This is a genomic window from Halomicrobium sp. HArcht3-1 (genome assembly GCF_058933345.1).
This window is the reverse complement of record NZ_JBZYDM010000013.1, coordinates 1-51,223: the sequence shown is the minus strand read 5'-3', so window position 1 is coordinate 51,223 and position 51,223 is coordinate 1. Positions and strand designations below refer to the sequence as shown.

64 protein-coding genes, 5 tRNA genes and 1 pseudogene (1 of these 70 cut by a window edge) are annotated in these 51,223 nt (G+C 64.0%); 32 read left to right on the top strand and 38 right to left on the bottom strand.

All coding sequences use genetic code 11. The features are described 5' to 3' along the window. Window positions 1-490, bottom strand: partial view of a hypothetical protein gene (locus AC5FRW_RS17655; protein WP_493569776.1) — the 5' portion only. The gene continues 356 nt to the left of window position 1, outside the view; only the first 490 of its 846 coding nucleotides appear in the window; the start codon lies at window positions 488-490; the stop codon falls past the left edge of the window. Between the two features lie 432 nt (window positions 491-922). After that, window positions 923-2,644, bottom strand: a complete 1,722-nt coding sequence (locus AC5FRW_RS17650; protein WP_493569775.1) for a histidine kinase N-terminal 7TM domain-containing protein — start codon at window positions 2,642-2,644, stop codon at window positions 923-925. A 200-nt stretch (window positions 2,645-2,844) separates the two neighbouring features. Here AC5FRW_RS17650 and AC5FRW_RS17645 point away from each other — a divergent pair, with 200 nt between their 5' ends. The 3 genes from AC5FRW_RS17645 to AC5FRW_RS17635 all read left to right on the top strand — a co-directional run bounded on the left by AC5FRW_RS17645 (window position 2,845) and on the right by AC5FRW_RS17635 (window position 4,377). Beyond that, window positions 2,845-3,309 carry a deoxyuridine 5'-triphosphate nucleotidohydrolase gene (locus AC5FRW_RS17645; RefSeq protein WP_493569774.1) on the top strand — a complete coding sequence of 155 codons (465 nt, stop codon included), beginning with the start codon at window positions 2,845-2,847 and terminating at the stop codon, window positions 3,307-3,309. 271 nt (window positions 3,310-3,580) lie between these two features. After that, complete coding sequence (locus AC5FRW_RS17640; RefSeq protein ID WP_493569773.1) at window positions 3,581-3,847, top strand: HalOD1 output domain-containing protein; 267 nt, start codon at window positions 3,581-3,583, stop codon at window positions 3,845-3,847. A gap of 137 nt (window positions 3,848-3,984) precedes the next feature. Next, window positions 3,985-4,377: a methylglyoxal synthase gene (locus tag AC5FRW_RS17635; RefSeq protein ID WP_493569772.1), complete on the top strand. Its 393-nt coding sequence runs from the start codon at window positions 3,985-3,987 to the stop codon at window positions 4,375-4,377. On the opposite strand, the gene queC is transcribed toward AC5FRW_RS17635, so the two are convergent. The 4 genes from queC to AC5FRW_RS17615 all read right to left on the bottom strand — a co-directional run bounded on the left by queC (window position 4,374) and on the right by AC5FRW_RS17615 (window position 7,164). Continuing rightward, window positions 4,374-5,192 carry a 7-cyano-7-deazaguanine synthase QueC gene (queC, locus tag AC5FRW_RS17630; RefSeq protein WP_493569771.1) on the bottom strand — a complete coding sequence of 273 codons (819 nt, stop codon included), beginning with the start codon at window positions 5,190-5,192 and terminating at the stop codon, window positions 4,374-4,376. The genes AC5FRW_RS17635 and queC overlap by 4 nt on opposite strands. After that, window positions 5,185-5,817: a GTP cyclohydrolase I gene (gene folE / locus AC5FRW_RS17625; RefSeq protein WP_493569770.1), complete on the bottom strand. Its 633-nt coding sequence runs from the start codon at window positions 5,815-5,817 to the stop codon at window positions 5,185-5,187. The genes queC and folE overlap by 8 nt, the downstream gene beginning before the upstream one ends. 113 nt (window positions 5,818-5,930) lie before the next feature. After that, window positions 5,931-6,713, bottom strand: coding sequence for a 7-carboxy-7-deazaguanine synthase QueE (locus AC5FRW_RS17620; RefSeq protein WP_493569769.1), 783 nt, complete (start codon window positions 6,711-6,713; stop codon window positions 5,931-5,933). A 1-nt stretch (window position 6,714) separates the two neighbouring features. Beyond that, the gene (locus AC5FRW_RS17615; protein WP_493569768.1) at window positions 6,715-7,164 is read right to left on the bottom strand and encodes a 6-pyruvoyl trahydropterin synthase family protein; all 450 of its coding nucleotides are present in this window, start codon (window positions 7,162-7,164) and stop codon (window positions 6,715-6,717) included. A 78-nt stretch (window positions 7,165-7,242) separates the two neighbouring features. Here AC5FRW_RS17615 and AC5FRW_RS17610 point away from each other — a divergent pair, with 78 nt between their 5' ends. Then, on the top strand, window positions 7,243-7,929 hold the full coding sequence (locus AC5FRW_RS17610) for a hypothetical protein (RefSeq protein ID WP_493569767.1): 687 nt from the start codon (window positions 7,243-7,245) through the stop codon (window positions 7,927-7,929). Between the two features lie 4 nt (window positions 7,930-7,933). Here the strand turns inward: AC5FRW_RS17610 and AC5FRW_RS17605 are convergent, their stop codons facing one another. Then, on the bottom strand, window positions 7,934-8,506 hold the full coding sequence (locus tag AC5FRW_RS17605; protein ID WP_493569766.1) for a mechanosensitive ion channel family protein: 573 nt from the start codon (window positions 8,504-8,506) through the stop codon (window positions 7,934-7,936). 95 nt (window positions 8,507-8,601) lie between these two features. On the opposite strand from AC5FRW_RS17605, the gene AC5FRW_RS17600 reads away from it, so the two are divergent. Beyond that, window positions 8,602-9,114: a hypothetical protein gene (locus tag AC5FRW_RS17600; protein WP_493569765.1), complete on the top strand. Its 513-nt coding sequence runs from the start codon at window positions 8,602-8,604 to the stop codon at window positions 9,112-9,114. 114 nt (window positions 9,115-9,228) lie between these two features. Here the strand turns inward: AC5FRW_RS17600 and AC5FRW_RS17595 are convergent, their stop codons facing one another. The 5 genes from AC5FRW_RS17595 to AC5FRW_RS17575 form a co-directional block, all read right to left on the bottom strand. After that, entirely contained in the window at window positions 9,229-10,194 is a 966-nt protein-coding gene (locus AC5FRW_RS17595) for a hypothetical protein (RefSeq protein ID WP_493569764.1), read from the bottom strand. Between the two features lie 181 nt (window positions 10,195-10,375). Further along, window positions 10,376-10,801, bottom strand: coding sequence for a DoxX family protein (locus AC5FRW_RS17590; protein ID WP_493569798.1), 426 nt, complete (start codon window positions 10,799-10,801; stop codon window positions 10,376-10,378). Window positions 10,802-11,056: 255 nt separating this feature from the next. Further along, window positions 11,057-11,130 (bottom strand) — tRNA-Phe (locus AC5FRW_RS17585). A gap of 82 nt (window positions 11,131-11,212) precedes the next feature. After that, entirely contained in the window at window positions 11,213-11,707 is a 495-nt protein-coding gene (locus tag AC5FRW_RS17580) for a GNAT family N-acetyltransferase (RefSeq protein WP_493569763.1), read from the bottom strand. Between the two features lie 297 nt (window positions 11,708-12,004). Continuing rightward, window positions 12,005-12,364, bottom strand: a complete 360-nt coding sequence (locus AC5FRW_RS17575) for a hypothetical protein (protein WP_493569762.1) — start codon at window positions 12,362-12,364, stop codon at window positions 12,005-12,007. 92 nt (window positions 12,365-12,456) lie between these two features. Between AC5FRW_RS17575 and AC5FRW_RS17570 the strand changes: the two genes are divergently transcribed. From AC5FRW_RS17570 to AC5FRW_RS17555, 4 genes are all read left to right on the top strand, one after another. Next, entirely contained in the window at window positions 12,457-12,642 is a 186-nt protein-coding gene (locus AC5FRW_RS17570) for a hypothetical protein (RefSeq protein ID WP_493569761.1), read from the top strand. Further along, window positions 12,642-12,809, top strand: a complete 168-nt coding sequence (locus AC5FRW_RS17565; protein ID WP_493569760.1) for a hypothetical protein — start codon at window positions 12,642-12,644, stop codon at window positions 12,807-12,809. Before AC5FRW_RS17570 ends, AC5FRW_RS17565 begins: the two co-directional genes overlap by 1 nt. Window positions 12,810-12,902: 93 nt before the next feature. Continuing rightward, the gene (locus AC5FRW_RS17560) at window positions 12,903-13,277 is read left to right on the top strand and encodes a CBS domain-containing protein (protein ID WP_493569759.1); all 375 of its coding nucleotides are present in this window, start codon (window positions 12,903-12,905) and stop codon (window positions 13,275-13,277) included. A 110-nt stretch (window positions 13,278-13,387) separates the two neighbouring features. Then, window positions 13,388-13,669 (top strand): hypothetical protein, encoded by a 282-nt coding sequence (locus AC5FRW_RS17555; RefSeq protein WP_493569758.1) that lies wholly within the window; start codon window positions 13,388-13,390, stop codon window positions 13,667-13,669. A gap of 48 nt (window positions 13,670-13,717) precedes the next feature. Here AC5FRW_RS17555 and AC5FRW_RS17550 read toward each other — a convergent pair whose 3' ends face one another. From AC5FRW_RS17550 to AC5FRW_RS17540, 3 genes are all read right to left on the bottom strand, one after another. Beyond that, window positions 13,718-14,425, bottom strand: a complete 708-nt coding sequence (locus tag AC5FRW_RS17550) for a GIY-YIG domain-containing protein (RefSeq protein ID WP_493569757.1) — start codon at window positions 14,423-14,425, stop codon at window positions 13,718-13,720. A gap of 184 nt (window positions 14,426-14,609) precedes the next feature. Beyond that, a tRNA-Ile gene (locus AC5FRW_RS17545) sits at window positions 14,610-14,716 on the bottom strand. 408 nt (window positions 14,717-15,124) lie between these two features. Next, window positions 15,125-15,197 (bottom strand) — tRNA-Asn (locus AC5FRW_RS17540). Between the two features lie 93 nt (window positions 15,198-15,290). Between AC5FRW_RS17540 and cca the strand changes: the two genes are divergently transcribed. Next, entirely contained in the window at window positions 15,291-16,643 is a 1,353-nt protein-coding gene (cca, locus tag AC5FRW_RS17535; protein ID WP_493569756.1) for a CCA tRNA nucleotidyltransferase, read from the top strand. Here cca and AC5FRW_RS17530 read toward each other — a convergent pair. The 4 genes from AC5FRW_RS17530 to AC5FRW_RS17515 form a co-directional block, all read right to left on the bottom strand. Continuing rightward, entirely contained in the window at window positions 16,622-17,629 is a 1,008-nt protein-coding gene (locus tag AC5FRW_RS17530; protein ID WP_493569755.1) for a histone deacetylase family protein, read from the bottom strand. The genes cca and AC5FRW_RS17530 overlap by 22 nt on opposite strands. A 4-nt stretch (window positions 17,630-17,633) precedes the next feature. After that, entirely contained in the window at window positions 17,634-18,071 is a 438-nt protein-coding gene (locus AC5FRW_RS17525) for a histone (protein WP_493569754.1), read from the bottom strand. A 55-nt stretch (window positions 18,072-18,126) separates the two neighbouring features. After that, the gene (locus AC5FRW_RS17520; protein WP_493569753.1) at window positions 18,127-19,575 is read right to left on the bottom strand and encodes a single-stranded DNA binding protein; all 1,449 of its coding nucleotides are present in this window, start codon (window positions 19,573-19,575) and stop codon (window positions 18,127-18,129) included. 144 nt (window positions 19,576-19,719) lie between these two features. Next, window positions 19,720-20,226 (bottom strand): hypothetical protein, encoded by a 507-nt coding sequence (locus AC5FRW_RS17515; RefSeq protein ID WP_493569752.1) that lies wholly within the window; start codon window positions 20,224-20,226, stop codon window positions 19,720-19,722. A 157-nt stretch (window positions 20,227-20,383) separates the two neighbouring features. On the opposite strand from AC5FRW_RS17515, the gene AC5FRW_RS17510 reads away from it, so the two are divergent. Continuing rightward, window positions 20,384-20,456, top strand: a tRNA-Arg gene (locus tag AC5FRW_RS17510). Between the two features lie 154 nt (window positions 20,457-20,610). On the opposite strand, the gene AC5FRW_RS17505 is transcribed toward AC5FRW_RS17510, so the two are convergent. Then, entirely contained in the window at window positions 20,611-21,396 is a 786-nt protein-coding gene (locus tag AC5FRW_RS17505; protein WP_493569751.1) for a phytanoyl-CoA dioxygenase family protein, read from the bottom strand. A gap of 87 nt (window positions 21,397-21,483) precedes the next feature. Between AC5FRW_RS17505 and AC5FRW_RS17500 the strand changes: the two genes are divergently transcribed. Then, window positions 21,484-21,984: an Ig-like domain-containing protein gene (locus tag AC5FRW_RS17500; protein WP_493569750.1), complete on the top strand. Its 501-nt coding sequence runs from the start codon at window positions 21,484-21,486 to the stop codon at window positions 21,982-21,984. 41 nt (window positions 21,985-22,025) lie between these two features. After that, entirely contained in the window at window positions 22,026-22,640 is a 615-nt protein-coding gene (locus tag AC5FRW_RS17495; protein ID WP_493569749.1) for a DUF309 domain-containing protein, read from the top strand. On the opposite strand, the gene azf is transcribed toward AC5FRW_RS17495, so the two are convergent. Further along, window positions 22,637-23,410: an NAD-dependent glucose-6-phosphate dehydrogenase Azf gene (azf, locus tag AC5FRW_RS17490; RefSeq protein WP_493569748.1), complete on the bottom strand. Its 774-nt coding sequence runs from the start codon at window positions 23,408-23,410 to the stop codon at window positions 22,637-22,639. The two genes, AC5FRW_RS17495 and azf, sit on opposite strands and share 4 nt — an antisense overlap. 90 nt (window positions 23,411-23,500) lie before the next feature. Between azf and AC5FRW_RS17485 the strand changes: the two genes are divergently transcribed. Beyond that, window positions 23,501-23,854 (top strand): dihydroneopterin aldolase family protein, encoded by a 354-nt coding sequence (locus tag AC5FRW_RS17485; RefSeq protein WP_493569747.1) that lies wholly within the window; start codon window positions 23,501-23,503, stop codon window positions 23,852-23,854. On the opposite strand, the gene AC5FRW_RS17480 is transcribed toward AC5FRW_RS17485, so the two are convergent. After that, complete coding sequence (locus tag AC5FRW_RS17480) at window positions 23,812-24,045, bottom strand: hypothetical protein (protein WP_493569746.1); 234 nt, start codon at window positions 24,043-24,045, stop codon at window positions 23,812-23,814. The two genes, AC5FRW_RS17485 and AC5FRW_RS17480, sit on opposite strands and share 43 nt — an antisense overlap. A gap of 81 nt (window positions 24,046-24,126) precedes the next feature. On the opposite strand from AC5FRW_RS17480, the gene AC5FRW_RS17475 reads away from it, so the two are divergent. Together AC5FRW_RS17475 and AC5FRW_RS17470 are read left to right on the top strand one after the other, a co-directional pair. Next, a complete protein-coding gene (locus AC5FRW_RS17475; RefSeq protein ID WP_493569745.1) occupies window positions 24,127-25,158 on the top strand; it encodes a DUF7544 domain-containing protein in 1,032 nt (343 codons plus the stop codon). Between the two features lie 137 nt (window positions 25,159-25,295). Continuing rightward, on the top strand, window positions 25,296-25,751 hold the full coding sequence (locus tag AC5FRW_RS17470) for a DUF5790 family protein (RefSeq protein ID WP_493569744.1): 456 nt from the start codon (window positions 25,296-25,298) through the stop codon (window positions 25,749-25,751). On the opposite strand, the gene AC5FRW_RS17465 is transcribed toward AC5FRW_RS17470, so the two are convergent. Further along, complete coding sequence (locus AC5FRW_RS17465) at window positions 25,748-26,461, bottom strand: creatininase family protein (RefSeq protein WP_493569743.1); 714 nt, start codon at window positions 26,459-26,461, stop codon at window positions 25,748-25,750. The genes AC5FRW_RS17470 and AC5FRW_RS17465 overlap by 4 nt on opposite strands. Before the next feature lie 657 nt (window positions 26,462-27,118). Next, on the bottom strand, window positions 27,119-27,634 hold the full coding sequence (locus AC5FRW_RS17460; RefSeq protein WP_493569742.1) for a DUF6789 family protein: 516 nt from the start codon (window positions 27,632-27,634) through the stop codon (window positions 27,119-27,121). A 155-nt stretch (window positions 27,635-27,789) separates the two neighbouring features. Between AC5FRW_RS17460 and coxB the strand changes: the two genes are divergently transcribed. Genes coxB through AC5FRW_RS17445 form a run of 3 tightly spaced genes read left to right on the top strand, consistent with a single transcriptional unit; the run spans window position 27,790 to window position 31,447 of the window. Continuing rightward, window positions 27,790-28,554 (top strand): cytochrome c oxidase subunit II, encoded by a 765-nt coding sequence (gene coxB / locus AC5FRW_RS17455; protein ID WP_493569741.1) that lies wholly within the window; start codon window positions 27,790-27,792, stop codon window positions 28,552-28,554. Window position 28,555: 1 nt separating this feature from the next. Then, complete coding sequence (locus tag AC5FRW_RS17450; RefSeq protein ID WP_493569740.1) at window positions 28,556-31,165, top strand: cbb3-type cytochrome c oxidase subunit I; 2,610 nt, start codon at window positions 28,556-28,558, stop codon at window positions 31,163-31,165. Window positions 31,166-31,177: 12 nt separating this feature from the next. Further along, window positions 31,178-31,447, top strand: a complete 270-nt coding sequence (locus AC5FRW_RS17445) for a cytochrome C oxidase subunit IV family protein (protein ID WP_493569739.1) — start codon at window positions 31,178-31,180, stop codon at window positions 31,445-31,447. 204 nt (window positions 31,448-31,651) lie between these two features. On the opposite strand, the gene trpB is transcribed toward AC5FRW_RS17445, so the two are convergent. Continuing rightward, window positions 31,652-32,806: a tryptophan synthase subunit beta gene (gene trpB, locus AC5FRW_RS17440; protein WP_493569738.1), complete on the bottom strand. Its 1,155-nt coding sequence runs from the start codon at window positions 32,804-32,806 to the stop codon at window positions 31,652-31,654. A 75-nt stretch (window positions 32,807-32,881) separates the two neighbouring features. After that, window positions 32,882-33,421 (bottom strand): GNAT family N-acetyltransferase, encoded by a 540-nt coding sequence (locus AC5FRW_RS17435; RefSeq protein WP_493569737.1) that lies wholly within the window; start codon window positions 33,419-33,421, stop codon window positions 32,882-32,884. 118 nt (window positions 33,422-33,539) lie between these two features. Between AC5FRW_RS17435 and AC5FRW_RS17430 the strand changes: the two genes are divergently transcribed. Next, complete coding sequence (locus AC5FRW_RS17430; RefSeq protein WP_493569736.1) at window positions 33,540-34,559, top strand: NADP-dependent oxidoreductase; 1,020 nt, start codon at window positions 33,540-33,542, stop codon at window positions 34,557-34,559. A 90-nt stretch (window positions 34,560-34,649) separates the two neighbouring features. Continuing rightward, window positions 34,650-35,684, top strand: a complete 1,035-nt coding sequence (locus AC5FRW_RS17425; protein WP_493569735.1) for a Gfo/Idh/MocA family protein — start codon at window positions 34,650-34,652, stop codon at window positions 35,682-35,684. 8 nt (window positions 35,685-35,692) lie between these two features. On the opposite strand, the gene AC5FRW_RS17420 is transcribed toward AC5FRW_RS17425, so the two are convergent. Both AC5FRW_RS17420 and AC5FRW_RS17415 read right to left on the bottom strand, forming a co-directional pair. Continuing rightward, entirely contained in the window at window positions 35,693-36,037 is a 345-nt protein-coding gene (locus AC5FRW_RS17420) for a hypothetical protein (protein ID WP_493569734.1), read from the bottom strand. Then, complete coding sequence (locus AC5FRW_RS17415; protein ID WP_493569733.1) at window positions 36,034-36,900, bottom strand: CPBP family glutamic-type intramembrane protease; 867 nt, start codon at window positions 36,898-36,900, stop codon at window positions 36,034-36,036. Before AC5FRW_RS17415 ends, AC5FRW_RS17420 begins: the two co-directional genes overlap by 4 nt. A 105-nt stretch (window positions 36,901-37,005) precedes the next feature. Between AC5FRW_RS17415 and AC5FRW_RS17410 the strand changes: the two genes are divergently transcribed. Then, on the top strand, window positions 37,006-37,350 hold the full coding sequence (locus AC5FRW_RS17410; RefSeq protein WP_493569732.1) for a helix-turn-helix domain-containing protein: 345 nt from the start codon (window positions 37,006-37,008) through the stop codon (window positions 37,348-37,350). After that, window positions 37,351-37,647, top strand: a complete 297-nt coding sequence (locus AC5FRW_RS17405; RefSeq protein ID WP_493569731.1) for a DUF7521 family protein — start codon at window positions 37,351-37,353, stop codon at window positions 37,645-37,647. Window positions 37,648-37,650: 3 nt separating this feature from the next. Here the strand turns inward: AC5FRW_RS17405 and AC5FRW_RS17400 are convergent, their stop codons facing one another. The 3 genes from AC5FRW_RS17400 to AC5FRW_RS17390 form a co-directional block, all read right to left on the bottom strand. After that, window positions 37,651-38,865, bottom strand: a complete 1,215-nt coding sequence (locus AC5FRW_RS17400) for a Gfo/Idh/MocA family protein (protein ID WP_493569730.1) — start codon at window positions 38,863-38,865, stop codon at window positions 37,651-37,653. Window positions 38,866-38,940: 75 nt separating this feature from the next. Beyond that, the gene (locus AC5FRW_RS17395) at window positions 38,941-39,315 is read right to left on the bottom strand and encodes a truncated hemoglobin (protein ID WP_493569729.1); all 375 of its coding nucleotides are present in this window, start codon (window positions 39,313-39,315) and stop codon (window positions 38,941-38,943) included. Window positions 39,316-39,372: 57 nt separating this feature from the next. After that, the gene (locus AC5FRW_RS17390; RefSeq protein ID WP_493569728.1) at window positions 39,373-40,125 is read right to left on the bottom strand and encodes a DUF429 domain-containing protein; all 753 of its coding nucleotides are present in this window, start codon (window positions 40,123-40,125) and stop codon (window positions 39,373-39,375) included. Window positions 40,126-40,339: 214 nt separating this feature from the next. Here AC5FRW_RS17390 and AC5FRW_RS17385 point away from each other — a divergent pair, with 214 nt between their 5' ends. Both AC5FRW_RS17385 and AC5FRW_RS17380 read left to right on the top strand, forming a co-directional pair. Next, window positions 40,340-40,534, top strand: a complete 195-nt coding sequence (locus tag AC5FRW_RS17385; protein WP_018256778.1) for a cold-shock protein — start codon at window positions 40,340-40,342, stop codon at window positions 40,532-40,534. Window positions 40,535-40,717: 183 nt separating this feature from the next. Then, the gene (locus tag AC5FRW_RS17380; RefSeq protein ID WP_493569727.1) at window positions 40,718-41,404 is read left to right on the top strand and encodes a carbonic anhydrase; all 687 of its coding nucleotides are present in this window, start codon (window positions 40,718-40,720) and stop codon (window positions 41,402-41,404) included. Window positions 41,405-41,406: 2 nt separating this feature from the next. On the opposite strand, the gene AC5FRW_RS17375 is transcribed toward AC5FRW_RS17380, so the two are convergent. Both AC5FRW_RS17375 and AC5FRW_RS17370 read right to left on the bottom strand, forming a co-directional pair. Next, entirely contained in the window at window positions 41,407-41,589 is a 183-nt protein-coding gene (locus tag AC5FRW_RS17375) for a hypothetical protein (protein WP_493569726.1), read from the bottom strand. Window positions 41,590-41,668: 79 nt separating this feature from the next. Continuing rightward, entirely contained in the window at window positions 41,669-42,667 is a 999-nt protein-coding gene (locus tag AC5FRW_RS17370) for a glutathione S-transferase family protein (protein ID WP_493569725.1), read from the bottom strand. Window positions 42,668-42,797: 130 nt separating this feature from the next. On the opposite strand from AC5FRW_RS17370, the gene AC5FRW_RS17365 reads away from it, so the two are divergent. From AC5FRW_RS17365 to AC5FRW_RS17355, 3 genes are all read left to right on the top strand, one after another. Further along, the gene (locus tag AC5FRW_RS17365) at window positions 42,798-43,475 is read left to right on the top strand and encodes a hypothetical protein (protein WP_493569724.1); all 678 of its coding nucleotides are present in this window, start codon (window positions 42,798-42,800) and stop codon (window positions 43,473-43,475) included. Between the two features lie 24 nt (window positions 43,476-43,499). Then, on the top strand, window positions 43,500-43,757 hold the full coding sequence (locus AC5FRW_RS17360; RefSeq protein ID WP_493569723.1) for a hypothetical protein: 258 nt from the start codon (window positions 43,500-43,502) through the stop codon (window positions 43,755-43,757). Between the two features lie 119 nt (window positions 43,758-43,876). After that, complete coding sequence (locus AC5FRW_RS17355; RefSeq protein ID WP_493569722.1) at window positions 43,877-44,407, top strand: 50S ribosomal protein L16; 531 nt, start codon at window positions 43,877-43,879, stop codon at window positions 44,405-44,407. 83 nt (window positions 44,408-44,490) lie between these two features. Here the strand turns inward: AC5FRW_RS17355 and AC5FRW_RS17350 are convergent, their stop codons facing one another. Both AC5FRW_RS17350 and AC5FRW_RS17345 read right to left on the bottom strand, forming a co-directional pair. Next, on the bottom strand, window positions 44,491-45,021 hold the full coding sequence (locus tag AC5FRW_RS17350) for a hypothetical protein (protein WP_493569721.1): 531 nt from the start codon (window positions 45,019-45,021) through the stop codon (window positions 44,491-44,493). Window positions 45,022-45,203: 182 nt separating this feature from the next. Further along, the gene (locus AC5FRW_RS17345; protein ID WP_493569720.1) at window positions 45,204-46,214 is read right to left on the bottom strand and encodes a hypothetical protein; all 1,011 of its coding nucleotides are present in this window, start codon (window positions 46,212-46,214) and stop codon (window positions 45,204-45,206) included. A gap of 551 nt (window positions 46,215-46,765) precedes the next feature. Between AC5FRW_RS17345 and rpl10e the strand changes: the two are divergent. The 3 genes and pseudogenes from rpl10e to AC5FRW_RS17330 form a co-directional block, all read left to right on the top strand. Beyond that, window positions 46,766-46,954 (top strand): annotated as a pseudogene (gene rpl10e, locus AC5FRW_RS17340) (50S ribosomal protein L16); the annotation flags it as partial. Between the two features lie 187 nt (window positions 46,955-47,141). Then, window positions 47,142-47,654, top strand: coding sequence for a hypothetical protein (locus tag AC5FRW_RS17335; RefSeq protein WP_493569719.1), 513 nt, complete (start codon window positions 47,142-47,144; stop codon window positions 47,652-47,654). A gap of 18 nt (window positions 47,655-47,672) precedes the next feature. Continuing rightward, window positions 47,673-48,536, top strand: a complete 864-nt coding sequence (locus AC5FRW_RS17330) for an ATP-grasp domain-containing protein (protein ID WP_493569718.1) — start codon at window positions 47,673-47,675, stop codon at window positions 48,534-48,536. Window positions 48,537-48,566: 30 nt separating this feature from the next. Here the strand turns inward: AC5FRW_RS17330 and AC5FRW_RS17325 are convergent, their stop codons facing one another. Beyond that, window positions 48,567-48,962 carry an Hsp20/alpha crystallin family protein gene (locus AC5FRW_RS17325; protein WP_493569717.1) on the bottom strand — a complete coding sequence of 132 codons (396 nt, stop codon included), beginning with the start codon at window positions 48,960-48,962 and terminating at the stop codon, window positions 48,567-48,569. 228 nt (window positions 48,963-49,190) lie between these two features. Here AC5FRW_RS17325 and gap point away from each other — a divergent pair, with 228 nt between their 5' ends. After that, the gene (gene gap, locus AC5FRW_RS17320; protein ID WP_493569716.1) at window positions 49,191-50,198 is read left to right on the top strand and encodes a type I glyceraldehyde-3-phosphate dehydrogenase; all 1,008 of its coding nucleotides are present in this window, start codon (window positions 49,191-49,193) and stop codon (window positions 50,196-50,198) included. Window positions 50,199-50,470: 272 nt separating this feature from the next. Here gap and AC5FRW_RS17315 read toward each other — a convergent pair. Then, window positions 50,471-50,546: transfer RNA gene (locus AC5FRW_RS17315), tRNA-Cys, on the bottom strand. 47 nt (window positions 50,547-50,593) lie between these two features. After that, window positions 50,594-50,851 carry a DUF5789 family protein gene (locus AC5FRW_RS17310; protein WP_493569715.1) on the bottom strand — a complete coding sequence of 86 codons (258 nt, stop codon included), beginning with the start codon at window positions 50,849-50,851 and terminating at the stop codon, window positions 50,594-50,596. Window positions 50,852-51,223 lie beyond the last annotated feature (372 nt).

The following is a 51,223-nucleotide window of genomic DNA, read 5'->3' as shown; positions in this document are numbered from 1 at the left end:
CGGTGGTCCGTTCGAGCTGTGGGGCCGTCACGAGGCGCTCGATTCGCTGGGCCCAGAAGGTCGACGCTTCGGGGTGGATCGCAGCGAGTCGCTCGTGAATCCGGGGGAGCAGCAACTGGCTCGTCAGGATCGCCTCGTCGTCTCGGTCCGAAGCCACGTCGCCGTCGACGGCGTCGTCGAGGATATCGTAGTACTCCTGAGACAGGATAGAGAGGTCGAGCAGCGCGTCCAGTGTCGACTCGTCGGTTCCGAACTCCCGGTACACCTGCTCGGTTAGGAGCGCGCTGTCGGTTTTGGGCCTGCGCTGGCGCTTCGGAAAGAGGTCGTTCGGCGTGAACGCGCGGTCGTACACGAACTGCGCGGCCTCCGTCTCCTCGTACGTCGTCAGTATCGCTTCACAGCGCTCAAGCGCGCGTCTGCGCACGCGCTGACCAGCGGTCTCTAGGGCCTGCTCTTGCTCGGGGCTCAAATCGGACGGCCACCCGCGCATCGGGCCGAGGTACCGCCACCACAGGTATGAGTGTGTTGGTGCCAGCCGGGTCGTCGCTGTCGCTCCGGTCAGAGCCTTTCCCGTCTCACACAGGGTTCCGACGCCGCCAATTCGACAGTGAACGGGTCAGAAAAAGAATCGTTCGTGTCGATAGTTCGCTAGCCCGTGGGAGAGGTTCGCTGCCTAGCCCCACATGCCGAGGGACGCGACGAACTCGTCCTCGTCGTCCATGCGCCGTTCGAGGTCGTTGATGAATGCCGGTTCTGCCGCCTTGTGGTTGCGCATCTCTGACATACTACAGATGTCATCTTACGCTGCCACTATATATAATTTATTCAATTAACAATAGTGAATGGTTGCCGCGCCACAGTGATCCCGATGGAGGTCTCGTCGAGGAGACGCGACGTGGAATGGCTTTGCGCTGTGTGTGGGTCATTGCTGGTCGGCCTGTTGGGCTGTGTGAGGGTCGTCACCAGCTACGATTGGAACCGTCAACGTGACCACAGTGCCGTCGTCGATCCGAAAGGAAATGTCACCGTTCAGACGGTCGGCCCCCCACTTCGCGAGCCAGAGACCGATACCGCTACCGTGGTCGAGAGCCGTTTCCTCCGGCTGGTCGAGTACCGCGTACTCGTTCCGTGGGATGCCGGGACCGTCGTCGGCGATCCTGATCGAGAGCGTCTCCTCGTCGACCGTGGTCGAGAGACGGACCGCTGGCCCCGCGTCCGTCGCATCCTCTGTGTCGGATCTGCCGTGCTTGATCGCGTTCTCCAGCAGTGTCGACGTGACCAGTCCGAGCGTCGTCGTATCGACCGTGACAACAGCACCGTCCGGTACGTCGACCTCGACCGGCACCGCTTCCGTCTCGGACCGAACGTTCTCGACGAGACGTTCGAAGAACGCGTCCACGGGCACCGTCTCCATCGGAGGATCGGCCTCGCTGAAGTGGGTCTCGATCTGCTGGGCCTTTTGGGCCTGTGCGACGAGTTCGTCGGTTTTGCGCAGGATCTTGTCCGCGTGGTCTGCCATCTCCGGCGATCCCTCCTCGAAGATCGCCCTCGCAGACGCCTGCACGACAGTCATGTCGTTGCGAAGGTTGTGCCGTAACACTCTATTGAGTACCGAGAGTCGCTGTTTGCGGTCCCGCTGGGCGGTCACGTCACGAACCACGACTGCCCGCCCGATCACACGGTCCCGGACTCCTTCGACAGCCGATGTCGTCACCTCCAGGCTGTTCCCGCCACAGGCGATATTCACGGGCTGGGGCTGGTCCTCTACCCCCCGGAGCTCCGGGTGTACGTCGTCTACCGGCGCTCCGAGGACCGACCCGCGGTCACAATCGAACAGTCGACAGGCACCGTCGTTGATCGAGACGACTGTCCCGTCCGTCTTCAGCACGATGATACCTTCGCTGAGGCTCTGGACTGCGGCCGTCGTTCCGAGGTTGCGTGTCGCCGGTGTGAGATCGAGGATGCGATGTCGGAACAGTCCGTACCCGAAGGCAAGCGTGAACACCGACAAGCCGATCGGAAACGGCGGGAGCACCCGTTCGAGATCCGGGCCAAACGCGGTCAACAGCCCGCCGGCCATCGGCGCGACCGTCCCGATAAGTATCCAGACGACTTGCCCCGAGAACAGCGATCCCCCTCTGCGAAGCATTCCGAGGACGAGGGCGAGGCCGACAATAAACAGCGTATAGCTGTACAGCAACGCGAGGAAAGCGAGCGGCCCCGGGTCAGTGACGAACGCGACACGGCCCGCCTGTCTGCTGACCTCGAACGTCCAGTACAGATCGTTGTACTCCATCGCGACAAGCGACAGGGTCGATACGATCGGCACCGAGAACAACAGTAGCGTTCGCCTCCGCGTCAGGAGTTCACCGTAGCCGACATACGAGAGGATGAAACAGAACCAGACGACCGGGACCGTAATGTACAGCACCGTCCCGGCCCATTCGACGACGAACAACACGAGCCACGGACTCCCGACTAACTGGAGTGTATCCATGACGATGAGGAGTGCGCTGATCGCTGCTACGCCGGTGAACCAATCGGCACCTGGCTCAGAGCGGTATCTGAACGCCAGCACTGCGAGCCCCGCGGTCAGCGAAGCAGTAAACAACAGGAACCCAGCGACCGCGGACGTGTTCAACATAGCAGAACGGGTAGTGATTCGGACGCGGAAATAATAGGCTTGGGCACGGAATTCGAAATTTGATACTGCCGATCTGCCCCGCAACGTCGGACCTCTCGCCGGAGACCAAGGGATCACCCTGTCACGACGGCTGTCGCCGGACGGAGCGGGGCCACACGGAACTGAGAAGGCTCTTTATCATGCTCCCGAATCGATGTCATATGTACAAGAGCGGACGGTTCGTCGCCGAGGCCCTCGGTGATCTGCGAGCCGAGCAGGTCCAGCCAAACGGCGTCGATCTGACACTCGGATCGGTGTTCGAACAGGTCGAACCCGGTCGGATCGAGCGCGGTGACAAGACCGTCGGCGAGCGAACCGAACTGTCACCCGACAACGGCATCTATCGACTCGAACCGGGCGCATACATCGTCGAGTACGGCGAGCGCGTCGCCGTCCCGGAGGGCCACGTCGGATTCGTCTACCCGCGGTCCTCGTTGCTGCGCAACTCCTGTATGCTCGATACGGCCGTCTGGGACGCCGGCTACGAGGGCCGTGGCGAGGGGCTGCTGGAGGTCCACCACACGATCGAACTGGAGACCGGTGCCCGCATCGCACAGTTTGTCCTGACCGAGGCCGCCCACGAGGAGACGTACGAGGGCGACTATCAGTACGAGAACCTCGATTGAGCCTGCCTGTGCGAAAGAACTATGGTGTGCGTCCGAGTACCATACAGGTGCATCACTTCGGAGGTGATGCCAGGGCAGCATCCGTATACCGTACAGAGCGAGCGCGGACCGCTGCCAGGATTCGTCAGTCTGGTCACAGGGTCGTGACGCGCTGCCTGCGTCCGACCCACTTTCCGTTCGACAGGCCATCGGTAGTCCCGACGTGAACGGTTACTTCAGGATCTGAAACCGCCCGTAGCCGGTTATATACGACAGTGTTCAATGTGTACGTATGCATTCGGACGACGGGACAGTGTACATGATGCAGGGGGAAGAGGGGGACGAGTGGGTCAGTCCAGCACCGGCACGCGACGTGATCGTCGAGGCGCTGGTCGAAACCGGCGACGTGACGCAGTCTGCGATCGGTGAGCTGTCGAGCTACGTCGACCGCGGGGCGCTCAGAGCGGTCCTCGACGGCACCGAGCCGTCGGTGACTTTCACCGTCGAAGGCCACGACGTGACCGTCACCAGCGACGGCGACGTGCGCGTCGACGAGTGATACGGACGGTTGTAGCGATATACCCGTGAGCGTCTCCCCCATGGCGACGCTCACCGGGACGCAACGACAACCGTCCGTATGAGGGGCGCGCCAGAGCGACCAGACCACCTTTGTCCAAGCGGCGTGCATCGACAGGCATGACACGCGTCGCACTCATCGCACACGACGAGAAAAAGCCCGACATCATCGACCTCGCACAGACCTACGAGTCGCTCCTGCAACAGTTCGACATCGTCGGCACAGGAACGACCGGCAAGCGCATCATGGAGGAGACCACGCTGACGGTCGACCGCAAGGAGTCCGGGCCACTGGGCGGCGACACGCAGATCGGCACCGAGGCCGTCGAGGGTCGCCTCGACGGGATCGTCTTCCTGCGCGATCCGCTGACCGCCCAGCCCCACGAGCCGGACATCTCTGCGCTCCTGCGGATCTGTGACGTCCACGACGTGCCGCTGGCGACGACCCGGACCGGCGCCGAGTACCTGCTGAACGGACTGGCCGACGACATCGACTTCCCGGTATCGGATTAGTCGGTGTAGTCGGGCCGTTCGGCGTACTCGATGGGGTCGCGTTCGCCGAGATTCTGGAACGCTTGCAGGCGGAACGCACAGGCGTCACACGTCCCGCAGGCGGGCGGCGCGTCGCGGTAGCAACTCCACGTGTCCTCGTAGGGCACGCCGAGTTCCAGTCCGCGCTCGGCGATGTCGGTCTTTGCCCACTCGACGAATGGCGCGACCAGTTCGATCTCGGTGTCGGGTTTCGTTCCCACGTCGATCACCTGCTGGAAGGCGTCGAAGAAGGCGGGCCGACAGTCGGGGTAGCCCGAGAAGTCCTCGGAGTGGGCACCGATGAAGACGGCCCCGCAGTCGTTGGCTTCGGCGTAGGAGACGGCCATCGACAGGAGGTTGGCGTTCCTGAAGGGAACGTAGGAGGTCGGGACCTCGTCGCTGTCCAGATCGGCGTCGGCGACGGCCATCTCGTCGTCGGTCAGCGACGACGCGCCGATAGCAGCGAGGTGCTCGGTCTCGACGTGGAGGAAGTCCGCGGCATCGACGTGGTCGGCCAGTGCCTCGGCACACTCGAACTCGGTATCCTCGGTGGCCTGCCCGTAGCTCGTATGGAGGAGATACAGGTCGTCGTAGCCTCGTTCGATGGCTTCGTAGGCCGCGGTCGCGCTGTCCATCCCGCCCGAAACGAGTATCACGGCGCTGTCGTCGGCCGTGGGTGCGGCGTCAGTCGACGAGGGGTCGTCCGTCGTCTGTGGATCGTCGGTCGACGGGCCGCTGGCAGTCGATCGGTCGTCGCCACTGGGCGTGTCGCCGGTCGTGGATTGCTCCTCACTCATGGTTGGTGATCGCGTCGGTGAATCGGTCGCGTTCGGGGGCGGTGGGTGTCCCGACGACCGATCTGGTGGTGGTCGTGGTCGCGGTCTCGATACCGCGCATCGCCTCGCACATGTGGGTCGCCTCGATCTCGACCAGCACGGCCCCGGCGTCGAGTTCGGCGGCCAGTCCGTCGGCGATCTCCTGAGTCAGTTGCTCCTGCATCGAGGGCTGACGGGCGCGCCAGCGGACGTACCGCACGAGCTTCGAGAGACCGATCACGGTCTCGTCGGGCCGGTAGGCGACGTGTGCGGTCCCGTGGTAGGGGAGCAGATGATGCTCGCAGAGGCTGTAGACGGGGATACCGGTCTTGACGACCAGTCCCTCTTGGTCGCTCTCGAAGGTCCGCATCGTCGGCTTGTCCGTCTCGCGGTAGGCCTCGCTGAACGTCTCGAACACGTCGGGCACCCGGCGCTGCCAGGTGGCTTCCAGCCCGTCGGCTTCGGGATCCTCACCGATCGCTTCCAGCAGGAGGCGCGTCCCTTCCTGTGCTTTCTCCCAGTCGATACTGTCGTCGTGGCCCACCGGCGGCCCAGTCGTCGCGTCCGTGTCGCCCGCCGGCTCGCCGATCGTTGTTTCGTCGGTCATCGTCGGATCTGTCGTCGTGTCGTCATCGTGTCGTCGATCATCGTGTCGTCATCGTCGAATCTATCCTCTGGCAGGTCGTCATCCGGTCGATCATCGTCGAAGATGTCATGTGATCAGGTCCCCGGGGCGTCGTTCCACAGGTCGACGTGGAGCCGCGGCGTGTATCGATAGCCATACTCCATGGCGAGGTCGGCGACGACCTCGCGGGTCTCGTCCAGTTGCTCGCGGGTCTGTCCCTCTGGCATCAACAGCACGTCGGCGTCGTCGATCGTCGTCTCGGTCCGGTCGCGCAGGCGCTCGATCAGCTCCTCGACCTCTGGTAGATCGTCAGGACCTGTGACGACGAACTTCAGCTGACTCTGATACCGATCCACGAGCGTCGCCAGCGCCTCGTCGTCGAGGCGGCGCTCCTCGTGACGGTCGGCCCACTCGCCGTCGCCCTTCGGATCGCGTTCGGCGGTCGGCGTGCTGGAGGCCAGTTTGGGGCTGATACTCGCCAGATCGATCGGCGCGTCGACGGCGATGGTGCCGTTGGTCTCGACGGTGGTGTGGTAGCCCCGCTCGTCGAGTCGTTCGAGCAGCGCGACGCTTTCCTCGTGCATGAGTGGCTCGCCGCCGGTCAGCACGACGTGGTCGGCGTCGTAGCTCTCGATCTCGGCGACGATCTCGTCGACACCGAGCCACGCGTGACTCGGTTCCCACGACGTGTGGTAGGAGTCACAGAACCAGCAGCGAAGGTTACAGCCGCTCGTGCGGACGAACACCGACGAGACGCCAGCGAGTGTTCCCTCACCCTGCAGCGAGTAGAACAGCTCGTTGATCGGCAATGCGTCGGCGTCCGGGCGGTCGTCGGCACCCTCGATTGCCCCGGTACCCGGGTCGGCGTTGACCGGCATACTACGGCCCCGCGGCGAGTTCGCTCGTCTCGCGGACGGTCGCGTCCACGTCCGTGACGGTGTCTGGCAGCGATGCCAGCAGGCGCTGTTCCAGCAGGACGGCCATGACTTCCGCGGTCGGCGGGGCGTCGAGCACGACCAGCGCGTCGGCGTCCCCGCTCTCCTCGAACGCCTCGATCAGCGGGTCGCCGTCCTCGACGAGGAAGCGGTGGTCCCAGTCGTCGATAGCGGCGGTCACGTCGCCCTTGTCGACGACCCATCCCTCCTCGGTGAGATCGCCAGCGACCCGGACCGTGATCTCGTAGTTGTGGCCGTGTGGCCGGCTACACTTGCCCTCGTGGTGCATGATCCGGTGGCCGGCACTGATTCGGATCGGCCGATCGCCGCCGACGACGAGTTCGCGCTCGCCCGCGTCGGCGATCGGGTCCGACCGAGATATTCGCTCAACCATACCCAGAGATTATAGCACGAGTACTTAAGTCGACCGACCGGCGAAAGCGATAGGACAGTACAGTCCTCATTGACTGGTGTGACACGCGCTGCCGTCAGGGATGGGTTCGAACGGTACGTCAACGGACTCGCCAGTATCACCAGCGACGAGTTTCAGGTCTCGCGAGCGCTCGGGAGCGACGGCGGTCCCAGAGGCAAAGTGATCGACCGACTGCTCTCGAACAGCGATCTGGTCGACCGAAAGATCGTCCAGCCGGAACTGCGGGAGTACCGGGACGCGATCCTCCACCAGTTCGAGACCGTCCTCGACTACGCAGAGAGCGACGCCGGCTTCGATGCCTTCGCCGACGAGATCATCGCCCGAGACCTCTACTGGGACGCTGTGCGAGCGGATCTGGGCGCCGACCGGCGCGAACGACTCCGGGAGACGCTGCTGGCCCGCCAGCGCGCCATGGGCGACGCCATCGCCCCACTGGTGGCCGCCGACGCCGACTCGCTGTGGGCCGCCGCCGCGATGGCCTACGACTGGTCCGGCACGACCGACCTGATCGACGCTCACTTCACCTTTACCGACCCGCTACACGCACAGCCAGAGGCCTACGAACTGACGATCAGGATCGACCCGGGCGACCTGCTGGGTGGGCTGGCGCGGGCGCTGCCCTCGATCACCGTCGACTACACCGACGAGGCGATGCGTGCGATGACCCACGCCCAGGGGCGAGTCATCGACCGCGCGAAACAGGACGCCCGGCGACGCTTCGAGTGATCGATCAGTCGGTGCCACTCGACGGCACGTGATCGTGGCGCGTCCAGCGCTTCTCGACGTCCCGGTTCGCGACGACGACGAGATCCCCGTCGTCGGTCTCGATTCGGGTCTTCCGAAGGTCGATACGCACGAGCCGGCCGGTGACCGACGCTGTCTCGACGCGGTCGCCTGCCGAGAAGTCGTCGTCCTGCAGTAAGTAGACGCCGGCGACGGTGTCGGCGATCATCTCCTTGAGCGCGAAGGCGACACCCAGCCCGATGAACCCACTCGCCGTCCCCAGACTGGCCGCGATATCGCCCAGTCCGACGATCTTCAACACGCCGAGGATCGCCCCGAACCACAGGAAGACCCCGACGACGGTGACTACCAGATCGACGATCAACGCCTGTTCGTCGGTGTAGAGACGGTCGAACACGACCCGGACGACCGAGAGGACGAGTTTGATCGCGACGTACGCGAGAACGAGAAAGACGATCCCCGACAGCACGTTCGGGAGGGCCATCAGCATGCCGCCGACGAACTCGTCGAGTACCGCCGAGACGCTGGTCGGACTGGCCTGTGGCGTCGCTTGCAACATACCGTCGTGTTCATCGCCCGTTTCAAAGAAGTTCGGGGCACTACTGCTCCCGCATGGGCACCACGTTCTTGCGGATCGCTCTCTTTGAGAAGCCTATGCTCCGTCGTCTCCGCGAGAACGGTCCCGTCGCTCTCGTCCCACTGGCGTGGACGTTCGCGATCGCGGCCCACCTCGACGTGCTGGCTGTTCGAACCGTCCTGATCGCCCACATCGTGATGGACGTACTCTTGCTTGCCTTCGTGGCTCTCTCGTGGGCAGACATGCGCAGTGGCGTGTTGCGCGCGTGGAAACTCGTCATTCTCGCCGGCTTCGTGCTCACACTCGTCGGGACGGCGGGCCTGCTCCAGACCCCGCCCGCGACGGCGTTGCTGTGGCTCACGGTCGTCGGCTGGCTGCTCGTCCCCGCGGCCGGACTGGCCTACACCGGACAGCACGTCGAGCGCTCACCTCGCGTCTACACCATCGGTGGGGCGCTCAGCGTCCTCGGTGCGGGCGTCTACGCCGTGTCCCCGGCGCTCGCGGTCGGTGCGGCCGGACTCGTCGCCGGTCTCGCCATCGCCGGGATCGGCCAGACCGCCGGCATCGTCGTGGCCGTTCGGGACTACTGACGACGGCTACCCGAGCACGCTGACGGACATGCGAACCGAACAGGCGCACGATCACGCCACGATCACTTCGGAACCCAATCGATCCAGCGGACGGGTCCTCGTCGACGGTGGCAGTCACACTGCCACAGTGAGACGGTCGCCCAGCGAAGTGACGAGCCTGTCAGTGCCGGCAACCGCCACACAGGAGACGAAGGCAGTCGTCCCGAGTTTCCCGCCCGCCCCGACGAATGCCGGCGCGACGACGACGAAGACCAGCCCACACAGCGCGCCAGCGAGTGCCACCCCGAGCACGCCTCCGACTCGCTCGCGCGTCGACATCCCGACGAACGAGCCACAGAACGCGACGGTCGCGAGATCGGCGCCAACGGCCGGTGTGACGACCGGCAGTACCAGCCCCGCCGCGAGACCGACCAGCGCCGATCCGAGCACCGGACCGAGGGAGTCGCGACCACTCAACGCGGTCGTGACCACGGCAGCCCCGGCGGCCGTCGGCACCGTGAGCGCGACGCGATGCCACTGTCCCCCGGTAACTGCGACGTATTCGACACCCACGATAACACCAGTCGTGAGACAGCCGAACAACGCGAGCGTTCCGAGCTTGCCGCCGAACCCACCGAACGACTCCGTCGCCGCGACGAACGCCACACCGGCGACCGAGCCAGCCACGACCACGGGACCGACTGACGGGAACACTGCCGGCGAGACCATCCCAACGAACGAGCCACAGTATGCGCCAGCCGCCCTATCCGGCCATTCGAGACCGCCAGCGGCGCCGACCAGCGCCGATGCCAGGACTGGCCCCAGACCAGCGTGAACGCTCAGGACGTACGTGACGCCTGCCGCGACAACGACCGCGAGGGCGTCGACAACGTCGTCCCGCTCGATGGCTGTGGCATCGAGACGGTCAAGCGTCCCCGGACGTTCGATGGTCGCCGTCACGGCACTGACGAGGACCAGCCCCCCGCCAATTCCGGCGCTCGCCACGGAGACCCGACTCGGCGCAACGAGCGCGCTCCCCAACAAGAGCGTCGGCGTGACGAGCAACGCGACGTACCCGAAGACGCGAACGAACCGCAGCATGCACTCTTCTCACTGAATGGCACCTGAAAACGTTGTGACTCGCGATGGTCACCACACCGGGCGAGGACGCTGCACGACTCAGACGGATTATTGGGGCCATATTCCCGGTCGAGCACGCGACGGTGTGCAGTCGATCCGAGACGTTTCTACGAAAATTCGTCTCACCAGCCGGTGGCACCGATCACTCCGAACTCGACGACTCGCCCGTGTACCACCACGCCCACGCGACGAGGACCGCCTGCAGCGGCAATCGTGCCCACAGCGCCGCACTGCGTGGGTCCCGTAGCTGTGCAGGGAGTTCCGCCGGGTCGAAATCGTCACCCGTCGCCATGTAGACGTTCGCGGGAAACACCGCCACCAGCAGCGCGATCAGTCCCCACGCCGACGGCCGGCGCGTCCGTTCGAACACCACACCGACGCCCAGTGCGACCTCCGCGATCCCCGAAAGCGTGACGAGCGTTCGCGGTTGCGGGAACTGTGGCGGCACGATCCGTTCGTACGTCTCCGGAGCGACGAAGTGGAGAATGCCCGCGACGACGTACGACAGTCCCATCACGTACCGGAGCGGCCGCTTCGCGCTAGCAAATCGACTGGACTGCATTATGATACCGTTCGAGAGCGAGCGGGGAAAGAGTTGCTGTCCACCGTTGCCCTCTGGATTCGAACGGTTCGCGTCACTCCCGCTCGTGAACGATTTCACTGCTCACTTCGTTCGCAGGAAAATGCCGCCTCCCGGATGAACTACCGGGAGACGTTCCTCGCTTCGCTCGGCTGCGACTCCCGACGTTCAAATCCGTCCGTTGTCCCATTCTGCTGCGCACGGGCGACTCGCGACGCTCGTCGTCGTTGTGCGCAGCAGAAATGCCGCCTCCCGGATTTGAACCGGGGACAGCCCGATCTTCAGTCGAGTGCTCTCCCAGTCTGAGCTAAGGCGGCGCGCATTCGTGAGGTAGCCGAGGGTATCAAAAAGGATTTCGAAAGCAGGCGGCGGGGCAGAGAGAGTGACACACCGGACGTATCAGAGCGACCCGTCGTAGACGGCCTCCTCGGGGGTCGCGCCCGCGAGTTCGATCTGTTGGCGGTCGGTCTGCGTGAAGCCGTGGCGTTCGTAGAACGCTCTGGCGCGGTCGTTGTCGGCGAGGGCGCGGATGCGGAGGTGTTCGAATCCCTGATCGCGGAGGCGGTCGGCGACGGTCTCGAACAGGTGCGACCCGATTCCCTCACCCCAGTGGTCAGGGTGGACGTAGATCGCGTGGAGACCGGCACAGTCGGTGTCCTCGACCGGGCCGGCGAAAGCGTAGCCAACGGGAGTATCGTCGGTGGTGGCGACGAGGTAGACCGTGTCGGCGGCGGTAATGGCGTCACGGACGGCTTCGTCGGCGTACCACTCGTCGACCTGTTGGTCGACGGCGTCGGACCCGATGATCTCGTCGTACGCGGCGTGCCAGGTCGTTCGTGCGACGCGCTGGATCGCCTCTGTGTCGGCCTGGTGTGCGGGGCGGACGGTCACCATCGTGTCTGCCGACGACGGCCGGTCAGAAAGTAGTTCGGCCACCCATGAGAGAGTCTAGCAAACCGGGGCAGTACTGCGTATTCCAAGCGCCAGCGGAGCGGACGCGTCCCGTCACGGGGAGAGTCGCCGGGATCAGGGCAGGAAAAGGTCGGCAGTGTCGTACTCGGCACCGCAGTCGTCGCACTCGTAGTCTGTCCCGTTCGCCGTCGAAACGTGCCCGCCACAGTCGGGACACGTGGAGCCGTCGATCATCACCCGTGGTATCCCGTGGCACGATAAAGCTCTTTCGGCCATCGACTACGTGAGGACCGCGAGTGGGTTCTGTCCCAGCACGAGGACGGCAGCGAGCAGGACGAAGTAGGTCACGAGGCCCCAGCAAAGCACCGCGAGGACCGGCGGACCGACGGCGAGATACGTCAAGAGACCGAGCGTGAGGAGCGCCACCGTACTCGCAAACTGGACGGGCGGGCGCTCCCAGAGCCGTGCGACCGTGCCGGCACGGAGGAAGACGCCTTCGACGAGGAGCGCGCACGCGAAACCGATCAGCGCCGATGTCGGCCGTGCGAGCGTCCAGAGCACGCGCTCGGCCCGGAGGACACCGAGCAGGACAGCCAGCACGCAAAGCGCCAGCACCGCATCTCGACGGTAGGTGGGCATCGCGATCAGTGCTTCCGGAGAGGAGTGTGACCGCGAAACAAGTGTCGGTCCACCCCAAAGTATGTAGCCTTCGCACCGCCACGTCGGCCCGTATGGTACACTGCCCTGAATGCCAGACGACTCTCGCGAGCATCGACGACATCGAGTTTGCCGAAACCGATGCGGTGACTGGATTCATCCGAGCCTCCAAGCGGTTCTACACCGCCAACTGCGCCGCCTGTGGCGTGACCATCGGTAGCGGCGTCGCCGGTGCGAAGTCCAACGGGGGTGCGGCCTGATGGCCCACTGCCCCGAATGCAATGGGACACTCGACACGCCAGAGGACGTGGAGTTCGTCGACATGGACTCCGAGAACGGCTTTTTCACCGCCGCCAAACGGTTCTACCTCGTCGCCTGCGCCGACTGTGGTGTGGCGATCGGCAGCGGCGTCGCCGGCGCGATGTAGGCTGGGACCGACGCCATGCCCCGCGTGGCGGGCCACGCCAGAGCGGGGACGACCGGGGAAAGGACAATACCAGCCGGGACCGTTGGTCTCGTCATGACAGACACCGTCCTCGTCGAAGATGTCATGTCGACGCCGATCGAGACCATCGCAGCGGACGCGACCGTTCGCGCGGCCGCCGAGCAGATGCGAACACACGATATCAACGGCCTGTTCGTCCCCGGCGCACAGGCCGGAATCGTCACCACGACCGACGTCGTCGCCGTCGTGGCCGACGGTGCCGACCCCGAGGCGACGCTGGTCGGCGACGTGATGACCTCACCAGTCGAGCGTGTCAAGACCGACACGGAACTGGGCGAAGCGGCCGCGATGATGATCAACTTCGGGATCAAGCACCTGCCCGTGATGGACGACCACGGCGACTACGTCGGGATGGTCTCCTCGACCGACACCACGACCGAGTTCGCCTGATCTCCTCGCCGTGCCCCGGTGTTCGTCGACACGCCGCCCGCCGGGCGTGTGGGAACACCGGCGCTCCGCGAACCACAAGAGACACTACGCGGGCCGCCGCCACTCGCGCCATGGCACCGACCGTCTCCGCACTGCGGAACCAGATTCGCGTCGCCGTCGGCCGCTACGAGCGACAGGTCTCCTCGTCGTTCACCAAGGAAGCGCTGGCTGCGATCTGTGAACACGTCGACGCCGACATCGACACCGACCCCACCCCGTCGAAATCGGCGATGCGGGCCGCGATCCTCGATGCGATCGGTGAGACCGACGCCGCCGATCCAGCGGATCACGAGACTGCCTTCAGGAAAGCCCAACTGCAGGCGATCGCCGACGCGCTGGAAGCCCAGTCCTGAGCGCCGACGGCGTCACCGTCCGTTCGTGCCCACGTCTCCCGAGACCGGTCACAACGGAGCCGTCTCCGCGATGTAGTCGTCGACCACGTCGAGGAAGTCGGGATCGTACGTTTCGTCGACGTGGTCGATGTTCCAGAGACCAGACCGACGGATCGCCGGCACCGGCGAGTGCGTCCCCAGCCAGTCGCCTGATCGCATGTCGCGTGGCTCAGTGCGGTAGTTGCTCACGAGTGCGAGTGCGTTGCGCTCGATGAACGCGCGATCACTCGTCGGACCGGGTTCGTCGTCGACCGCGAGCCAGAGAAAGGGGAGAGAGCCGACGTACTCGGTAACACGCCGTTCGAGACCCGTCTCCTTGAGCCGTATCTCGCGTTCGGCGCTACTGCCCGTCCCCCACTCGGGATAGACTCCGTTGAGACCATCGCGCTCACAGATCGCCTCACCCACCCGCTTTCGAAAGACCGATCCGCGATGATTACCCCCACCAGCGAACGTTCCACTGTTGATGCCCCGATGTGCGCGGAGTCGATCCCACAGCGAGGTCCCACTGCCTGTTGACACGGCGTGAGTCCCGATCCGCGTCAGACGGGGCTGTCCGTCGTCACGCGACTCAGTGGGCGAGAAAAAGAAGTACACCCCGCGCTCGGGCCAGTCCATGTAGCCCGTACAGTCGTCGAGGTACCGCATCCCACCGGCGGCCTGCTCCAGATCCGAAAGGAGATCGTAGAACCGATCGAGATCGATGACGCGACTCATTGCGCCGTCGTTCGATAGCGTCGTTGAAAGGAACTGTGGTGACGGCCGCTGTCCCGTCGACGAAGGGTCACGGTCTGCTGAATTGGCCCTGACGGATTCGAACCGACTGCAGACTGACTGCGTTCGTCTGCTGGGGTTCGAATTCGCGTGTGCCATCTGCTGCTCACTGTCGTTCGCAGCAAAATGGGCCCTGACGGATTCGAACCATCGACCACTCGGTGACCCCTTCCACCTCGCGGACGAGCGTGGAAATATGAGCCGAGCGCTCTCACCAGACTGAGCTAAGGGCCCTCGTTGTCGGGTTCCCGACCGGTCGACAAAATTCTACCGTCTTCGAGGGGCTGGCGGTCATCGGTGCGAGGGCAGTTCTCGCATTCGTCGGCGACGGCGTTCGAGGTTATCGCCTCTCATGGGTCGTCGCCGACAGAAGGACGCCATCGAGAGACAACGTCTCTCGGGCCGTGAATTTCGGGAAAATGTACGCCACGATCAGGAATCGGCGATTCCTGATTGGCCCGAAAATCGCCGGGCGATTTTCGGACACCGCCAGGGCTCGAACGAGCCAAGACGTTCCGGGCGTGTGACCTCACTCCGTTCGGTCGTTCCGGGCTGCGACTCGTCGGCACGATCCCTGGTGAAGGCCGCACACTCGGCGCGCGGATGGCCCGCTTCGCTCACCATGTTGCGCGCCGAGAGAAGCGCCACCGCCAGGGCTCGAACCTGGGACAACCACGTTAACAGCGTGGTGCTCTACCAACTGAGCTACGGCGGCTCGCATCCCACAGTAGCCCGAGTTATTGTATAGGACTTTCGCTTTCCGTCTGCCATCGACACGCTTTCACGCACGCCTCGCAAAGCCCGCGCCATGAGCGACGAGGTCGACGCCGTCATCGAGCGGGTCCGCAAGCGGGTGACGCCCGACGCCGAGGAGCGCGCGGAGTTACAGGCAGTCGCAGCGCGGCTTCGAGAGCGGGCCGAGGCGGCCATCGCCGACCTGCCAGTCGAAGCCCGGGTCGTGCAGGTCGGGTCGACAGCCCGCGGGACGTGGACCGCCGGCGACCGAGACGTGGACCTGTTCGTCTGTTTTCCGGCCGATCTGGACCGGGAGCGACTGGAGGAGTACGGTCTCGACGTGGGCCACGCCGTCCTGCCATCGGGCCACGAGGAGTACGCAGAACACCCCTACGTGAAGGGGACGGTCGAGGGCTACGACGTGGATCTGGTGCCCTGTTACGACGTGGCCGACGCGACTGCGATCCAGTCGGCTGTCGACCGCACGCCCTTCCACACGCGGTATCTCGACGAGCACCTCGACGACGACCTCGCGGGGGACGTGCGCGTCTGCAAGCAGTTCATGAAAGGCGTCGGCGTCTACGGTAGCGACCTCAAAACCCGAGGTTTCTCGGGGTATCTGACCGAGCTACTGGTGCTGGAACACGGCGGCTTTCGTCCACTGGTCGAGGTCGCGGCCGACTGGTCGCCGCCGGTCCGCTTCGATCCCGAGACCCACGGGACCGCGGCGTTCGACGATCCGCTCGTGATGATCGACCCGACCGACCCCGAGCGCAACGTCGCCGCGGTGCTGTCGGCCCGACAGCTCGCGACGTTCCAGCACTACGCTCGGGACCTCCTCACGGACCCCCGAGCGTCGCTGTTCGAACCCGACGAGCCAGCGCCGATCGACGCAGCGACCGTCCGCGAGCGCGTCGCCGGTCGCGGGACGACGCCGGTCGCGGTCGTCTTCGACGCACCCGAACTCGTCGACGATCAGCTCTGGCCCCAGCTGGCCCGGTCGCTGTCGGGCCTGACCGACGCCCTCGATCGGCACGGATTCGACGTGCTCCGGTCCGAAGCGTTCGCCGACGAGCAGGCGGTGCTCTTTGCCGAGCTCGAAGTCGCCCAACGGCCGGCGGTCGAGCGCCACGAGGGACCACCGGTTCACGTGCGTGCTCACGCCGAGGGGTTCTGCGAGAAGTACGCCGACAGCGACGCGACCGGTCCCTACATCGACGGCGACCGCTACGTCGTCGAGCGCGAGCGCGAGTTCACGACGGCGACGTCCTTGCTCGACAGCGACGCCGTCTTCGACGTGGCGCTGGGGACCCACGTCGAGTCGGCACTCGAAGAGGGCTACGAGGTGCTGGTCGGTGAGCAAGTCGGGACACTCGCCGAGGAGTTCGGCGTCGAACTGGCCCGTTACTTCGAGCCAAAGCCCTGATCGACGAGTCGATCGAGCACGTCGCGGGCGTCGTCGTCGACCTCGCCGTCGGGCTGTGAGGGCTGGTAGCCGTCGAACACCTCGTGGACGGTGGTGAGGCTATCGGTCAGCGTATCGAGGTTGTAGCCACCTTCGAGGACGAACCCGAGCCCGGCGTCACAGGTCGCGGCCACGTCGCGCATCCGCTGGGTGAGCAGGCCATAGCCCTCCGAGGAGACTCGCATCCGCGAGATCGGATCGTGGCGGTGGGCGTCGAAGCCGGCGCTGACCAGCACCAGATCCGGGTCGAAGTCCTCGATGGCCGGCCCGATCAGTTCGTCGACGGCCGCCAGATAGTCGACCGTGTCGGCACCCGGCGAGAAGGGGACGTTCAGGGTCGTCATCGCGCCGTCGCCCTCGCCGGTCTCCCCGATTTCGCCGGTGCCGGGGTACAGCCCCTCTTCGTGGATCGAGGCGTAGAAGATGTCGCCCCGGTCGTAGCAGATGTCCTGCGTGCCGTTGCCGTGGTGGACGTCCCAGTCGAAGATGGCGACGCCGTCGGCTCCGTCGTTCAGCGCCGACTGAGCGGCGACGACGGCGTTGTCGATGAAGCAAAATCCCATCGCGTCGTCCTCGACGGCGTGGTGGCCCGGCGGTCGCCCGAGGGCAAAGGGCGTCTCGCGGCCGTCGGCACCGGCGAGCGCCTGCTGGGCGGCCCACTCGGCGAGTCCGGCACTGGCGAGGGCGGCCGACCACGTCGCCTCGACGGCGACGGTGTCGGCGTCCCAGTTGCCTCCGCCGTCCTTGCAAAACTGCTTGATCTCGTCGACGTAGTCGTCGTCGTGGACCTCGCGGACGAGTGTCTCGTCGACGTCACCGGCGGCGACGTACTCGACGCCGTGGTACTCCGCGAGGCCGCGCCGGATCGCCCGGAGTCGGTCGGGACTCTCGGGGTGGCGCGGACCCGTATCGTGGTCGAGACAGACCTCGCGGTAGCCGAAGTTCATTCAGTTAGTAGTATTGTTCGAGTTCGAAGTACGTCTCGATGTCGTCTGCCTTGATCGTCCGCCTGTCGGCGTGGTGTGCCAGTTCGGCGGCGGCAGCGGCCACGTCGTCGGCGTAGGCTTCGAGGATGTCCGCGAGCGCGACACGGGCGTCCATCGCGACCCGGTAGTTGCCGTCGATGTCGAGTCGTGCGATCCGGTCGACCGGCGCGACCGGGAGTTCGAGCGCGTCCTTGTCACGGACGTCGTCGATCTCGAAGTCGTCGGGCATCAGCGTCTTGCGCCCGTCGGCGGTCGCCTCGTCGGCAGCAGCGACCGCCAGTTCGGCTCCGTACTCCTGGATTCGGCGGGCCAGTTCCTCCGCAGCCTCGGCGCTCACCCGCAATCCACCCGCGTTCCGTCGAATCACGGTGTCGACGGGCGCAAACGGTAACTCGACGCTCATACACAAGAGCGGGGCTGTCGCGGTCTTAAGGGTTTCCGTAACGTCGCTCGTCGCGTCAGAACACGTCGGCTGCGTCGAGACGGTCGTCGCGCAGCGTGCCACGGGCGGTGACTTCCTGCCCGAGCTGGACGCGTTCGGTCGTCTCGACGCTCATCGTCTCCTCGCCGTTGTCCAGCACGACCGGGTCGCCGGTCTGGACGACCGTGCCGGTGAACTCGACGGTTTCGCCCTCGTCGGCACCGTCGTCGGACTCGTCGGTCGTCCCGGTATCGACGCTGCCGTCGGCGAAGTCGTCCAGTCCCGCCGAGGCGCTGCCTCCGTCAGCGCTCGCGTCCTGTCCGGCGCCGTCCTGCTGGCCACCCGCACCACCGGCGGCGCTGGCGGCCCCGTCGAGGACGACGACGGTCGACTGCCAGCCCGCGGAGGCCTCCTTGTCGTCCTGCCAGCCGTCGTCGATCTCGACGTCGGCCGCCAGCACTTCGTCGCCCGGAGCGATCTCCTTGTCGGCCTTGTCGCCCCACAGCGCCACGCGGATGTCACCGCTGCCGTCCTGCAGACGGATGTTTCGGACTTGTCCCTCGCTGCCGTCGTCCCGGTCGAAGGTGCGCTTGGGATCGGCCGAGCGGACGACGCCCGCGATGTCGGCCGTGTCGCCGATCTCGACGTTGTCGATGGCCTGTGACTGTGGCTCGAAGGCGACCTCCTCGTCGATCTCGTCGACGGCCCCGTGGTCGCCGACGTGGAGTTCGAGATTGCCTTCGCGCTCGCGGACGTAGCCGTCGACGATCTCGACGGCCGTCCCGGGGTCGATCTCATCGGCTCGGTCGGCCCGGTCGTCCCACAGCGTCACACGCACGCGACCGGTCTCGTCGCCGATGGTCAGGTTCGCGACGCGGCCCTCGCTACCGTCGTCCCGGTCGAAGGTGCGGATCGAGTCGGTGTCGAGGACGACCCCGCGCACGTCCACGTCGGACTGGCCCATCGTCAGCGCGTCGATCGACGACCCCCCGCCGGGTTCGATGTCGATGGTCGCGTCCGGGTCCGGTTCTGCCTTGTTGACCGACACTTCCAGCCCGTTGTAACCGTCCTTGGGGCGACCGGCGACGCGTAACACGTCCCCAACATCGAGCGAGCCTTCGTCGATCGACGCGGCTTCCTGATCCCAGAACGCCAGTCTGACACTGCCGGTCTCGTCGGCCGCCTCGACGTTGATCACTCGACCTTCGTCCGGTTCGTCTTCGCCGTCGCCCTCCCGTTCGAACGTCCGCAGGTCGCCGATCGCCATCACCTTCGCGAGGAACTTCACCTCGTCCATCCCCGGCTCGATGTCCGCGACCGCGTTGACCTCGTTCTCGTTGAGTTCGTGGGCGAGCAACATCGCGGCGGTCTCCTCGTCCGCGAGCCCGCCCATCTGCTCGACCTTCTCTTCGACGGCCTCACGGAACTCCTCCTCGGATACCTCGTCCGTGTCGAGGTCCGCGTAGATGTCTGCTATCGCACCCATTATTGTACAAATCCCAAGGTTGGCCCGCGCTTAAGCGTTGTCGTTGCGTGAACGGCCCGCTCACGTCTGGCGGTTTGCTCCCCCGTCGTCGAGACCATGGCGGGCCTGTGTCGCCACCCCTGATAAGTTCGGGGCCGCTCGCCCTCACTCGCGCTCGCCCGTCGTGACTGTCACAGCGCCGTCGTCGGTCTCGTGAACGACCGTCACCGTCCCCGGCAATCCGTCCGCGAACGTCGCCGTCGCGCGGTACTCGATCTCGGCGATGCACTGGGCGACCGGCCCGTCGCTCTGATCCTCGGTAGCGACCGTCACCGAGAGCGTGTCCGCCCCGGCGTCGTAGTCCGCCGTGATCGTCGGCCCGTGTCCCGGGTCCGGTGCCCAGATCGTCCCCTCGACGACGACACGCCGGTCGTCGAACGTGACCGTCGCCGTGTTGGTCTGCTGGCCGCAGTCGTTGCTCTGCCGTTCGATCGTCGTGTCGGTGAGTGTCGGTTTCATGGGTGTCTCGGTGGTTGTCGCCCTTGGTGTGGCAGTTTCGGTCGCTTCGTCGGCCGTTGTCTCGTCGGTCGCTTCGTCGGGAGCGTCGGAGACACACCCGGCGAATCCCACACCGAGTGCCCCGGCCGCCGTGAGGACCGTCCGTCGTCGCATATTCGACACAACAAAGGGATGAAACTAATAGTCATGTGGTCACTCGGACGACGTTTTGGCCGAGCGAGTCACGTACGATCCTCGCGCAGTGGTACTGGCTGGCAGTGCCCGGCAGAACCGTAACCCCTTTACAACGCTCCCCCTTCCATCAAGATGAGTCCGGGTAGGGTAGTGGACTATCCTCTTGGCTTGCGGAGCCAGGGACCAGCGTTCAAATCGCTGTCCGGACGTTTTCCTTTCACTAAACGGCGAGCGGTTGCGCTCGACTGACCGAACGATAGTAGCCATTGAAAATCACTGCACACCCGATCACAAGAGGGCAGTGCGATCGGTGTGTGAATCGTTTCAATTGTTACTATAGAGGGGTCGTCGGTCACAGACTCACTACACACAGCCGGGGAACTCCTCGCCCCGGATGTGGATCGAGTCGACCCAGTCGGGCCGCTCCGCGTCGGATTTCGTGAAGCGTGACCGGGCGTCCATGTAGGACATGATGAGCGCGCGCCGCCACGTCTCGGTGGTGTTGGGAGCAGTAAAGTGTGGGACGAGACAGTGGGTAAAGAGGGCGTCGCCGGCATCCATCGGCACCGGAACGGCATCGTCCTTCGAGAAGTCACGCTCGGCGATGACGATGTCCGTGTCGTACTCGACGGCTTCGTGGCCCAACAGTCCGTCTTTGTGTGCGCCGGGGACGACGTTCATACAGCCGTTCTCGGGCGTGGCCTCGTCCAGCGCGATCCACACCGTGACGTGGTCCATCGGCTGGATCGGATAGTAGGCGGCGTCCTGGTGGAACCCCTTCTCGCTGCCGACTTCCGGGGGCTTGAACATCGCCGCGCTGCGCAGGAGCTTGAGGTTCGGTCCCAGCAGTTCCGCCGCCACATCGGAGATCCGGTCGTGTTCGGCGACCGACCGAAACACATCGTCGGTCTGGACCATCCCCAACCCTTCGAACTTCCGGACGGCGTCGCCCTCCTCGTCGACTTCGATCTCGCCGCGCTCGACGGCCGGTTCGAGCTGTGACTGGAAGCGCGCCGGCTCGCGGTCGCCGTGGGTGTACTCCCGAAGACGAGTCGTCACGCGGTCGACCATCTCGTCGGAGAGGGCGTCCTCGACGACGACGTAGCCGTCTCGCTGGTACTGTTCGAACTGCGCGTCGCTGAGTGGCATGGAAGCGATTGGGTGGTACCACCAACTAATCCTTGCGGTCCAAACCGCTCGCAGAAAGCACTTATCAGGCCCGCCGGACCGTCCGGTGTGAACAGACGCGCCCTCCTCCGAGCAGTCGGTCTCGCCGGAATTTCGCTGTCCGGCTGTGTCGCGCCGTCAGACCCCGGATCCGACGCATCGTCGACGAACGCCCCAGAGAGTGGGTCGCCATCGAGCGATACGGATCGACAGTCGTCGACCGAGACAGCCACTCAAACGCCGACGGCGGTCACACCAGCGCCGGACGATCCCATTGCAATCCGACTCGACAACGCCGGCCCGGCAATGACGGTCACAGTCACCGTCACGGACGGCGAGGCGACGCTCCTTGACGAGACTGTCGAACTGGCCGAAGACGAGAGCCGCGAACTCGACACTGGGATCGACACGACTGGCGAGTATAGCCTGTCGATCGACGTACAGAACGGGCCGGAGTACACGTACTCGTGGCACGTCGAACCCTACGACGTACAGATGGGGTCGAACGCCATTGCCCGACTCGGGAGGTCGGACCTCCCTGAGGATGCCGTCATCGTCGTCGAGGAGTGACGGTCCACGCGGCTTTTCACTGCGCCGGTCGAACGTGGCGTATGCGCGACCACCTCCGGGCCGGGATCGCGATCTACAACGAAGGGCGCTTCCACGCGGCCCACGACGCCTGGGAGGACCACTGGCTCGATCTGGCACAGGGGACCGACGACGAGCGCCTGCTCCACGGACTGATCCAGTTGACCGCCGTCGTGTATCACGCCCACGACGAGAACTGGACGGGCGCAGCGGGACTGGCCGAGAGCGCCCGGGACTACCTCGCAGGCCTGCCCTCGCCGTACCGAGGCGTCGACCTCGATCCCCTGCGGCCGTTCCTCGAACGGATGGCAGACGATCCCGAGGGCTTCGAACCGAGCGACGCACCCGAACTGGCTCACGAAGGGGTCGTCCTCTCCTACGAGGAACTAGGCGCCGACGCGACCGCGGTCGCGGCACGCGTCCTCGCCGACGAAGACGGCTACGACGTGGCCGCGGTCGAGCAGGCCAGTGAGTGGGCCCACGAAGAGATCGACGCCGGCGAGAGCGGTGCGTTCACGGGACTGGTCTTCTCGTTTGTCCGCGAACCCGACCACCGACCGATCATCGCTCAGCGACTCGTCGAGCACGTACAGCGCCGGGAGAATCGAGCAGCGGATGTCGACGGCCTGTTCGACTAGGACGGATCGGTCTCGACGACTCGTTCTTCGCCGTCGAAGTGTGCGGAGTTGTCCCGTGGCTCGTAGCCAAGCACCTCTTTTGCCCGCTCCAAGGAGTAGTACTTGCGGTCGTTGTCGGAGATTCCGTAGACGATCTCGAAGTCGTAGTCGGCTTTCAGTGCCCGCTCGTGGATGTGGGCACAGTCTCGATAGGAGAGCCACATCGCCTGCCCGCGCTCGTAGTCGATCGGCGGGTGGCCCTTGGTGAGGTTGCCGATGCGGATGTTACACACGTCGATGCCGTACTCGTCGTGGTAGTAACGGCCGATGATCTCGCCGGTGGCTTTCGAGACGCCGTAGAGATTGCCCGGACGAGGGAACTCGGTGCCGTCGAGACGGAAGTCGTCGTGGGTGCGATAGAGGTCGGGCTTGCGCTCGTCCTCGTAGGCACCGACGGCGTGGTTCGAGGAGGCGTAGACGAACTTCGTGACGCCTTCCTCGATCGCTGCTTCGTACATCTTCTGGGTGCCGTCGATGTTGTTCGAGAGGACGGACTTCCAGGGGGCGTCCGGTCGCGGGTCGCCCGCCAGATGGATGACCGATCCGACGCCCTCGATCGCCGCCTGCACGTCCTCGTCGTTTGCCACGTCGCCGACGACGTACTCGTGGTCGGGTTCCTCGACCGGCGGACTGTGGAACATGAGCTTCCACTCGTAGCTGTCCCCGAGCCCACCCAGGATCGCCTCCCCGACAGCGCCGCCAGCACCCGTGAGTAGAACAGGCTCGTCCATTCAGGTAGAGACAGCGGGGGCACGGATACGTAGCTTGCGGTTTCGGCCACCTCTCGACAGCCTTTCGTCACGTCGGGCCGACGGGCGGGTATGGACCCGACAGACTCCGAAGTCGCCTGTTTCGAGGCGGGCATCAAGTTCGGCTCGCTGTACCACCAGTTCGCCGGCACGCCGATCAGCCCCGACAGTGCCGACTCGCTGGCGGCGGCGATGGCCGAAGCCATCGAGAACCAGCCCTACTGCGAGGCGGTGACTGTCGACATCCGCGAGGACCTGCTGCGCGAGACACTTGCCGAACAATCGGCCGATTACACGGAGTTCACCGGCGAGTTCGCCGAGATCGAGATGACCATCGACTACGAGGGCGTCGTCGTCGAGACCAGTATGCAGATGGAAGGGGATTACCCGATGATGGCAGTGGACGACGTGGACGCGTCGACATAGCCGCCGACCGTCGACACCGTGGACGCGTCGACATAGCCGCCGACCGTCGACACCGTGGACGCGTCGACATAGCCGCCGACCGTCGACACCGTGGACGCGTCGGCATAGCCGCCGACCGTCGACACCGTGGACGCGTCGGCATAGCCGCCGACCGTCGACACCGTGGACAGCCCGGCGTCGCTGCCAGCCATTTGTGGGGCCGACACTCCCATGTGATGTGTTACGATGGAGCAAGCGGTAATTTTAGTGCCCAGGTGGGTGTACACCCGACCATGGCATACGCCGCCCTGGACGCCATCGACGACGCGATCGACGCAACGAAGGCGTTCCTCCTCCCATTCGAGTTCCGCAAGTGGCTCCGACTCGCAGTGATTATGATCTTCGTCGCCGGCGGTGGTGGCGGCGCGGCGAACTGGGGATCGAACATACCGCAGTTCGCCGACGGCGGGACCAGTGGCCCACCGACGGCCGATCCCGGGATGGCACTGCCCGACGCCGCAGTCGGTGGGCTCGTCATCGCACTCATCGCGCTGTTCGTCTTGATCGTCCTCGCGTTGATCGTTATCTCGCCGATCATGGAGTTCGTCTTCGTCACGTCGCTGTTCGAGCGCGAGGTCCACATCCGCCAGTACTTCTCCCAGAACGTCGGTAACGGCCTGCGCCTGCTTGGCTTCCAGCTCGCCATCGGTCTCGTCGGATTGCTCCTGATCGGCATCCCCTTTGCCTTGCTCCTGTTGGGCGTGATCGGCGGTTCCGAGACTGCGGCCGTCGCCGGCATCTTCTTGCTGTTGATACCAGCGTTCTTCCTCTATGCGCTCGTCACGGGGCTGGTCGTCGGCCTGACGAAGGTGTTCGTCGTCCCGGTGATGCTCGCGGAAGACCGCGGCCTGCTCTCTGCGTGGGGTCGTGTCTGGTCGGCGATGACCGACGACATCGCTGAGTTCCTCGTCTACATCGTTATCAGCGTGGTTCTCGGCATCGGCATCGGCATCGTCGCTGCCTTCGCGACGGTGTTCGTGCTGCTCGTCCTCGGGATTCCGTTCGGTCTCGTCGGCTTCGCCATCGTCTCCGTCGGTGGGACCAGTGCCGCGTCACTCGCCGTCCTCGCGGTGCTCGGCGTCATCGCGTTCGTCCTGTTCCTGCTTGGCTCCGGGTTCGTGCAGGCCCCGCTACAGTCGTTCCTGCGGTACTACGCCCTGCTCGTGCTGGGCGACATCGCCCCCGATCTCGACCCGATTCCCGACATTCGCGCCGAGATTCGCGGCGAGGAGTACGGCGACACTGCGACTGACGCCTGGGAGTGAGATCACGGCGACGATCTGTCGCTGGGGACGAGTAACCCACTCCTTTCGGTTTCCGAGACAGCGACCCCCTCGTGTCGTGCGGTTACACTTTCACTTTCAGGCGGGCTTTTAACCCACCACCGCTCGAAGACGAGTGTATGAGCCAATCGACGCTCGACGACGACGAACTGTTCGGTGAGGCAGCATCCGAGATGCGCGAGGACGTTGAAGCCTCCCTCGACGAGGCCCGCAGCGTCTTGCCGGCGGCCGACGACATCTGGGACGTAGAGGCGGACAACACGCTCGGCGTGCTCAACGCACTCAAGGGCGCACTCGACGTTGACGACGCCGAGGAACACCTGCGCGACGCAAAGAAGTGGTACACGATGGGCGAGCGCGCCGACGCCTTCGAGGACGCCGACGACCTCGCCGAGGCCATCGAAGACCTCGAAGCCCTGATCGAAGACGTCGAGGATGCTCGCGAGCAGGTGAGCGACCTCACCAGTACGATCCCACAGCTTCGAGGAACGCTCGAAGAGTTCGCCGAGTCGGCCGACGAGGGTGACGACGCCGACGCTGAGGCCGACGCCGACGCGGAAGAAGCAGAGGCCTAGCGCTCGCGCTCACTGACGGTATCGAGCAGGTCCGCCAGCACGTCGCTCGCCGCGTCGAGCAGTCGCTGTCCGCGGTCCGCGCTCGCCTCGCGCGGGTCGCCGACGACGCCGTTCTCACTGAACTCGGCCGTGTCGAAGGCCAGATTGACGCCGTGTTCGAACTCTCCCCAGCCATCCGCAGCCCCCGCAGTGGCCTCGTCCAGCCGACTCTCGTCGACCAGCGCCCGGTTCGTGTGCAGGAGGAGACTCGTCTCGACGGGACCGCCGTGGCCCATGTCCGGCGCGTCGACGGCGTCGAACCACGTGACCGGGACGGTGTAGGCAGTCCCATCACGAGTGATCCGGCCACAGACTTCGCGGAGCGCATCGACGTTGCCACCGTGACCGTTGACCACGAGCACCCGATCCCAGCCGTGGCTGGCGAGACTCTCGATTGTCTCGCGGACGTAGTCGCGGAAGGTGTCCTCGCTGACCCACAGCGTCCCCGCGAAGTGACGGTGTTCCTCGGCGACGCCGACCGGGATCGCGGGCGCGACGACGACCTCACCGTCGTAGGCCTCCGCGCCCGCGGCAGCGACGGCTTCGGCCGTCAACACGTCCGTCCCCAACGGCGCGTGTGGCCCGTGCTGTTCGGTGCTCCCGACCGGGAGCAGTGCGAGGTCGGTGTCGATGTCCGCGGCATCGGTCGACGTGACGTCCGAGAGGTGCATACCCGTCGTATCGACACCGGATCGTACAAGCCTAACCATCTTTTTCCGCGTCGGGTTCGGGTCGCGCCTTCGGCGCGCTCGAACCATCTGCTCACGGGCGCTGTGCGCACGTTCGCACGGTATGCGGGACCTCCGGTCCCGCACTACTCGCGCAAAAACATGGTCTCACTGAGCGAAGCGAAGTGAGGCTCGTCAGAGCTTGCTCTGACGGTGGTGAAAAAGGCTCTCCCTCGCTGCGCTCGGTCGCGCGAATACTCATCTTTCGGTGGTCAGTACAGCCGCACGACTGACCAAACTGGGGGTGGCGCGCGCTGTCGCGTCCTTGTGACGCGACGGAACTGTGCGAGGGATGAGCGACTGGAAGGAGCGAATCGGTTGGGGAGGTGTGTGGCTACGGTGCTGTCCTGCTGTGTTGTTGCCTGGCGGAATGAACGGGCGAGGCGCGTCTGGGCGGTTCTGTGCGGGCACTATTCGAGCGCAGCGAGAATATCCCGCACAGAACCGCCCAGCGGGCCGAGGGCGTTCAGTTGTTGGTCACTCTTGCACTCTCTGTCACAGCTGCATTCCAACCCAGAATAGATCGAACCACCCGATCATCTAGCAGCCCCAGAGAACAAGGGTTGCACCGACCGAAACGTCAGTCGCCGCCGCTCGCCCCTACACGATCGAGTCCGGCCGAGTCTGGAAGTACTCGAAGACCAGTCCAAGCCCGACGCCGTAGGCGACGTGGGCCAACAGCGTCAGGATGGCGTAGCCGGCCAGTGCCAACCCCGACTGGCCGGTGTAAAATCCCAGCACGAACCCGGTCCAGATGGCGAAGCCGAAGAAGGCCCCGCTGATGGGGTCGCGCTGGCCGGGGAGGTACTCCTTGAGAGAGGCGTACAGCAGCGGCCACGGGAACATCCCGCCGCCGAGGAAGATCAGATAGCCGACGAGGATCGGCGGCACGACCTGTTCGAGACCGACGAGTTCTGTCAGCAGCGCGAACGCCTCACGCTCGAAGACGCCGAGGCTCTCGGCGATCAGGAGGACGACGGTCATCAACGCAGTGCCGACCAGTCCGCCTGCAGCACCGACGACGCCGTCACCGATGATCCCGGCCAGACTGTCGAACTGCTCGTTTTCGTTGAGGTCGTCGACCGGGTCGTCGACGCCGTCTGAGGTATCGACCATGCCGTGGTATAGCATGTCAAGGGATAAAAAGATTCCCGCACGTGTTCGGCCCAGTCCACGAGCAGCGGAGTCCAACCGCAGGGATTCTGTCGACGGTATGACCACAATAGCTAAGGTCTATTGCTATCAATCATGAGGAAATGGCGATCCATGGTATGCTTATGCACACCGTGCTTCGACAGTTCCCGCTCGCCCACGCTGGCGGCGTGCGGACGCCGGCAGCGGTGTTCGAAGAGATTTTCCGGGTGTTTCTCGGACTCGGGACGCTGGTCGGCATCGTCGTCGTCGCCTATACGCTGTACAACGCGTACGCGTACCGCGAGCGCGGCGAGGAGACCAAAGCCGACGGGGATCGGCCACAGATGGGCGAACTCCCCACCGGCGGCGGTGGCGGTCGAAAACTGTTCCTCTCCTTTGGCATCAGTGCGGTGATCGTCCTCTCGCTGATCGTCTGGACCTACAGCACGCTGCTGTACATCGATACCGGCCCGGACAACGAGGTCGTCCGGGAGAACGCCATCGAAGTCGACGTCGAGGGGTTCCAGTTCGGCTGGTCGTTTACCTATCCGAACGGCCAGACCAACTCGACGACGCTGCGCGTGCCGAAAAACGAGATGATCGTGTTGAACGTCACCTCACGGGACGTGTTCCACAACTTCGGGTCGCCGGAACTGCGGTTCAAGACCGACGCGATCCCGGGTCAGGAGACCCGAACGTGGTTCGTCGGCCGGCAGGTCGGCAGTTACGAGGCCAACTGCTACGAACTGTGTGGTTCCGGTCACTCCTACATGAACGCGACCATCGAAGTCGTGCCCAGAGACGACTTTTACGACTGGTACAACGGCACCGAGTCGACGAACGGGGGCGCACGGATCGAAGCGCCCAGCAACGACGCCGTGACCGCGACGGGAGGTGCCTGAGATGAGCGATCTCCCACCCAAATCGTCGATCAAGCGGTGGTTCCTCACGACGAACCACAAGGACATCGGCATCCTCTATCTGATCACGGCGCTCTTCTTCCTCGTCTTCGGAGGGCTGCTGGCGATGCTCTTCCGGGTGGAACTGTTGAGTCCAGCCGCGGACTTCCTCGGCGAGAACGGCTACAATCAGGCCGTCTCGACGCACGGCCTGTTGATGGTGTTCTGGTTCATCTCACCGTTTGCCTTTGGCTTTGCCAACTACCTCGTCCCGCTCCAGATCGGGGCCGACGATCTGGCCTTCCCACGCTTGAACGCGCTGTCGTACTGGCTCTACCTGTTCTCGGGCCTGCTCTTTGGCATCTCGTTCTTCCAGGGGACCACCTTCGCGGGCGGGTGGACGATGTACGCGCCCCTGAACACGCCGGCGTACATGCCCGGCGAGGCACTCGGTGCGACCTCGGTCGTGCTGGCGCTGATCATGTTCGTGGCCGCGGTGACGCTTGGCTCGGTCAATTTTCTGACGACGATGTACCGGATGCGCGCGGAAGGCCTGCGAATGCGGGACCTGCCGATCTTCTCGATCTCGATCAATCTCACCGTCTGGATGATGCTGTTTGCCTTCGCCGCCCTGCTTGCGGCGCTGATGATCCTGGCGGCCGATCACATCGTCGGGACGAACTACTTCGCCTACCAGATCGACGGCTCGACGTTCGCCACCGACGCCAACAACGAGGGGTCGTCGATGCTGTGGGCACACCTGTTCTGGTTCTTCGGTCACCCGGAGGTGTACATCGTCTTCTTCCCTGCCCTCGGTGTGATGGGCGAGTGTTTCCAGACCTTTACCGGCCGTCGGCTGGTCGGGCGCAAATGGTTCATCCTCGCGATGGTGCTCGTCGCACTCCAGAGTTTCATCGTCTGGATGCACCACATGTTCCTCACGGGGATCAATCTCAACATCAAGACCATCTTCATGGCGACGACCATCGGCATCTCCCTGCCCTTCGACCTGATGGTGTTCTCGCTGATCTACACCATGATCAAGGGCCGAGTCAGATTCACGACGCCGTTCCTCTTCTCGCTGGGTGCCCTGCTCCTCTTTATCCTCGGGGGCATCACCGGCGTCTTCCTCGGCGCCGTGGTGCTGGACTACCAGTTCCGGGGCACCTACTGGGTCGTCGCGCACTTCCACTACGTGATGGTCGCGGGCGCGACCGCCCTCTTCGGCGGGCTGTACTACTGGTACCCGAAGATCACGGGGAAGATGTACGACGAGTTCCTCGGGAAAGTCCACTTCGCCATCTACTTCATCGGGTTCAATCTCCTCTATTTCCCGATGTTCATCGCGTGGGAGACGCCCCGGCGGGTGTTCAATTACCCCGTCGAACTGACCGTCTGGCACAACCTCTCGACGGTCGGCGCGTTCGTGCTCGGGGCCTCGTTCCTCATCATGTTCTACAACATGTTCACGAGCTACTTCCACGGCGAGGAGGCCGGTGACCGCCCGTGGGAGTACGCCACCTCCGCCGAGTGGGCAGTGTCCTCCCCGCCACCGCTGGAGAACTTCGACGGCGTCCCCAGTTACGCCAGCGGACGGTTGGAGTTCTTAGACGACGAGGAGATCGCACGCCGTCAGTCGGGCAACGACAGGACCGCTACGGGCGGGGCCACTGCCACCGACGGCGGCACCGGCGGTGCTGCCACGGATGGGGGCACTGCTGAGACTCGCTCGGCCGACGCCGGCACGGCCGGCGGGACCGGCCTCGCGACCGCCGAGACCGCCCTCGCTGCCGAGACCGGAACCGCCGAGCCGACAGGCCACGACGGCCACGCCAGCCACGCGAGTTTCTGGCCGTTCCTGATCAGTCTGGGCGGGTTCGTCCTGTTCCTCGGTCTCTCGGGCGTGCGGACGGGAGCGATGGTCTACGAATCACTCGCACTCGTCGGGGGTATCGTCACCCTCGGATCGCTCGTCGGGATGGCACAGGAGCCGTTCTACGCCCCCGAACCGGCCATCGCCGAGCGCTGGCCCTACGGCGGCGTCGAGAAGATGAAACTCGGCATGTGGACGTTCCTCGCCAGCGACATCGTCCTCTTTGGTGCCTTTATCGGCTCGTACGCCTTCATCCGGTTTTCTTACGGCTGGGAGGCCTGGCACGAACTGATCCCCGCGGCCCACGTCACCTTCCCCGGTCTGGTGAACACCTACCTCCTGCTTGCCTCCTCCTTCGCCGTCGTGCTGGCGATGGTCGCCGCCGAGCGGGAGTCGAAGTGGGGCGTGCTCGCCTCGCTCGGTGCGACGTTCGCGCTGGGCATCGGCTTCCTCGTCAACAAGGGCATCGAGTGGCTGCATCTGTTCAATCTGCACGGCTCGGCGGCGTTCCCCGAGGGCTGGGGGATCACGACGAACCTCGCGTCGTCGACGTTCTACCTGACGACCGGCCTGCACGCCGCCCACGTCATCATCGGGCTGGTGATCGTCGCCTACATGGTCGTCAGGACCTGGGGCGGCGCGTACATGGGCAACGAGAAGCCCATCGAGTACTTCGGGCTGTACTGGCACCTCGTCGACATCGTCTGGCTGTTCCTGTTCCCCCTGTTCTACATCCTCTGAGGTGAGCCAATCATGTCACACACCAAACTGTACACGGTCGTCTTCGGCGTGCTGTTCGTGTTCGCAACGGTGCAGGCCCTCGTCGAGACCGTCGGCCTGCTCGACAGTAACTACTGGCTGGCCTTCGGGATCATCATGGTCCTGTCGGTGATCAAGGCCCTGCTGGTGGCGGGCTACTACCAGCATTTGCGCTGGGAACCCCGCGCCGTGTCGTATCTCGCCGGTGGCGGCCTGCTCGTCGCGCTGGCACTGACCGCGGCAGCGGCCTATTCGATCGTCTGATCGACGCCGGTCACGGTGACGGCGTATCGAGGCCGTCCTGCTGTGCTCGCTCGCCGTACGCGTACAGCAAGAGCCAGGCGAGCAGTGCGAGTGTCAGCCAGAGGAGGAGGCCAAACAGGAGCATGACCGCCGCGACGGTCTCCAGCGACGTTGTTAGGCACCGACAAACGGCCGCTCGACCGAGAAAGCGTGAAACGCGGTCGGCTAGAACAGCTCGAACAACTCGGCGGCCTGTTCCATGTCCTTGTCACCGCGGCCCGAGAGGTTGACGAGGATGGTGTCGTGGTCGCCTTCCTCGGCCAGTTGCTTCGCGAGTGCGACCCCGTGGCTCGTCTCCAGTGCCGGAATGATCCCCTCTGCTTCGGCGAGGTCGCGGAAGGCAGCGAGGGCCTCGTCGTCGGTGATCCCGCGGTACTCGGCACGGCCGACCTCGCGGAACATCGCGTGTTCCGGGCCGACACCGGGGTAGTCGAGTCCCGCCGAGACGGAGTGTACCTCCACGTCCTCGTGGATGACGCGAGTCTTCATGCCGTGGATGACCCCCTCACTACCATCGGCGAGTGGCGCGGCGTGGCGCGTCGAGTCAGCCCCTTCACCGCCGCCCTCGCCGCCGTAGAACGCCACGTCGTCGTCACGGAACGCGTGGAACAGTCCCATCGCGTTCGACCCGCCGCCGACGCAGGCCACAGCCGCGTCGGGCAACTCACCGGTGCGCTCCTGAAACTGTTCGCGGGCCTCCTCACCGGTGACGCTCTGGAAGTCCCGGACCATCCGCGGGAACGGGTCGGGACCGACGACGCTGCCCACGAGGTAGTGGGTGTCGTCGACGTTGTGCGCGAAGTCTTCGAGGGCGGCGTCGACGGCGTCGGCCAGTCCCTCGTTGCCCCGCGTGACCTCGTTGACCTCCGCGCCCATCAGGCGCATCCGAAACACGTTCATCCGCTGGCGATTCGCGTCCTTCCGGCCCATGTAGATTTCCGTGTCGATGTCGAGCAGCGCGCCGGCCATCGCCGTCGCCGTACCGTGCTGGCCTGCCCCAGTCTCGGCGATCAGGCGGTCTTTCCCGGCCTGTTTCGCCATCAGGGCCTGCCCGAGCGTGTTGTTGATCTTGTGGGCACCGCCGTGCAGCAGGTCCTCGCGCTTGAGATAGATCTCCGCACCCCAGCGCTCGCTGAGGGTCTCGGCGTGAAAGAGCGGCGTCGGTCGACCGGCGAAGTCCTCCAGTAGATTCCGCAGTTCCGTCTGGAACTCGTCGGTGTCCTTGATCTCGTCGTAGGCTGTCGCGAGCTGTTCGAGCGGTTCTACCAGTGGATCGGGGACGTGTCGTCCACCGAATCCTTCGAATTCGCCGTCGGACATACGACGCTACTCGTCCACGAATGGTTATAAAGCTTCTATAACGATCGACGATCGTAGTGCGGTGGGCTGGCGGGATCACAGCCGCTTTTCGAAGTGGAGCAGTTCGTACTCGCCCATCGTCGACCGGTCGACTTCCTCGTAGCCCGCCGCCGGGTAGAACCGCGCTGCGGCCTGCTGACGCCGGGCCGTCGTCGCCAGCAACAGGTCGTAGCCCAGTTCGACGGCCCGCCGTTCGAGTGCTGCGAGCAGTTCCCGTCCGTAGCCACGCCCCTGTGCCGGCGGTGCGACGCGCATCCGGTGGAGTTCGGCCGCACCGGCGACCGTCCGCTCGTCGGCGTGGCCCGCCTCGGACGGGAGCAGGCCGCCCATCGTGACGAGTCGCCCGTCGAACGTCCGGGGCCAGTCGTGGTCGTCGTCGATATCGAGACCGTCCGCGACGCCGACGAGGAAGGACCCGTCGTCGTCGAGGTAGCGTGCCTCGATCTGGCGGAGGTCGTCGGTGCCCGGAACGTCGTCGGGATCGGTGCCCGCCGCGCCCATTGCCCACTCGTGGAGCGTCCAGACGGCCGTCTCGTCGCGGGGGTCGTACTGCCTGAGTCGAACGTCACCGTGCATCTCGTTGGTCGACCGTTGTCCTCCAGCGCTTTCAGCCTTCGCTCGCCCGGACAACAACAGCCACAAACAGCACCGCCGTGTGCGAAGCCACTTCCTACGCCCCGGCCAACGGAGAGTGATGACAGAGACCAACCGCGTGTTCCTGCTGGCGGAGCGACCCGAGGGCCGTCCCGACGAGGACACCTTCGAACTGGCCGAGCGCGACGTGCCGGAGCCGGGACCGGGCGAGGCGCTCGTCAAGACGCTGTATCTCTCGGTCGACCCCTACATGCGCGGGCGGATGGCCGCCGGTGACTCCTACGCCGAGGCGTGGGGCGTCGGCGAACCGCTCAAGGCCGGCGTCGTCGGCGAGGTCGTCGAGAGCAACGGCGCGGGCTTCGAACCGGGCGACGTAGTCACGGGACGCCTGCAGTGGGCCGACTACGCGACCGCACCGGGCACCGAACTCCACCCCGTCGACCCCGACCTGGCACCGATCTCGACGGCGCTCGGCGTGCTGGGGATGCCCGGGCGCACCGCCTACTTCGGGACGAAAGAGGTCGCACAGCCGACCGCGGTCGACACGTTCGTCGTCAGTGGCGCGGCCGGTGCGGTCGGCTCCGTGGCCGGCCAGATCGCAGGACTGCAGGGCGCTCGCGTCGTCGGCTTCGCCGGCTCCGACGAGAAAGTCGCCTTCCTCGAAGACGAACTGGGCTTCGACGTCGGGATCAACTACAAGACGACCGACGACTACCGGACGGCACTGGCCGAGGCCGCACCCGACGGCGTCGACGCCTACTTCGACAACGTCGGCGGGCCGATCACCGACGCCGTCTTCTCGCAGTTGAACGTCGACGCTCAGGTCGCCGTCTGCGGCCAGATCTCGCAGTACAACGCGACCGAGCGCCCGATGGGACCCCGAAAGCTCGGCAAGCTAATCGAGACGCGCGCGACCATCGAAGGGTTCCTCGTCGGCGACTTCCAGCCCCGCTTCGAGACGGCGACACGACAGCTCGGGGAGTGGGTCGCCTCGGGAGCGATCCAGTACCGCGAGACCGTCACCGAGGGACTGGAGAACGCACCCGACGCGTTCCTCGGCCTGTTCGACGGCGACAACATCGGGAAACAGCTCGTCCACGTCGCCGAGCGCTCGGACTGATACTGCCGGCAGTATGAACGCTCGCGGACCGCCTGGTGGCTCGACGACAGCCCACACAACCCTTTTCGAGCGCCGGTGAGACGAACAGGTATGTCCTACCGTGTCGTCGGCGCGAACTTCGACCAGATGCACCAGAACACGAACCTCCAGTGGTTCCACGACCACCCCGAAATGACGGTCGTCGCAGTGTGTGACGAGGAGCCAGCCACGTCGACGGGATCGATGGAGACCGCGCTCTCGGACCTCGACCTCGACGAGGGGGACACCTACGACGATCTGGACGCCTGCCTCACCGAGACCGATCCCGACATCGTGATGGGATGTCCCAGAAATTCCGAGCACGCGGCCTTCGTCGAGCGCGTCGCCGAGTACGACGTCCACCTCGCCATCGAGAAACCGATGGCTGCGACACTCGCCGACGCCGACCGGATGCTCGCGGCGACGGCCGACAGCGACCGGCTGTTCGTCGTCAACTGGCCGGTCATGTGGGACCCCGTCAAACACACCCTCAAGCGCCTCGTCGCCGAGGGGACCATCGGTGACGTGATCGAGGTCCAGTACTACGGGGGCAACGCCGGCGCGCCGCCCGAGGGCAGTTGGTTCTACGACGACGCGGCCGGTGGCGGATCGATGCTCGATTATCTGGGCTACGGAGCGACGTTCTCGACGTGGTTCCGCGACGGCGACCTCCCCGAGTCGGTCACCGCCGAGCGCTACGTCCCGGACGACATGGACGTGGACGCACAGAGTTCGACGATCTGTCGCTACGACGACGGTCTCTCGACGCTACAGACGACGTGGCGGATGCTCACAAATCCGTGGGAGACCCAGCCCCAGAACGCGAAGGGCTACGAAATCGTGGGCACCGAGGGCGCGATCAGCACGCGCGACCCACGGGCCGAGATTCGCGTGACGACGGCCGACCAGCCCGAGGGGTACGCCGTCGAACCGGACGACCTGCCCGAGCGATTCGAGAACCTCGCTACCTACGTCGCCGACCTGCTGGAGACGGGCGCGGAACCCGAGGGACCGGCCGACCCGGCCTTCTGTCGCGAGGCCCACCGGATCATCGAGACCGCACGTCGGAGTGCCGACGCGGGCGAACGGCTCGATCTGGTGGAGTGACGGCGGCGTTACTGAAGGTTCACCGTCAACAGCCACGCCTGCCCGAAGGCGAGCGAGCCAAGCACGAGGTGGACGAGCGTCTCGTAGTACCGCGGACGGATGGCACTCTCCACATCGAGTAGGAGGCGGACGGATCGCAGGCAGAGGTAGGCCGTGACCGACAGCGCGGGGAACACCGTCAGGCCGAGCAGCCGCGGTCCGCGGGTGACCGAAACCTCGCCGGCGACGTCGAGATGCCAGCCGACGATCATCGTCTCCGGGAGCGACGGAGCCAGCAGGAGTCCCGACGCGACTGTCGCGAGGACCAGTGCGAGCGACGTGAGTTCGGGAACGACGCGGCCCGAAGCAGTCATGGCCCACTGGCGACCGCCGGATCAGCGTCGGTGGTGTCTCGACTCGACAGTCCTGTTCGGGGCTGCGTGTAGACCTGACAGGGGGCCAGCGAGGCACGACCGTACCGCCAGACGAGACCGAGAGCCAGTGTCGAAACGACGGCTGCGAGCAGGACAGCAAAAGAGACCGGCAGCGCCGACTTTCCGCCGACGAGTGCGGGCGCGACGTTGACACTCGCGTTGTACAAGCCGTGGGCGAGGACCATCGCCGGAACACAGCCGCGGGAAGTATTGTACAGCCACGTCAACACGACCGAGAAAGCGACGACACCGACTGCGTAGGGAAACGGCGAGAGCTGGTAGACGCCAAAGACGAACATCGGCATGTGCCACAGCGCCCAAGCGACCCCGACGACGATGCTCGCAGTCAGGGCGTCGTAGCGGGCCTGCAGCCGCGGCAGTGCGAACCCGCGCCAGCCAAACTCCTCTTGTCCGCCACCCAGCAGCGTCGTGAAGACGATGTTGATAGCGAACACGGCGACGACGGGACCGATCGCAGCGGCGATCCCACCGGCAAGCCAGACGGCGGCGACAGTGAGTACGACGCCGATCCCGAGCGGCACAGCCCCGGCGCGGAGGTACGCTCGCGGCGAGCGCCGCCAGTCGAGGATCGAGCGGAGCCACACGCGAACGGAGTTTCCTTGGAGGGAGGTGACAGCGACGCCAGCGGCCAGCGGGCCGAACGCACCGGGGACGACGACGAGTCGGCCGAACGTCGCTTGGAGTGTCTCGAGAGCGGGTATCCACAGCCCCCAGGAGAACGCAAAGCTGAGGGCGAAAAACGATGCGACCGGGTGTCGATCGACGATCGGTGTGTCTGACATCCGTGCGTCACAGTCGGTCTGCCGGGTGCATATGAACGCGACCAGTACTTCACGCGCTGAAGCACCGAAGCGGTTTTTACAGTCACCTCGTGCGTACAGACTACTGTGAGCGAGGACCCCGATATCGAGACTGTCGCGGGGCTACTCGAAGACGAGACAGCACGACGGATCCTCACGCAGACCAGCCAGGAACCCATGTCAGCAAGTACTCTCGAACGCCGGTGTGACGCGTCAGGGCCGACGATTTACCGTCGGCTCGAACAGCTCGAAGCGTTCGACCTGATCGTCGGACAGACACAGCTCGACCCCGAAGGGGGTCACCACCGGACAGTGTACGAGCCAACCGTTCGGAGCGTGACCGTCGAGCTGGTCGACGGAGAACTGGAGCTCTCGATTGACCGCCGTGAAAACATGGCCGACCGACTCACACGGTTCGTGGAGGAGATATAGATGACGACAGAGCCACTCGGGACGGTCGGGCTGCTGTTACAGGGCTACGAACTGGTCGGTGCGGCGCTGGGCCTGTTCATCGCCTATCTGTCGTTCAGGGGGTACCGGCGCAACGACAGCCGACCGATGCTGTTCTTCGCGATCGGATTCGGCATCATTCTGGGGTTACCACTCCCCGTGGTCGCACTGTCACTGGTGTTCCCGTGGCTGTCGGGTCCGGGTGGACAGGCGATCATCCAGACGCTCGAACTCGTCGGTCTCGTCTGTATCATCTACGCGCTCCGGATGAATCCGTGAGCGTCACTCCCGCGCGGGCGGCGCGACGTAGTCGCTCAGATCGACCTCGCGCAGGTCCACGTCAGCGCCCTCCTCTGCGGCCTTGTACGCGGCCATGCACAGACGGAGGATTCGTACCCCGTCGTGCAGATCGAGCATCGCGTTCTCACCCTCGCGGAAGGCGGCGACGGCGTCGCGGTTCTCCGCGACGAACCCGCTCTTGACCACGTCGGCGGCGGCGATGGGCATCCGGCCGCTCGTTGCGGTCTGTTTCTCGGCCCATCCCTCACCCTCGCCCAGTTCGTCCGAGAAGAAGACGCTCGACGACGAGTCGTCCGAGAGGACCTGCCCCGAGTACTCCGGGCCGAGCAGTTCGATCGTCCGTCGCACCCCGCTGCCGACGTAACACCACGATCCCGTCGCCTCCGAGATGACGGTGTTGCCATCGCCGTCCTCGTAGCGGACGGTCGTCCGGGCGTAGTCGTCGACCGGGTTCGCCCGAAAGTCGAGGCCGAAGTCCTCGTCGAGCTGGTCTGCGTACGCGTCCTGTGCCCACTTGACCGTCTCCGTGTCCGCCGAGATCGAGACCGGTTCGAGTGTGTCCTCGCCGTCCGGGTCCGACAGCAGGAAGTCGTTACCCGCAAGCGCGTGACAGAGCATGTCCGTCAGCGCGCCCCCGCCCTGCTTCTGGCCGTCCCAGAACCACCCCGAGTGTGGGCCGCCGTGTTCGGCCTGCGACCGGGCGATGTAGGGCCGTCCCGCATCGCGGCCCTGTTCCCACAGCAACGCCCGGAGCTTGTCGATGTCCGGTTCGTGCGCCCAGTTTTCGAGGTAGGCATGCGGAATCCCGGCGTCCTCGATCAGGTCGACGATGCGCGTGGCTTCCGCGAGGTTGCGCGCGACCGGCTTTTCCAGCGCGATACCCTGTAGCTCGGCACCGTCTTCGACCGCCTCGACGACGGTTTCGACGACATCGACGCGCGTGAAGTTCGGGCTGGTGACCCACAGCCCGTCCACGTCCGGGTCAGCGACGAGGTCGGCGACCCGCCCCTCGTCGTAGACGCTCGGGTCGCCCCATCCCTCCGTGCGGCAGGTCTCGGCGAGGTCCGCGGCGGTTTCTCGCGTTCGGTTCTGGATGCCCGCGACGTGGACATCCGGAAGGTAGCCGACGCTCGGAGCGTGTGACTCGCGCGTGATGAAGCCGGCACTGACGAAGCCGATGCCGAAGGAGTCGGTCATACGAGTAGCCAGTGAGCGAGCGAGTAAAAACGCTCAGGGTCGGGCGGTGGGTCGTCGGTCTCGAACCGAGACGGGTCACTCGTCGTCGGGGGTCGCCAGCAACTCTGCCTCGTAGGCCGCGACGGCGTCGACCACGGCCGCGGCGTCCTCGTCGGGTACGTCGAACGCGTCGAGGCTCTCTTCCAGTAGCGCAACGGCCTGCTGGATGTGTTCGGGTTCGAACGGGACGTGTAGGTGTGCTTCCCGGACCGGTGTCGCGTCGTAGGTCTCGGGACCACCGGCGGCCTCACAGAGGAAGTCGGTCTGAGTACGACGCAGTAGTGCCATGTCCGCGTCCGCGAAGAAGTGACCAAGGTCGTCGTCGGCCACCAGTCGGTCGTAGAAGTCGTCGACGACGGCCCGGATGCCGTCGCGCTCGCCGAGTCGATCGTACAGTGTCTCCTCCGACATATCCCACACTCAAACATCGGCGACCAAAACGGTGTCCGTCGGCGCGAATGTCACCGGTCACGCCGTCGGCTCGACCAGCGGTTCGTCGGCCCGGTAGACGATCTGCATCGGTAGCCCGTTGGCGTCGAGCGGTGGCTGGGGCGGGAGCGAGCGGAGCGTCCCATCGTGTGGCAACGCAGTGTAGGCAAGCACCATCGCGTCGAGTACGTCGGCGACGGCGACCGGCGCGCCCCCCATCGCCTCGGCGGCGGCCTGCACGGCCGGCGGTGCATCGCGGTCGATCGACGCCAGCGTCCGCAGTCGCTCCGCGTAGCCCCCTGCCGTCTCGCGGTCGTGGGCCATCCGTTCGCCAGCGAAAGCACAGAAGGCGACCTCGGGATGGGCGGCGGCGACGAGGTCGCGCGCATCGGAGAACTCCCGGAGTAACTGATCGACCGTCGCGATGGTCTCGCTCAGTTCGAAGGCCCGGCGAGAGAGATCCTGTCCGGTCGCGCGCTCGTGCGTTCTGGTCGCGACGGGATAGCGCCGCTTGCGAAGCGCCTCACGAGCGGGCGGGGCGACGATCGCCTCGGCCCGGGGACCGACGATAGTGCGCGCGAGGGCGTCACACTCGCGATCACCGTCTGCCTCCTCGACAAGCCCGATGGGCACGTCGACGAGGATCGTCTCGGCGTCGTCTTCGTAGCGAAACCAGAGGTCGCCGATCCCGTCGAACGTCGCCGCGTGGTCGAACCCAGACCGGTCGAACGCCACCGCAACCCACGTGCCGTCGCGAACGTGTGCCCCGACCCAGAGGCCTCCATCTGCCATGTGCGTACGTGGCGACGGACCAATAAAAATACCCTGCGCGAACCGTCACAGAGAGGATATATCATATAGGTGGATTGTCGCGTGTCGAGCGGCGGGAAAACCGTTAGCGGGCGGGCGTACTGGCCGACGAAAGCCGGACGATTTCGGGGCCGTGGTCCGTGGTAAGCCATCTCTCGGAAGTATTATCCGTCCCCCTCTCATTCCTTTAGTCGCAATGGCAACCGGTACTGTTGATTTCTTCAACGACACGGGCGGTTACGGCTTTATCGAAACTGAGGACGCTGACGACGACGTGTTCTTCCACATGGAAGACGTGGGCGGTCCGGACCTCGAGGAAGGCCAAGAGATCGAATTCGACATCGAACAGGCCGACAAAGGCCCCCGCGCGACGAACGTCACCCGACTGTAAGTCGGTCATCGAACGTCAGCGGTCTCGGAGATACGCGTTCGGCCGTAATCGCCGTTCTGCGCTTCTCCGGCAATTTTCGTTTCTATCACACCGACGAGCGCCAGCACTGCCGGTCAGAACTGACGACCGACAGCGTGGGCGCGAAGAGTTGGGCTTAAGAACGAGTCGCGAGAGTGCACGGACATGGCCGACGACACGCTCACAGCTCTGCTGGCGGGGAACGACGATCACGTCGAGAGTCGCCCCGACGATTTCTTCGACGACGTGCAAGACGGCCAGTACCCCGCGGCCGTCTCTATGTGCTGTGCGGACTCACGCGTCTCACAGGAGGGGATGTTCGACGTCGACGAACCGGGCTGGCTCTTTACCCCGAGCAACATCGGGAATCAGGCGTGGGACCGCGTCGACGGTGAGCGCGTCGTCAACGGTAACCTCCTGTACCCCGTCGAGTACACCGGCACCGAGACCGTCGTCGTCGTCGGCCACACCGGCTGTGGGGCGGTGACGGCGGCCTATCAGCGCGTCACGGGCGACGGCGACCACCCGGTGGGCATCCAGAAGTGGGTCGAGACGCTCGAACCGGTCGTCGAAGACGGACTGGACGCGGTCGCCACCGACGGTGACGACGAAGCGGTCGTCAACCGCCTCGTCGAGTACAACGTCGACCAGCAGGTCGCCTTCCTGAAAGCGTCCGACGAGATTCCCGAAGACGTGTCCGTCTACGGCTTCGTCTACGACCTCCACGGCACGTACGGCGGGCCACGCGGCCGGACGTACTTCATCAACGACGACGGCGAGACGGACACGGATACGATCCGACAGCGCCTCGCCGAAAAGTACCGGGCACACGCGAAACGGCTGACGGCCTGATCTCAGGCGGAGAACTTGGTGAGTTCGGCGAGGGGCACGAGTCGGTGCTCGACCATCGGCTTCGTGTAGCCCGCCGATTCCTCGGAGACACCGGCGGTCAGCACCTTCACCTTCTGCTGGAGGACGTGCGGTTCTCCCTTCTTGTTCTTGATGATGTCGACCGAACGCCACGCTTCGTCTTCCATGCCCACCACTGAGTGTGTCTATCTACCTGATACTATCGGTGGTCACGGTTCCGGCCGACGACCGATTCTCGACCGATCCTCAGACCCGTTCGAACAGCCCTTCCGGCGGTCCACCCGGCAGTTCGTCGCGGTCGTGGGCCGCCTCGAAGTCCGGGTTCGGTCCCGTCGGAACGATTCGCTTCGGACTTACGTCGGGATGGGTCGTGTAGTAGTGTTCCTTGATGTGGTCCATGTTTACTGTTTCACGCACACCCGGCGTCTGATAGAGATCACGCAGGTACGGCCAGAGGTTGTCGTACTGCTCGATCAGTCGACGGTTGCACATGAAGTGGGTGTGGTACACCTCGTCGAAACGCACCAGCGTCGTGAACATGCAGATGTCCGCTTCCGTCAGGCGATCACCAGCGAGATACCGCTGGTCGGCCAGTACCCCGTCCCAGTGATCGAGGGCGTCGAACAGCTCCGCGACGGCCTCGTCGTAGGCCGACTGGCTGTCGGCAAAGCCAGTGCGGTAGACGCCGTTGTTGATCGGCTCGTAGATGGCGTCGATGATCCGGTCGACCTCGTCGCGATACCCCTCGGGGTAGAGGTCTACGTCACGCGTCGCCACCGAATCGAACTCCATGTCGAGCACCCGCAGGATCTCCCTGGACTCGTTGTTGACGATGGTCTCCTCCTGTTTGTCCCACAGGACCGGCACGGTCACCCGACCCGTCGCCTCCGGGTCTGCCTGCAGGTACACCTCTCGCAGATAGTCGCTATCGTTGACCGTGTCCTCGGTACACCCCGCCTTCGCCGGTGTGAACTGCCAGCCGTCCTCGTCCCGGAACGGGTCGACGATATCCACCGAGATGGCGTCTTCGAGTCCCTTGAGCGCCCGGACGAGCAGCGTCCGGTGTGCCCACGGACAGGCGTACGAAACGTAGAGGTGGTACCGCCCCGCTTCTGGCTGGAAGCGGGCGTCTGGATCGTCCTCGATGCGATCACGGAACGCCGTCGTCCCTCGATCGAACTCGCCGTCTTCGTTGGTCGTCTGGTACGTATCTGTCCGCCACTCGCCCTCGACGAGCATGTTCATACAGTACGTGCTAGTCCCTCGAAGGGCAAAAGAACGGTAGTACGGTCGATGTCACCTGGCGAGACCGGCGTGTCAGGGGACCGGATAGGCAGTCTATAACCAACCGACGCCCCGGCGTGTGCGTGGGCACATGTCTTCGGATCAGGAGGCGGACGATGGCGGTGCGGTGTGGATCGACATCTACGAACGCTGTATCGAAGAGGGCCAGCAATCAGTCACGCGACAGTACACTCTCTTCGAGCGGAATCAAACCGCATCCGAAAGCCTACTCAAGATGAACGCGGCGATCCTGGGTCTCTTCCTCAGTGCCCTCACGTTCGCCGTCGGCTCCGAGGAGTTCGTCGTCGGCCCGTTCATCAACCCCTACACCCTCGCCGGCGTGACGCTCCTGTTGGTCTCGCTCGGGACGTACGCCATCTCCGTGCGTCCGTTCCGTCAGGTGATCGGCATCGGTGGCGAGGCGTTACGGGACTTCGCGGCCGACAATCAGGATCCACTCGCGGCATACGACGATTCGGACGGCGACCTCCCAGTCGACGATCAGGTCGAGTTTTACAACTGGCTGACTGGCGCGTACGGCGACCGGATCACCACGAACTACCACGTCAACCGATACAAAGCGCTCGTCCTCGCGATATCTGCACTGCTCTTTGTCTACCAGCTATCGATGTTTTCGCTGGGAATCCTGTATGCGTTTTTCGGCGGTGCGAACTCGGTCGTGTTTCCAGCCGTGGGGTTTCTGCTCGGGATCATCACGCTCGCGAGTGGAATCCCACCCCTACTCCAAAGAAAGGAGGATAATACATAGGAGTCAGCCACCCACGTGGTGCACATGTCGAACCCCACAGAACTCAAGATCAAACTCCCCGGGAACAGCCATGGATCGGGCTACGGTTTCGGCGAAGCGATCCGTCGGACACGCGACGGTGAGTTGGACGCACCCACCGCGACGCCGACACTCGATTCCACAGACGAGTTCGAAGCCGGTCTCGAAGCGCTCATCCTCTCGTCAGTCCGGGACGTACCCCCGGACCAACTCGAAGCCACACTCGAATCGTACGCCGAGCAGCTCGCAATCGCGACCGAGTGACCGCCCGGCCACGGTCCGCCGTGGACACTCGACAGGGCCATGTAACACTCACACACGGACGCGGACGGAGTTCGAAGCCTTAATACCGACGCTCGGCCTCGTATCCTGCAAGAGTATCTATGTCGGACAAGCCAGCCTCGATGTACCGGAAAATCGACAAGCCGTCGTACACGCGCCGTGAGTACATCACGGGCATCCCCGGTTCCAAGATCGCACAGCACCAGATGGGCGACAAGAACGCAGACGCCGAGGACTACCCGGTCCAGATCTCCCTGATCGTCGAAGAGGAGTGTCAGCTTCGACACGGCTCGCTGGAGGCCTCCCGCCTCTCTGCGAACCGCCACCTCATCAAGCAGTTCGGCGAGGGCAACTACAAGATGACGCTGCGGAAGTTCCCCCACCAGGTCCTGCGCGAGAACAAGCAGGCGACCGGTGCCGGAGCCGACCGTGTCTCCGACGGGATGCGCCAGGCCTTCGGGAAGATCGTCGGCACCGCCGCCCGCGTTCAGGCCGGCGAGCGCCTCTTCACCGCGTACTGCGACGTGGACCAGGCCGTCGAGGTCAAGGAAGCGTTCCGCCGCGCGTACAACAAGATCACGCCGCCGTGCCGCATCAAGGTCGAACGCGGCGAAGAGCTGCTGATCTCGTAAGCCGGGCGAGCGTTTTCTCGGCGTGCTCCCGGGAGGAGCGGAGCGCTTCTGAGTACCGATAGTAGCTGGATCTTCTCGCTCGTTCACTCGGGACTGCTGACGCTGAACGAGGCATGCCAGTCGAACGAATTCGCCTTCGGGTTCGCGCGCTCGGTCGACGCGAAACACCGGTTGGTGACATCGTACCTCCCACGTGGAAGACACGCGTTCGCGTTCTCCTGATGACCCCACGCCTCATAGTGACGGGTGAGAGACTGGCCAGCCGGGACTGTGACGACGGTTCGAGTCGTGATGCCAGTCTCGGTCGGGTGGAGACACCGCCAGCAACCGCTTTCGGGGAGTTGCTGGTTTGCCAGTCCCGTCTCGGGATGACAAGCGAGCGTCCCACCATCGTCATCGGTTGCAGCACCTGTGTCGGGTGTGTCGGTTCGTTCGTCAGGCGGCGTCGTCACACGCGGGAACGCGAGTCCCGGTTCGAGGTGGTCGCTTTCCGTGGCAGGCATCAGTGGGCGAGGACCGACGGTCGAGGAGAGATACAGATCGCTCGATCTGGTGTTGCGCAGCGTTACTTCGAACGCCGCTGGCCCGTCGGAATTCGCAGTCTCTGACCGCATATCGACAGACAGTTCCGCCCCAGAGACGCCCGACATGGAAATTGACCCAACGCTGATCGCAGCAGGTAATCCACCCGTGTGCGGATCTCTGTTTGGACTGTCAGCCATGCCGAGGCACCCACCCAGTGACGTGCAGGCACCAACGACCGACAGGTAGTCTCGCCTGTTCATGATTGGAAGGTTCAGTTATCAAATTGCACACCCGCGTCAGCCATGACACCACCGATTACACTTCCTCCAGAACCAGTACTACTAGTAAACGTTCCATCATCCAGTGTAAACTTTACGCTAGTAATACCCATCGTCGCAGCTGCTTTATCATATTCACCAAATGTGTCGTATTGCTCGAAGAACGGACCACCTGAATCTCCGCTGTTTGCAGTGATGTTAGTTGCCATCCAGTCATTATTAAAGTCAACATACAAGACCTCACCGGCATTTCGACCAGTTGCTTGCCCCTGGCGTTTGATTTGGTCACCGCTATCTTCAACATCTCCAATATAATATAAAGAGCGATAACCTTGCAGATCCAGTGGGTCTGGGCCAAACGTCCCACCTCCAGCTATCCTGTAATCAACATCAGGGCCGATATTGACCGTACCATAGTCGTAATCTACAGCTTTGAGATATCTTTCGTCAGTTCCATCATCGTCGATATCTCGTTCTTCCCATGATAGATTACGCTTGATAATGTTTGGATCACCAACTACATTCTCATAACTTGGCTGGTGCACTGACTGAACAGTGTCGGAATAGCACCCACTCCCACGTGGGTGGAGAACATGGCCGGCAGTTAAGATTTCATAGGCACCACCACCCGGAGCATCAGGATTGTATACAGGCTGAGCAGTACTTCCATCAATAACACCTTCTGAACAGGAGTAATTACTTGGGAAATAGCCTTCAATCGCACATCCTCCAGGGAGTGGACGATTGCGATTATTAATACCAGTTGGTTGGACAGAGACACTGCTAACTTCAACTGGGATATTCTCGAAGGTTTCCTCGTGTGAATTTGATCCAACGCTCGCCGAAGCTTGAGAGGGGAGAACTCTTTCAATCTCTCGATTATGAACTTGAGAGGGGGTTTGTTGCCCCTGCGTTTGGTTTTCTTGAATAGAACCCCCATCAACTTCAGGATTCAATACAACTACGCGTTTTTCGGACCCACTGCCACTCTGTTCAGTCGACACACCGACAGAGATGCCAGAAACCCCCATATTTTGCCGAAGCATCTCCTGGAGGTTTGAAGCAGCTCGTTTGGTTGCCTCAATTCTAAGCCATCGGTCCCTCGACATTGTATTAGATTGAGGAGTGATTTCCGCGGATTCTCCTTCGATACCCAAATTACTCGGATTTTCCGCAAAGTATCCTGCTGTATATGGGACCTCTCTTTTTGGATTTCCCGAGGCATCTGCGATCGCATCTTTTGATAATCCCTGAATGAGAGACGATGTGAATCCAAGTCCTGATAGTATTTTAATGAACTTCCGACGCGGAGAGCTAGAGAGCTTATGTTTTAGCCGTCTAGACTGCTTATTTTTATCAGATACGCCTGATTTAGGCGTGCTATTTTTTCTTCGAGCATCCGCGTCGTTATCACTTTTGTCCGATATACCTCCCAGTCAGATTGGATTATTATTTAACTCTTTTACCTAGGCAATATTCTCTTATTTCTTGCCTTGATATCATATAATTGTGTCTTCTAAAATATGAAAGGAGAAGTAACCTCACTTGCTTCGAGATACGCCAGGCCTTCGGGAAGATCGTCGGCACCGCCGCGCGCGTCCAAGCCGGCGAGCGCCTCTTTACCGCCTACTGTGACGTGGATCAGGCCGTCGAGGTCAAGGAAGCGTTCCGCCGTGCCTACAACAAGATCACCCCGCCGTGCCGGATCAAGGTCGAGCGCGGCGAAGAGCTGCTGATCGCGTAAGCCGATCAGCAATCCGTTCTCGGCGTCGACAGCACACGGCGAGAAACTGCCGTTCTCCGACATTGTGGCAGCCACAGCACTGTATGGTCGTCAACCGAGACTGCTGGACATTGGCCGACCTTACCGTGTCGTCCGCGAGTGAACCATGCTCGCGGCTTTTGGCGCTGGAGTGTGATGACATCGCAGCATGGCCTCGGAACCTCGCAATCGGACGATCGTCGTCCCGCTCCAGTTCCAGTCCCGTGTGGCGTGGCGTGCGGGTGCCACTGCGGGGTTCGTCGCCGCCGGCGTGATGGCTCTCGTGATCAGTCTCGGTAACCTCGCACTGCTCCGGGACGCCATCGCAGGGCTGTACCTCCTCGAAGGGAACCTCGTCGCTGGCGTCCTGATCCACCTCGTCCACGGAACGCTGTTCGGCATCGTCTTCGCCATCGTCCTCTCGGACCCAGGACTGTACGGCCTCAGCCAGTGGCGCTGGAAGACGGCCGTCGCCGGCATCGTCTACGGTCTCGTCCTCGCAATCGCCGGGGCCGGGATCATCATGCCCATCTGGCTCGACGTGGTCGGCGCTGGTGTCTCACGACCGATCCCGAACGTGACACTCTCAGTGCTGACCTGGCACGTCGTGTACGGGAGCATCCTCGGCATCGTATTCAGCCAACTCGACCGCGAAACAGCGGAGCGGACGACATTTGTGTGAGTCCACCTAACGGAGCATATGCGCAGGCTGGCGGTCCCGACGAAGGCCGAGACCTACGAGCGAATGCGCGACCCACTGGCCGAGCGCGGAATCGAAGTCGGACACGTCCAAACCGACGAGCGGACACTCGCGATCGGTGACGACCCCTTCGAGGACTACGACGTGGGATTCGTCTTCCCCCCTCGCCTCGCCGAGGGCGGGGTCACCGACGCACTGCTTGGGGTGCCGTGGGTCAACGACCGCGAGGCGATCCTCCGCTCGCGACACAAGGGCGAAGCGCTCGCTCGCCTCGCGAGCGCAGCCGTTCCGACAGCCCAGAGCGTCGTCGTCTCGAACCCCGTCGACGAATCCTCACTCGTCGAGACGTTCCAGCGGTTCGATCCACCCGTAGTGGTCAAACCCAACGCGACGACACGGGGCGTCGGCATCGCGAAGGCCCACGATCTCGACTCGTTTCTGGGCGTCTGTGACTACCTCGATCTGGTCCACGACTACCGCGCGACCGGCGACCAGTCCTTCCTCGTCCAGGAGTTTCTCCCCGACGCACGCGACTACCGCGCGATGGTCGTCGACGGGGAATACGTCGGCGCTGTCGAGCGACGGCTGCCGGAAGCCGCACTCGCGAGCGGTCAGTGGAAGCACAACGTCCACCGCGGGGCCGAGGCCACCGGCGTCTCGCTCAACGACGAACACCGCGAACTGGTCGAGCGCGCCGCCACGGCACTCGACATCGACTATCTCGGTGTGGACCTGCTCGTCACCGACGACCGCACCGTCGTCAACGAGACCAACGCCCGGCCCACAATCGACCGAGCGGCGAAGTACGAAGACGGATTCTGGGACGAGCTCGCGAGGCTCATCGAGAAGACAGCACGTCGATAGAAACCGTAGAACGGCCGGACGGAGTCGTGATCAGTCGAGACTGATGTCGCTTGCATCCTCGGCGCGGTCGAACGTGACCTCGAGGATACCGTTGTTGTACGTCGCGTTCGCGGAGTGTTCGTCGACCCGTGCCGGGAGCGAAAGCTGGTCGTCGTAGTCTCGATGTGTCCCCATCGCCTGGATCGTCAGCACCTTGCCATCACACTTCAGATCGATATCCTCCTTGTCGACGCCCGGCACGTCGGCGACGACCCTGAGCTGATCGTCCGTCTCGTGAACGTCGAGATGCATCTCTGTGCCTCCCGTGCCACCGCCGCCACCCTGTTCGATATGGACATCTCCCTCCGGTCCCATCACGTCGTTCATCATCCGCTCTAGCTCGCGGAAGAACTCGTCGAAGGGGTCGTCTCGGTCGTCGCGTCTCATCCTACCAGATATTGGGCGACGTTGGGGAATAAACCTTCGGCCACCGCCCCCATCGCCACGACCGTTTGAGTCGGTCATCCGATAGTGAGAGAGAACGTTCGAACGACGACTCGCACAACCGCCACGAACAGTTCCCATATTGTGAGATCAATTCACAATAGGGACGTTCCGTATCGAACCCTCAACCACTTCGAAAGCCATTTACTCACTGTAGACGGGCTAGCCACTATGAGTAACGACACTGTCCGCGTCGGTCTCAATGGGTTCGGCCGTATCGGTCGAAACGTGTTCCGCGCATCGCTCGACAGCGATGCTATCGAGGTCGTCGGTATCAACGACGTTATGGAAGACGAAGAGATCGAATATCTCGCCAAGTACGACTCCGTTATGGGCCGACTCGACGGTGCCAGCCTCGACGACGGGACGCTCACCGTCGACGGTACCGATTTCGAAGCGGGCGTCTTCCACGAGACCGATCCCACACAGCTTCCCTGGACAGAACTGGACGTCGACGTCGCCTTCGAAGCGACCGGCATCTTCCGCAGCCACGAGGACGCAAGCCAGCACCTCGACGCCGGCGCAGACAAGGTCGTCATCTCTGCACCGCCGAAGGGCGACACACCCGTCAAACAGCTCGTCTACGGCGTCAACCACGACGAATACGACGGCGAAGACATCGTCTCGAACGCTTCCTGTACGACCAACTCCATCACGCCCGTCGCGAAAGTCCTCAACGAGGAGTTCGGCATCGAATCCGGCCAGCTAACGACCGTCCACGCCTACACCGGTACCCAGAACCTCGTCGACGGCCCCAACAGCAAACCGCGCCGCCGCCGCGCCGCCGCCGAAAACATCATTCCGACGACGACCGGTGCCGCACAGGCCGCCACCGAAGTCCTGCCCGACCTCGATGGGAAAATCGACGGCATGGCGATGCGCGTCCCCGTCCCCGCTGGCTCGATCACCGAGTTCGTCTTCACGCTCGAAGACGACGCCACCGAGACCGACATCAACGCCGCGTTCGAAGCCGCCGCCGACGGCGAACTCGAAGGCGTGCTGGGCGTCAGCCACGACCCCATCGTCTCCCGTGACGTACTCGGCCAGCCTTACTCGACGCTGGTCGACCTCGAAAACACCAACATCGTCAACGGTCTCGTCAAAGTTCTGACCTGGTACGACAACGAGTTTGGCTTCGCCAACCGGATGCTGGATCTCGCCGCGTACATCGACGAATAACGCCCCCACTCGATTCGCTTTCGACCCCACAGGCGATCCAATACACGCTCAGGCGCTGCCGCTAACCTACCCTTCGCTGACACGTCATCCGCCAGTCGAGAATCAGACACAGCACCGCGTCACGCTCGCTTCGAATCCCCCCGGTCGGCAGCCACCAGTCCCCGAACCCGTCTGGTCTCCGACACGGCTGACCCTGTTCGTTGTACCCAAGCTCACGCGTTCGAATCCGTCCAGCGAATCCTCGCCGCTCACGATATCGTTCGCGAGAAAGAAGCCAAGGGTCGGATTTGAACCGACGATGGGCGGCTCTGCAGGCCGCTGCGTTAGGCCGGACTCTGCCACCTTGGCGCAGTTGCAGCTAACGGGGTAATTCGCTTAAGCGTAGCGGTCTCGGATTACCCCTCGCCTTCGGATTGCCCCGGTTCACCGACCGCTTCGACAGGCAGCGCGTTCATCAAGACCGTCGTAAAATCGTCCGTCGACTCGAACTCCTCGTCGTCGATCCGCTCCAGCACCGCTGGTAACGACTCCTGCCCATCTGCATAGACCAGCACGACATCGTCGAACTCGTCTGCAAGTCGCTTGCGTCCAACCGGATACTCCAGCTCACCGAAGTACTCACCTAACTCGTTGAGTTTCACTCGTCGCGACATGGAACGCCCTTCGCGAGACTGTCAGTTAGTTATGCACAGCCCACTCCATCGAAAGCATCCCCCAGCAGGACTCCGAAACGGCCCACACCGTAGAGTGTGTCGGGACAGCAGTCACACCATCCACTCTCAGTCACCACTCGCAGAGAAGTGCGAACAGCCACCGACCAGCGTTCCCACTGATCGATGGCTGAAGATGAGTTCGTCGCCGATTGCCCCACGATCACGAGGACCGCAGTGGGCAATCCACGACATGAAAAAAGCCCGCAGCCACCGTGGCTGCGGGCTTTAAAGTATGAATGGGCAGGCGGCGAATCGAGTTTCCCAGGGGTTCGCACACCCCAGTACTCACCGAAACGCAGGCAGGCTTATCTT

What these genes read in the sequence shown, in the direction of transcription:
- AC5FRW_RS17575 (WP_493569762.1), bottom strand. Translation starts at nt 12,364, where the DNA reads ATGCCCACCTACCGTCGAGATGCGGTGCTGGCGCTTTGCGTGCTGGCT.
- AC5FRW_RS17450 (WP_493569740.1), top strand. Translation starts at nt 28,556, where the DNA reads ATGAGCGATCTCCCACCCAAATCGTCGATCAAGCGGTGGTTCCTCACG.
- AC5FRW_RS17350 (WP_493569721.1), bottom strand. Translation starts at nt 45,021, where the DNA reads ATGCGGTCAGAGACTGCGAATTCCGACGGGCCAGCGGCGTTCGAAGTA.
- AC5FRW_RS17550 (WP_493569757.1), bottom strand. Translation starts at nt 14,425, where the DNA reads ATGAGTCGCGTCATCGATCTCGATCGGTTCTACGATCTCCTTTCGGAT.
- AC5FRW_RS17650 (WP_493569775.1), bottom strand. Translation starts at nt 2,644, where the DNA reads ATGTTGAACACGTCCGCGGTCGCTGGGTTCCTGTTGTTTACTGCTTCG.
- AC5FRW_RS17460 (WP_493569742.1), bottom strand. Translation starts at nt 27,634, where the DNA reads ATGGTCGATACCTCAGACGGCGTCGACGACCCGGTCGACGACCTCAAC.
- AC5FRW_RS17635 (WP_493569772.1), top strand. Translation starts at nt 3,985, where the DNA reads ATGACACGCGTCGCACTCATCGCACACGACGAGAAAAAGCCCGACATC.
- AC5FRW_RS17560 (WP_493569759.1), top strand. Translation starts at nt 12,903, where the DNA reads ATGACAGACACCGTCCTCGTCGAAGATGTCATGTCGACGCCGATCGAG.
- AC5FRW_RS17420 (WP_493569734.1), bottom strand. Translation starts at nt 36,037, where the DNA reads ATGACTGCTTCGGGCCGCGTCGTTCCCGAACTCACGTCGCTCGCACTG.
- AC5FRW_RS17530 (WP_493569755.1), bottom strand. Translation starts at nt 17,629, where the DNA reads ATGAACTTCGGCTACCGCGAGGTCTGTCTCGACCACGATACGGGTCCG.
- AC5FRW_RS17520 (WP_493569753.1), bottom strand. Translation starts at nt 19,575, where the DNA reads ATGGGTGCGATAGCAGACATCTACGCGGACCTCGACACGGACGAGGTA.
- AC5FRW_RS17480 (WP_493569746.1), bottom strand. Translation starts at nt 24,045, where the DNA reads ATGGCTGGCAGCGACGCCGGGCTGTCCACGGTGTCGACGGTCGGCGGC.
- AC5FRW_RS17365 (WP_493569724.1), top strand. Translation starts at nt 42,798, where the DNA reads ATGTCTTCGGATCAGGAGGCGGACGATGGCGGTGCGGTGTGGATCGAC.
- gap (WP_493569716.1), top strand. Translation starts at nt 49,191, where the DNA reads ATGAGTAACGACACTGTCCGCGTCGGTCTCAATGGGTTCGGCCGTATC.
- AC5FRW_RS17330 (WP_493569718.1), top strand. Translation starts at nt 47,673, where the DNA reads ATGCGCAGGCTGGCGGTCCCGACGAAGGCCGAGACCTACGAGCGAATG.
- folE (WP_493569770.1), bottom strand. Translation starts at nt 5,817, where the DNA reads ATGACCGACGAAACAACGATCGGCGAGCCGGCGGGCGACACGGACGCG.
- AC5FRW_RS17360 (WP_493569723.1), top strand. Translation starts at nt 43,500, where the DNA reads ATGTCGAACCCCACAGAACTCAAGATCAAACTCCCCGGGAACAGCCAT.
- AC5FRW_RS17515 (WP_493569752.1), bottom strand. Translation starts at nt 20,226, where the DNA reads ATGCGACGACGGACGGTCCTCACGGCGGCCGGGGCACTCGGTGTGGGA.
- AC5FRW_RS17600 (WP_493569765.1), top strand. Translation starts at nt 8,602, where the DNA reads ATGCTCCGTCGTCTCCGCGAGAACGGTCCCGTCGCTCTCGTCCCACTG.
- AC5FRW_RS17395 (WP_493569729.1), bottom strand. Translation starts at nt 39,315, where the DNA reads ATGTCGGAGGAGACACTGTACGATCGACTCGGCGAGCGCGACGGCATC.
- AC5FRW_RS17355 (WP_493569722.1), top strand. Translation starts at nt 43,877, where the DNA reads ATGTCGGACAAGCCAGCCTCGATGTACCGGAAAATCGACAAGCCGTCG.
- AC5FRW_RS17325 (WP_493569717.1), bottom strand. Translation starts at nt 48,962, where the DNA reads ATGAGACGCGACGACCGAGACGACCCCTTCGACGAGTTCTTCCGCGAG.
- AC5FRW_RS17385 (WP_018256778.1), top strand. Translation starts at nt 40,340, where the DNA reads ATGGCAACCGGTACTGTTGATTTCTTCAACGACACGGGCGGTTACGGC.
- AC5FRW_RS17375 (WP_493569726.1), bottom strand. Translation starts at nt 41,589, where the DNA reads ATGGAAGACGAAGCGTGGCGTTCGGTCGACATCATCAAGAACAAGAAG.
- AC5FRW_RS17435 (WP_493569737.1), bottom strand. Translation starts at nt 33,421, where the DNA reads ATGCACGGTGACGTTCGACTCAGGCAGTACGACCCCCGCGACGAGACG.
- AC5FRW_RS17645 (WP_493569774.1), top strand. Translation starts at nt 2,845, where the DNA reads ATGTACAAGAGCGGACGGTTCGTCGCCGAGGCCCTCGGTGATCTGCGA.
- AC5FRW_RS17400 (WP_493569730.1), bottom strand. Translation starts at nt 38,865, where the DNA reads ATGACCGACTCCTTCGGCATCGGCTTCGTCAGTGCCGGCTTCATCACG.
- AC5FRW_RS17475 (WP_493569745.1), top strand. Translation starts at nt 24,127, where the DNA reads ATGGCATACGCCGCCCTGGACGCCATCGACGACGCGATCGACGCAACG.
- AC5FRW_RS17335 (WP_493569719.1), top strand. Translation starts at nt 47,142, where the DNA reads ATGGCCTCGGAACCTCGCAATCGGACGATCGTCGTCCCGCTCCAGTTC.
- AC5FRW_RS17570 (WP_493569761.1), top strand. Translation starts at nt 12,457, where the DNA reads ATGGTACACTGCCCTGAATGCCAGACGACTCTCGCGAGCATCGACGAC.
- AC5FRW_RS17415 (WP_493569733.1), bottom strand. Translation starts at nt 36,900, where the DNA reads ATGTCAGACACACCGATCGTCGATCGACACCCGGTCGCATCGTTTTTC.
- AC5FRW_RS17580 (WP_493569763.1), bottom strand. Translation starts at nt 11,707, where the DNA reads ATGGTGACCGTCCGCCCCGCACACCAGGCCGACACAGAGGCGATCCAG.
- AC5FRW_RS17640 (WP_493569773.1), top strand. Translation starts at nt 3,581, where the DNA reads ATGCATTCGGACGACGGGACAGTGTACATGATGCAGGGGGAAGAGGGG.
- queC (WP_493569771.1), bottom strand. Translation starts at nt 5,192, where the DNA reads ATGAGTGAGGAGCAATCCACGACCGGCGACACGCCCAGTGGCGACGAC.
- AC5FRW_RS17310 (WP_493569715.1), bottom strand. Translation starts at nt 50,851, where the DNA reads ATGTCGCGACGAGTGAAACTCAACGAGTTAGGTGAGTACTTCGGTGAG.
- AC5FRW_RS17555 (WP_493569758.1), top strand. Translation starts at nt 13,388, where the DNA reads ATGGCACCGACCGTCTCCGCACTGCGGAACCAGATTCGCGTCGCCGTC.
- coxB (WP_493569741.1), top strand. Translation starts at nt 27,790, where the DNA reads ATGCTTATGCACACCGTGCTTCGACAGTTCCCGCTCGCCCACGCTGGC.
- AC5FRW_RS17370 (WP_493569725.1), bottom strand. Translation starts at nt 42,667, where the DNA reads ATGAACATGCTCGTCGAGGGCGAGTGGCGGACAGATACGTACCAGACG.
- AC5FRW_RS17390 (WP_493569728.1), bottom strand. Translation starts at nt 40,125, where the DNA reads ATGGCAGATGGAGGCCTCTGGGTCGGGGCACACGTTCGCGACGGCACG.
- AC5FRW_RS17505 (WP_493569751.1), bottom strand. Translation starts at nt 21,396, where the DNA reads ATGCCACTCAGCGACGCGCAGTTCGAACAGTACCAGCGAGACGGCTAC.
- AC5FRW_RS17425 (WP_493569735.1), top strand. Translation starts at nt 34,650, where the DNA reads ATGTCCTACCGTGTCGTCGGCGCGAACTTCGACCAGATGCACCAGAAC.
- AC5FRW_RS17565 (WP_493569760.1), top strand. Translation starts at nt 12,642, where the DNA reads ATGGCCCACTGCCCCGAATGCAATGGGACACTCGACACGCCAGAGGAC.
- AC5FRW_RS17495 (WP_493569749.1), top strand. Translation starts at nt 22,026, where the DNA reads ATGCGCGACCACCTCCGGGCCGGGATCGCGATCTACAACGAAGGGCGC.
- AC5FRW_RS17405 (WP_493569731.1), top strand. Translation starts at nt 37,351, where the DNA reads ATGACGACAGAGCCACTCGGGACGGTCGGGCTGCTGTTACAGGGCTAC.
- AC5FRW_RS17525 (WP_493569754.1), bottom strand. Translation starts at nt 18,071, where the DNA reads ATGAGCGTCGAGTTACCGTTTGCGCCCGTCGACACCGTGATTCGACGG.
- AC5FRW_RS17470 (WP_493569744.1), top strand. Translation starts at nt 25,296, where the DNA reads ATGAGCCAATCGACGCTCGACGACGACGAACTGTTCGGTGAGGCAGCA.
- AC5FRW_RS17620 (WP_493569769.1), bottom strand. Translation starts at nt 6,713, where the DNA reads ATGCCGGTCAACGCCGACCCGGGTACCGGGGCAATCGAGGGTGCCGAC.
- trpB (WP_493569738.1), bottom strand. Translation starts at nt 32,806, where the DNA reads ATGTCCGACGGCGAATTCGAAGGATTCGGTGGACGACACGTCCCCGAT.
- AC5FRW_RS17605 (WP_493569766.1), bottom strand. Translation starts at nt 8,506, where the DNA reads ATGTTGCAAGCGACGCCACAGGCCAGTCCGACCAGCGTCTCGGCGGTA.
- AC5FRW_RS17595 (WP_493569764.1), bottom strand. Translation starts at nt 10,194, where the DNA reads ATGCTGCGGTTCGTTCGCGTCTTCGGGTACGTCGCGTTGCTCGTCACG.
- AC5FRW_RS17465 (WP_493569743.1), bottom strand. Translation starts at nt 26,461, where the DNA reads ATGCACCTCTCGGACGTCACGTCGACCGATGCCGCGGACATCGACACC.
- cca (WP_493569756.1), top strand. Translation starts at nt 15,291, where the DNA reads ATGAGCGACGAGGTCGACGCCGTCATCGAGCGGGTCCGCAAGCGGGTG.
- AC5FRW_RS17615 (WP_493569768.1), bottom strand. Translation starts at nt 7,164, where the DNA reads ATGGTTGAGCGAATATCTCGGTCGGACCCGATCGCCGACGCGGGCGAG.
- AC5FRW_RS17485 (WP_493569747.1), top strand. Translation starts at nt 23,501, where the DNA reads ATGGACCCGACAGACTCCGAAGTCGCCTGTTTCGAGGCGGGCATCAAG.
- AC5FRW_RS17445 (WP_493569739.1), top strand. Translation starts at nt 31,178, where the DNA reads ATGTCACACACCAAACTGTACACGGTCGTCTTCGGCGTGCTGTTCGTG.
- azf (WP_493569748.1), bottom strand. Translation starts at nt 23,410, where the DNA reads ATGGACGAGCCTGTTCTACTCACGGGTGCTGGCGGCGCTGTCGGGGAG.
- AC5FRW_RS17430 (WP_493569736.1), top strand. Translation starts at nt 33,540, where the DNA reads ATGACAGAGACCAACCGCGTGTTCCTGCTGGCGGAGCGACCCGAGGGC.
- AC5FRW_RS17380 (WP_493569727.1), top strand. Translation starts at nt 40,718, where the DNA reads ATGGCCGACGACACGCTCACAGCTCTGCTGGCGGGGAACGACGATCAC.